The organism is Roseovarius sp. (assembly GCF_018066915.1).
Classification (GTDB): domain Bacteria; phylum Pseudomonadota; class Alphaproteobacteria; order Rhodobacterales; family Rhodobacteraceae; genus Roseovarius.
Genome location: NZ_JAGPVV010000049.1, coordinates 1 through 42,380, shown reverse-complemented (window position 1 = coordinate 42,380; position 42,380 = coordinate 1). Strand labels below are relative to the sequence as shown.

The window sequence follows — 42,380 nt, the reverse complement described above, 5'->3', positions numbered from 1 at the left end:
CCGGCCCCCATCCGGCATAGCCGAGCGCCAGCAGGGCGCGTTCAGGGCCGGTGCCACGGGCCAGATCCTCGAGGATGTCGAGGGTGGCGGTCATGGCGAAATCGGCGTTGACGTCAAGCGAGGTGAGGGTCGATTGATAGCCCCGGTCATGCAGCACGAATCCGCGCCCATGCTCGACCGGACCGCCGAAATGCACTGGTAGATTGCGGGTCTGGCCGGTTGGTGCAATCGAAAGTTGTTCAAGCAGGTCACGCAGCCGAAGATCGCTGGTCGGTTTGTTGATGATCAGCCCCATCGCGCCATCGGGCGAATGGGCACACAGAAGCACGACCGAATGGGCAAAGCGCGGATCCCCCATGCCGGGCATGGCGATGAGCAATTTGCCAGTCAGATCCATATCTTGGCTGATTTCGGTCACGGGCGGTCCCTGTGCTGTTCTGACTTGAAAATGGGGGGAGCGGGCCGGGGGTGCAAGCCATCTCTTCACCCATTCGCAAGAATTCTCGCCGGATTGTGAGTTGGCAATCGGTGCGCAATGCCCCATGTCAGCGGCATGATACAGGTCTGGCGCATCCTTTTTCTGGCGGTTCTCTCGGTTCTCTTGCCCGTTTCGGGGGCAAGAGCGCAGGAGGATATGGTGTCGGTCAGCATCCTGCCGGGCTGGCAGATGGCCGATGGCAGCCATGTGGCGGCGCTGAAATTCGAGTTGGCGGACGGGTGGAAAACCTATTGGCGCGCGCCAGGCGAGGCGGGGATTCCGCCGCAGTTCGATTGGCGCGGATCGCGCAATCTGGCGCGGGCCGAGATCGAATGGCCGACCCCCAAGCAGACTGTGACCAATGGCATGCGCACCATCGGCTATGAGCATGTTCTGGTGTTGCCCGTGCGCCTGACGCCCGAGCGCGCAGGCCAACCGATCACGCTGAGCGTGGATATGGAAATCGGGGTGTGCAGCGATATTTGCGTGCCGGTGTCGGTGACTGTGTCGCAGGCGCTGGAGGTGTCCGAGCACAGGCCTGATCCGCAGATTGCCGCCGCATTGGCGGCGCGGCCCTATACTCAGGCCGAGGCCGGTGTGGGGCGGGTGGTGTGCAAGGTGTCGCCCATTGCGGGCGGCGGCGTGCATCTGGTGGCCGAGGTCGATGTGGCGGCGATGGGATCAAAAGAGATGGTTGTGGTCGAGACCGGCAATCCGGCGCTCTGGGTCACGCAGGCCGAGAGTGTGCGGCAGGGCAACCGGCTGCGCGCTGAAGCCGAGATTTTCCACGGCGAGGGGCGCGGCTTCATGCTCGACCGCAGCGGGCTCCGCCTTACGATCCTGAGCACGGGCGATGCGGTGGATATCCGGGGCTGTCCGGCGGGTTAACGCGGGGTGCTAGGGGAATACTCACTGCGCGAAGTGTGCTGCAAGGGAGCACCTATCTGTGAGGACACGCGGACTTGGCTGGCATAAAGTGGCAGCTACGGCTGTTGCCTCGCTCGTCCCCGGCCCAGCGACCGCGCGGCTGATTGCAAGCGGCGAACGTCAGTCAGCCAGACCTTAGAGCGAGCGGGCGCGGAGCGGGCGGCCGTCGGGCAGCGAGATATTGGCCACCTGTTCGGAAATCGGATCGTTGACCAGCGGATGCGCCTGAGAGCGGAAGTCTTCGGGGTCGCGCATTTTCTGCCAGCAGTTGCCGACATAGACTTCGAGCCCGGAAAAGCCGGCCTTGTAGCCCATCTTGGGGCTGCCGGGCACCCAATAGCCCAGATAGACATACGGCAGACCATTCTCGCGCGCGATGGCGATGTGATCGAGGATCACATAGGTGCCGAGCGATGCGCTGGTGCATTCGGGGTCGTAGAAGGAATAGACCATGCTGACCCCGTCATCGAGAATATCGGTGAGGCAGACGGCGATCAGCGTGCCGGTATCGGCGTCGGTATATTCCACGACGCGGGTGCGGATGGGCGTTTCCTCGACCATGGCGGCGAACTCGAATGTGTCCATATCGGCCATGCCGCCGGTGGCGTGGCGGCTTTCGAGATAGCGGCGGAAGAGGCTGTATTGTTCCTCGGTGGCCCAAGGCGAGGTGGCGCGGCGCTTGAGGCCCACGTTGCGGCGGATCGTGCGGCGCTGGCCCTTGGAGGGGGTAAAGTCGGCCACGTTGATGCGGGCCGAAAGACAGGCGGCGCAATCGGCGCAGGAGGGGCGGTAAAGCACGTTTTGCGAGCGGCGGAAGCCCTGTTTCGACAACCCGTCATTGAGGCGTTGCGCACCTTCGCCCTGAAGGGCCGTAAAAAGCTTGCGCTCCATCCGGCCCGGCAGATAGGGGCAGGGCTGCGGCGCCGTCACGTAGAACTGGGGTGCTATGGGAAGGGTATGCCGCATGGTGATCCGATCTCTCTCCTCGGCGGACGATAACAACGAAAAAGCGCCCCGCCAAGAGGCTTGTCACGGGGGCGTTACATGGCCGCGCGCCGGTTGATCGCGACGCATCCCATCACCCGGTCGGTGAGGCCCTGCGCGCGCTCGCCGGTGAGCATGAGCACGATCGAGAGGACCTGAAGGATCGGGATGGTCAGCGAGATGGTAAAGCCCAGCGTGTGCAAGAACGCCTGAGAGAGGTCAAAGCGTGCGCCCTGCGCGTCGCGGAATTCGATGGCGGTGAGGCGCATGCCCCATGTGGCCGAGCCGCGCGCGAGGGTCACGACGCGGTAGGCAAAGCCCACCACGGTCATCAGGATGGGAAAGAAGAAAATGCCGGTGAAGGCGGTAAAGGGCACGATGGCAAGGCTGAGGCCGATGATCACGACCGTATCGACGACAAAGGCCAACAGCCGCTTGAGCGGCACATCGGTGTAAAACTCTGGCTGGGTGTCGGGATTGGGCAGGTGCCAGCTTGTATCGGTCATGATCATTGTCCTTGTTGCGCCCTCAAGGTTGGGGGTGCGGGCGGGCATTGCAAGGGTTCAGGCGGTGAATTCCGCGAGGGTGGCCCCGGAAATCTGCAAGAGGCGCGCGGGATCAATGCCGAAGAGGTGCCGGGGCGTGCCAGCGGCGGCCCAGACCGTGGGAAAGGTCAGTAGATGCGGATCAAAGAAGGCGCGCGGCGGGGTGAGATGGCCCAGAGGGGCCACACCACCGATGGCAAAGCCGGTTTGCGCGCGGATCAGGGCGGCATCGGCCTTGCCCAAGGGTTCGCCTGCCAGCGTCGAAGCGCGGCTATCGTCGACACGGTTTGCGCCGGAGGTGACAAAGAGCAGCGCCGCGCCGCGCGTCTCGCCGCGAAACATGATGGATTTGGCGATTTGCGCGATGTCGCAGCCCACGAGATCAGCCGCCATTTGCGCCGTTGTGGCGTCGCCGATTTCAACGGGGGTGATGTCGAGCCCTGCTGCGTGCAGGGCCATGGTCACACGTCTGAGGCTCTTGCTCATGATCTTCTCCGGGTTTTTTCACAGTATTTCAGGCGCGTGGGGCATTGACCAGCCTTGCGCGGCTTGTATCACTCGGACCATGAGTTTTCACAATCGCCTGACCCGCCTGCCACGAGCCTTTGATCCTGCTGAGGGAGAGGAGGCGCGTGCCGCGGTGGCCGGGCTTGACCCCAAGCTGTCCGATCTGGTGGCGGGGGCGGCGGGGTGCAGCCCGTTTCTGAAATCGCTGATCCTGCAAGAGGCGGGGTGGCTGCCGGGCGCGTTGGACGATCCCGAGGGGGCCTTGGCGGTGCTCTTTGCGGCGTTGAGGGAAACCCCGGCAGATCGGCTGGGGTCTGCGCTGCGCGAGGGCAAGCGGCGGGTGGCGTTGATCACCGGGCTGGCCGATCTGGGCGGCGTCTGGCCGCTGGAAGAGGTCACGGGGCATCTGACGGAGTTTGCCGATCTGGCCTGCGATCTGGCGCTGAAAGCGGCGCTGGCGGCAGAGATCAAGCGCGGCAAGCTGCCGGGGATGAGCGAGGCGGATATTGCCACGGGTGCCGGGATGGTGGTGCTGGCGATGGGCAAGATGGGCGCGCATGAGCTGAATTACAGCTCTGATATCGACCTTATCTGCCTTTTTGACGAAACGCGGCTGGCGCGGGAGGATTTCCACGAGGCGCGCGCCGCCTATGTGCGCGCCACGCGCAAGATGTCGGCGATGCTGAACGACCGCACCGCCGAGGGCTATGTGTTTCGCACCGATCTGCGGTTGCGCCCGGATTCGGGGGTCACGCCCGTTTGCATGGCGATGGCGGCGGCAGAGACCTATTATGAGAGTCTCGGGCGCACATGGGAGCGGGCGGCCTATATCAAGGCGCGGCCCTGTGCGGGGGATATCGCGGCGGGAGAGCGGTTCTTGCGCACGCTCAAGCCCTTTGTCTGGCGCAAGCATCTGGATTTTGCGGCCATCGAGGATGCCCATAACATGCGGCTGGCGATACGCGAGCATAAGGGGCTGGGCGGTGCGCTCTGCCTTGAAGGGCATAACATGAAGCTGGGGCGGGGGGGGATTCGCGAGATCGAATTTTTCACCCAGACCCGGCAGTTGATTGCGGGCGGGCGCGATGCCGATCTGCGGGTGCGCGGCACGGTCGCGGGGCTGGCGCGGCTGGCGGATAAGGGCTGGGTGCCGCCGTCGGCGGCCGAGACGCTGACCGGGCATTACCGCTTTCACCGCGAGGTCGAACACCGGGTGCAGATGCTGCGCGATGCGCAGACGCATTTACTGCCCAATTCGGCAGAGGAGTTTGATCGGCTGGCGGCCTTTATGGGCCGCGACACGGGCGAGTTGCGGGCCGAGATCAAGGCGCGGCTGACCGAGGTGCATGATCTGATCGAAGGGTTTTTCCGCCCCGAAGAGGCACCTGCGACGCCCGAGGCGGCCGAGGCGCTGAATGGTGATGTGATTGCCCGCTGGCCGAGTTATCCGGCGCTGCGGTCTGACCGGGCGGTGCAGATTTTCAAGCGGCTGAAGCCGGATATTCTGGGGCGGCTGGCGCGCACCGCGCATCCCAATGAGGCGCTTGTGGCCTTTGACGGGTTTCTGGCGGGATTGCCGGCCGGGGTGCAGGTATTCTCGCTCTTTGAGGCCAATCCGCAGTTGATCGACCTCTTGGTTGATATTGTCGGCACGGCCCCTGCGCTGGCGGCGCATCTGTCGCGCAATGCGGGGGTGTTTGACGCGGTGATCGCGGGCGATTTCTTTGCCGACTGGCCGGGGCAGGCGGCGCTCGAGGCGGACCTCGTGGCGCGGATGGCGGCGGAGTCTGACTACGAGCGCGCGCTGGATGCCGCGCGGCGATGGCGCAAGGAGTGGCATTTCCGCATCGGGGTGCATCATCTGCGCGGGCTGACGGGGGCCGACCGGGCGGCGGCGCAATATGCCGATCTGGCGGGGGCGGCGATTGCGGGCGTCTGGCCGATGGTTCTGGCGCAATTTACCGAAAAGCATGGCGCGCCGCCGGGACGCGGCGCTGTGGTGCTGGGCATGGGATCGCTGGGCGCTGGGCGGCTCAATGCCGGGTCTGACCTTGACCTGATTGTGATCTATGACGCGGGCGAGGCCGAAAGCTCGGACGGGCGCAGGCCCTTGGCCGCGCGGCCCTATTATGCGCGCCTCACGCAGGCGATGATCACGGCGTTGACAGCCCCGATGGCCGAGGGGCGGCTTTACGAGGTCGATATGCGGCTGCGCCCGTCGGGCAATCAGGGGCCGGTGGCGACAAGTTGGCCGAGTTTCCAGAGCTATCAGCTGGAGGAGGCCTGGACCTGGGAGCATCTGGCGCTGACGCGGGCGCGGGTGATCACCGGCGAGGCGGCGTTGGCGCGCGATGTGGAGGCGTTCCGCGAGCGCTTGATCGTCGAAAAGGGCGCGCCCGAGGACGTGCTCGAGGCGGTGGCCGAGATGCGCGCGCGGGTGGCAAGCGCCAAGGCACCGGCCGGGCCATGGGATGCCAAGCTGGGACCGGGGCGGCTCTTGGAATTGGAGCTGGTGTCGCAGGCGGGCAATCTGATGGCGGGGCAAGCGGCGCGCGATGTGCGCGCGGGGATCGCGGGCGGTGTCGCAATCGGGTGGCTGAGTGACGGGGATGGCGCAGCGCTGTCCGAGGCTTATGCGCTTTGCTGGCGGGTGCAGATGGTGGCGCGGTTGATCAGCGACAAACCACTCGAGCCCGAGCGCATGGGCGAAGGTGGTGCCGCGTTTTTGCTGCGCGAGACCGGGCAGGAGGGGCTGGTGATGTTGCAAGAGCGGCTGGAAACACTGTGCCAACGCGCGGCGCAGGTGATGGATGCGGCGCTGATGCGCCTGCCCAAGGGACGGTGAGAGATGACGCGTGATCCCATGGACCCTAAGGGGTTGATCTACGAATCCTACCGAATCGAAGGCATTACCGAGCCGGAGTGCCGGTCGGTGTTCCTCGACTGGGCGCTGTCGCTGCCGGTGGGGCAGGAGGTGCAGGGGGCGATTGCCGAGATGGTCGCGCGCTACGGCGGTGATCACCCGGAGCATCCGATGACGCGGGTTTTGCGAGAGGGCATGGTAACTGCCGCCCCGGCGCGCAGGCGGGGGGGATGGCGATCCCGACCCCGCGATACCGGGGGGCAGCCCTGATCTCGCGTGTTTTGCCGGGGCGGAATTCCCGTCTTGGTGGTGAATGACACCGTAATACTCCGAGATTGTCTAAAATGCGCCCTAATCGGGCGTCATCCATAGGGTGCGAAAAGAAGCACAGCCCATGGAGGAAGACATGAGCTATTTGAGAGTGATCGCTGTGGCGATGTTGGGTTTGGGCCTGTCGGCCTGTGGCAGCGTCGATACGGCAACCCGAAACGCGCCGCTTGAGGCGCCTGCCTTGCGCGCCGCTGCAGTGCCGCTGGATGTGCAGGAGATTCGGGTCACGGTGCCCAAATCGCTCAAGGTCTCGGAGGCCAATAGCTATTATCCCATGGGCGATATCGTCTGGCGCGAGGATGGTCCGGGGGATCGCCATGCGCAGGTCAAGGCGATTGTCGAGGCCGGGCTGACGCGCGGCGTGGCAGACGGTGTGCCGGGCGGGATGCCTGCGGTGCTCGATGTCCAAGTGACGCGGTTTCACGCGCTGAGCGAAAAGGCGCGCTATACCATCGGCGGCATGCATTCGATCCATTTCAACGTGACCCTGCGCAACCCTGAGACGGGCGCGCCCTATGGTCCGGCAAGACCGGTCAAGGCCAGCTTCAAGGCCTATGGTGGGCAGGCGGCGATTGACGCAGAGCGGCGTGGCCAGACCCAGAAGGTGCGGATTACCGACCATCTGGCGCAAGTAATCCGGGGCGAATTGGGGCTGCCTGCGCGCCCTGCGGCTGATCTGGTCGCGGCGCTGAGCGTGAGCCAGTAAATCTGATCTTTTCCATGGGCTGTAATCGGCGTAAGGGGGCGGTATGACACCGCCCCCTTATCCTGTGATCCGCCTCCGCCCGAATGTCGAGCCGCGCGCCATCCGTCATGGTGCGCCTTGGGTATTCGATAATGAAATCGTGACCGACCGGCGCACCAAGGCGCTGGCGGCGGGCACCATCGCCCTCTTGGAGGATGCCGACCGCGCGCCTCTGGGGTTGGTGGCGGTCAACATGGCCTCGAAGATCATGGCGCGGATGATGGAGCGCGATGTGAACGTGGCCATTGACCGCGCCTGGCTCTTGGCGCGTCTGACCCGTGCCCATGAGATGCGGACGCGGCTGCATGACGCGCCCTATTACCGGCTGGTGCATGCCGAAGCCGATGGGTTGCCCGGTGTGGTGATCGACCGGTTTGACGATATTGCGGTCATTCAGCCCAATGCGGCCTGGGCCGAGGCGATGCTGGGCGATCTGGTGTCGGCGGTCCAAGAGGTGACGGGCGTGGGCACCGTGCTCAAGAACGCTGGCGGCCGGGCGCGGGGTCTGGAAGGGCTCGACGATCAGAGCGCGGTTCTGGCGGGTGTGGCGCCCGAGGGGCCGCTGCCGGTGCCGATGAACGGGGCCATTTACATGGCTGATCTGTTGGGTGGGCAAAAGACCGGGCTTTTCTATGACCAACGCCCCAATCACGCCTTTGCGGCGCGGTTGGCGAATGGCGCGCGGGTGCTTGATATGTTCAGCCATGTCGGCGGGTTTTCTCTGGCGGCCTTGGCGGCGGGGGCAAAGCATGCGTTGGCGGTCGATGGATCGGAACCGGCGTTGAGCCTTGCGGCGCAAGGCGCGGCGCGCATGGGGCTGGCCGAGCGGTTCGAGACGCGGCGCGGCGATGCGTTCGACGTGATGGAGGCGCTGGCCGCCGAGGGCGCGCAATTCGACGTGGTGATCTGCGATCCGCCCGCCTTTGCGCCGAGCAAGCAGGCGATGGAAAAGGGGCTGCGCGCCTATGAGCGGGTGGCGCGGCTGGCGACGCCGCTGGTGGTACCGGGGGGATATCTCGGGCTTTGTTCCTGTTCGCACGCGGCGGATCTGAGCAAGTTTCGCGCGGCCTGCACGCGCGGGATCGGGCGCGCTGGGCGGTCGGGGCCGTTGATCCACACCGGATTTGCCGGGCCGGATCATCCGCTGCACCCCAATCTGGCGGAATCAGGGTATCTCAAGGCGCTGTTCTATCGCCTATGAAGGTGCTGCTGGATACCTGCGTGATCTATCCCACGGTGATGCGGGAGATGATTCTGGGGGTCGCGGCAGAGGGCGCATTCGAGCCGCTCTGGTCGGAGCGGATTCTGGCTGAATGGCTGCGCGCGGTGGTCAAGCTGGGACCGGGGGCCGAGGCGCAGGCGGCGGGCGAGGCGGCGCTGATGAACGCGCGCTGGCCGCGGGCGCGTGTGAGCTATCCACCGTCGTTGGAGGCGCGGTTGTGGCTGCCTGATCCGGCGGATCGGCACGTGCTGGCGGCAGCGATTGCCGGGTCTGCCGATGGTATCCTCACACTGAACGCCCGCGATTTCCCGCGTCACACGCTGGCCGAAGAAGGGCTGTGGCGGGCCGATCCGGATGGGTTCCTGCATGGCATCTGGCAGGCACAACCGGGGCTGGTGGCCGGGGTGGCCGAGGGCGTGCTGGAAAAGGCGCGGGCGCTGTCCACGGGCACGTGGGAGATGCGAGCACTCTTGAAAAAGGCAAAGCTGCCGCGATTGGCCAAGGCGCTGGGCGCGGCCTGATTGCGGGCTGAAATTTTTGCCGGGTGTGGGGAATAATCCCCGCGCTGCGGCGTTTCTCTCTTGTCCGTCCCTTGGGTGGGGCGTGGATCACGAGAGGAGAAAACCATGACACAGGACAATGACACACCGCTGACGCGGCGACGGTTGCTGGCCCGGTTCGGGCTGGCAAGCGGGCTGGCCTATGTGGCTCCGGTGATGATGCATCTGGGGGCGGCGCATGCCTCGGGTGCGGGTGGTGACGGTGGCGGCGGCGATGGCGGCGGCGGTTCGGGCGGCGGTGCCTCGGGCGGCGGCGGGTCGGGCCCCGGCGGCTCTGGTGGCGGGGCTGGCAATGGGCGCGGGTCCGGTCCTTCGGGACGCGGGTCGAGCAACAGTTCCGGACCTTCGGGGCGCTGAGACCGGCGCGGGATCATGGCGCGGGGCGCTGTGATCCCGAATGTGCGCCTTTCATGCCCTGAGGCCAGATCGGCAAAAGCCCGCGCAAGAGAGCGCCAATCGGGATTTTGCGGGCGGGAGGCCTAGGTTTTACGGCAGAACACGCCTGGGGGCGCTCGTGCCCTGCTGGCAAGACAAGTGAAGGAGATGGATATGGCACAAGATGACACCAAGCTGACGCGGCGGCGGATGCTGGCCCGGTTGGGGCTGGCGAGCGGGCTGGCCTATGTGGCGCCTGTGATGCTGCATCTGGGGGCGGCACATGCCTCGGAGGCGAGCGGACGTGGATCGCGAGGATCACGCGGATCGCGCGGCTCGGGCGGCGGGTATTACCGCAATGGGTATTATTACGAGCGCGGGTCTAGCCGGGGCTCTTATGGATCGGGGCCATCGGGCCGGGGCCGCTATCGGCCTGTGACCACGGGGCAGGTGGTCGATCAGATCATCGGCACGCTGGACAATCTGGGGCGGTTGCAGTGAGAGACACGCCATGTTGCACTCGGTGAAACAGATCGTAGGCCGTCTGCGGGCGTCACCGGACGCGGCGCAGGGCCTCATGCGATTCGACCCCGTGCCACAGGAAGTGGTGCTGAGCGGGGCCGAGGCGGTGGCCGGGGCATTGGCAGAGGTGATGCCGGGCTGGGGCGTCCGGCAGGTTTCGGGGACACCCTCAGAGGCGGGGCCGGTCACGCGGGTGACGCAAGAAGAGCCGGGGCGCTATGCCTATCAGTCGTGGTGGTCTAACGCGCCCCTGACCGATCTGGGGCTGGCCGGGGCGACCTGTGGCGTGGTGGCCGATCTGGTGCAGAGCTATTGCGATGCGCGCCCCGAGATGATTGGCCTGCATTGTGGGGCGGTCGAGGTGGGCGGGCATCTTCTGGCCTTTACCGGGCCGTTCCGCGCGGGCAAGACGACGCTGGTCACACGGCTGGCGGCAGAGCCGGGTGTGCGGCTTTTCTGCGATGATGTGCTGCCGGTTCTGCCGGACGGGCAGGGGGTGGCACTTGGGATTCAGCCGCGGTTGCGCCTGCCCTTGCCCGAGGGGGTCGTGGCCGCGTTTCGTGCGCATGTTGCGGCGCATTTGACGGTCCAAGACCGGCGCTATGGCTATGTGCGCGCTGACGGGCAGGCGGGTCTGGGCACGCGGGCGCCTCTGGCCGGATTGATCGTGCTGCGGCGCGAGGCGTCGGGGCCGGCGCGGCTGCACCGGATGCGGGTGGCGGATGCGGTGGCGCATATGATCCGCCAGAACATCGCCGATCCGGGCGAGACCGAGGCGCATTATGACCGGCTGGCGGCCCTTGGCGCGCGGCTCTTCTGTGCGACGCTGGTTTACAGTGATCTGGAGGAGGCGGTGCGCCTGGTGAGTGATCTTTGTGCCGCGCCGACGCTGCCGGGGCGCCGCGTGCAGATTGGTCCGGTGCTGCCGCCTGAGCCGGTCGAGGCCCCGGCGGTGCCGGTTGATCTGGCGCAGGTGTTTTGTCGCGCCGCAGAGGTGAGCGCGCGCGAGATTGGGCAGGATGTGTTTCTCTGGCAGATGGCGGGGCGCAATTTCTTTCGCCTCAACCCGGTGGCGGGGGCGGTCTGGGCGCTCTTGCAAGAGCCGTGTCGCGGCCATGAGATTGCCGATGTGCTGGCGGAGGTGTTTCTGGGCACGCCGCAAGAGACAATTGCCGATGATCTGTCGGACCTCTTGGGGCAGATGTGCGCGCGGGGGCTGGTTGCGATCGAGACTTAACGCAGAAGCGTGCGCATGCCTTGATCGAGCCCTGCGAGGGTCATGGGCACCATGCGATCCTCGAAAATCTCGCGGATCATGGCGATGGACTGGGTATAGTCCCACTCGGCGCGCGGCACCGGGTTGATCCAGAGGTGATGTGGCCATTGGCTCCGGGCGCGGGAGAGCCAGACTTGCCCGGCTTCGGCGTTCCAATGTTCATTGGCGCCACCGGGAAAGGCAATTTCATAAGGCGACATGCTGGCATCGCCCACGAAGATGCATTTGTAATCCGGGCCATAGGTGCGCAAGACGTCCTGCGTCGGGGTTTGGGCATTCCAACGGCGGGAATTGTCGCGCCAGACGCCCTCATACAGGCAGTTGTGGAAGTAGTAATATTCGAGATGTTTGAATTCGGCGCGGGCGGCGCTGAACAGCTCTTCCACCACCTTGATATGCGGGTCCATCGAGCCGCCGACATCGAGAAAGAGCAGCACCTTGACCGCATTGCGCCGCTCTGGCCGGGTTTGCACGTCGAGATAACCGTGTTCGGCGGTGGCGCGGATGGTGCCGTCGAGATCGAGTTCTTCGGCCGCCCCGTCGCGCGCCCATTTTCGCAGGCGTTTGAGCGCCACCTTGATGTTGCGGGTGCCAAGTTCGACCGAGTCGTCGAGATTGCGGAATTCACGCTTGTCCCAGACCTTGACCGCGCGGCGGTGGCGGCTCTGGTCTTGGCCAATCCTGACACCTTCGGGGTTGTAGCCATAGGCGCCAAAGGGCGAGGTGCCGGCGGTGCCAATCCATTTCGAGCCACCCTGATGGCGGCCTTGCTGGTCCTTGAGGCGCTCGCGCAGGGTTTCCATCAGCTTGTCGAAGCCACCAAGGGCCTCGATTTCGGCGCGCTCTTGCGCCGTCAGATGTTTTTCGGCGAGTTTTTGCAGCCATTCGGCGGGCAGGTCGACGGCGTCGAGCACGTCTTGGGCGGTGATCGCCTCGAGCCCGGAAAAGCTGGCGGAAAAGGCCTGATCGAAGCGGTCGATATGGCGCTCGTCTTTGACCATGGCGGTGCGGGCGAGGTAATAGAACCCCTCGACGTCATAGGTGACAAGGCCGCGCCCCATCGCCTCGAGAAAGGTCAGGTATTCGCGCAAACTGACCGGCAGGCCCGCGCGTCTGAGGTTCTCGAAGAACGGCAGGAACATCGCGGATCAGAGCGCGCTGCGGTGGATGATCAGTGTCGCGAAGAGACCAAGGAGGGCGAAAATAAGCGCGAAAACAAAGGCGTATTGCAGAATATCTGCCAGCTTGCCCTTGCGCCGCCGTGCCAGGAGCGCGCCGGTGAGCGCGCCCAGTAGTGCCCCGATGATTACGATCATGCCTTACCCGTTCGGTCCTTTGAGCGGGCTGAGCGCGCCAACTTCGCGCAGTTTGGCACGCACGGCCCAATCCGCGCCATACCCGTAACGCGCCCAGCCCAGACTGTCCAGCCTGACGGCCTGTGCCTCGGACACGCGACCCGAGAGATCGAGCGCCTCGGCGCGCAGCATCATCAGCGTGGCCAAGAGGGCCGCGTTTTCGGCGCGCTCTGCCGTGGCCAGATGCGGGCTGATGAGCATCAGCGCATCCTCGCCGCGCCCCTGCGAGATGGCATAGGCGGCCAGTTGGGCGGCAGCAAAGGCGCGGTGCAATTCGGTGCCGGGGTTGGCCTCGTAGAAGCGTTCGGCAAGGACGAATTGATCCTGCGCGAAATCGGGATCAGAGGCCTGGGTGATCCGGCCAAGGGCGAAATGGCTGAAGGCGCGGCGATGATCGGTCCAGCCCACGGCCTGCGCGATGCGCACGGCGTCCGTGGCGGCGGCGCGCCTCTCCATCGGGCGGGCCCCCGGCCCAAGGGCCGTTTGGATGGCGTCGATCCACGCGCGGGGCGTCGAGCCGGCAAAGCGGGGCGCAAGCCCATCCCCGGCGGGATTGAGGCGCGAGAGGATGGCGGGCAGACGCTCTTCCACCTCGCGGCGGGACATGCCCGCGCGCAATTCGGGGGCGTAGAACACCTTGAGCACCAGCATGTCGAACCCGGTCAGCACGGCATGCACGTTGTCATCGTTGAACACGCTGTCCGAGAGGCGGTAAAGGTCGTTGAGGGGGCCAAGGGCCTGCGCCAATTCCTCGTGCAGGCAATCGCGCACTTCTTGCGGGCTGGTGTCATTGGGCACGAAGATGGCGATTTTCTCGCGTTGGCGAAGCTGGCTCCAATCCGTCGCGCGGGAATTGCGGGCGGCGCGGTATTGCGACAGACGCGAGATATTGGGCACGACGAAACAGGCGGCCTTGGGCAGGCTGCGCTGAATGGCGTCGCGGCTGACGGCCTCGATGGTGATATTCGCGGGGCCGTCGGAGACGCGGGTGATGTTGATCCCCGCCTCGGTTTGCAGGCGGTGCAATAGGCGGTTGAGGTCCGAGATCAGGGTGATCGGCGGCTCGCCGGTCACGCGCAGGGTAATGGGCCCCTCGAATCGCGAGAACTGTTGCAGCATCCGACCTGATTCAAGCTGAAAGCCCAGATCGAGGATGTCGCGCTGGATGTCGCGGTTCGAGCGCGCTGGCGGCAGGGGGCGGGGCGCGGAAAATGCCTTCATCGGCGGCATGCCGGTTTCTTCGGGCATGGCGGCGCGGCTGGCCGGTTCGTGATAGCTGTAATTGCCGGGCACACAGGCCCCCAGCATCAGGCAGATCGGCAGGATGACACGACGCATAAGACCCCCGTAACCTAAATCGAAACCAAGGAGCCCGCCGCCGCTGTGGCGCGGGTCCAGTCGCCGACGGGGGCGGGCCGGGGGCGTGCAAGACCCATCGGCCCTGCGCAGCGTTTCCCTGCCACGGCCTTTGCCGGGTCGGGGGTAGAATTCATTTTCATCCTGTCCCGCGTAAGGAGCATTTGCGGCAAAATTGTGGCAATTGCATCTTAGCACGGAACAGGGCACAGGCCATGGTTGAATTTCGTTTTATAACAGTGGTTTATCCATTGTGAACTTTATCTCTGACGGCGGGCCATGAAGGCCAGACGCTCAAAGAGATGCACATCCTGTTCGTTCTTGAGCAAAGCGCCGTGCAGTTTCGGCAGAGCATCGGCCCCGTCGCGGCGCAGATCCTCGGGTGTCAGATCCTCGGCGAGGATCAGTTTGAGCCAGTCCAGCACCTCGGAGGTGGAGGGCTTTTTCTTGAGCCCCGGTTGCTCGCGGATCTCGAAAAACTGGGTGAGGGCGGTCGACAGGAGCGCGTCCTTGATGCCGGGATGATGCACTTCGACGATGCGCCGCAGGGTTTCGGGATCGGGAAAGCGGATATAGTGAAAGAAACAGCGGCGCAGAAAGGCGTCGGGCAGTTCCTTTTCATTGTTCGAGGTGATGATGATGACGGGACGGTGGCGGGCACGGATGGTCTCGCCGGTCTCGTAGACGTGGAATTCCATGCGGTCGAGTTCCTGAAGCAGGTCATTGGGAAACTCGATGTCGGCCTTGTCGATCTCGTCGATCAGAAGCACGACCTTTTCATCGGACGCGAACGCCTCCCAGAGCTTGCCGCGTTTGATGTAATTGCCCACGTCATGCACCCGTGCCTCGCCCAACTGGCTGTCGCGCAGGCGGCTGACGGCATCGTATTCATAGAGGCCTTGTTGCGCCTTGGTGGTGGACTTGATATTCCATTCGATGAGCCGCAACCCAAGCGCGCCCGCCACCTGCCGGGCCAGTTCGGTCTTGCCTGTGCCCGGTTCGCCCTTGACCAGAAGGGGGCGTTCCAACGTCACGGCGGCATTGACCGCGACGGTCAGGTCTTCGGTGGCGACATAGGCCTCGGTGCCTTGGAATTTCATCGGTTTTTCAATCCTGTCAGGGGTCAGCGGCGCTGTGTTCGCGGGCAACCTAGACCGTTCGACAATTCACATCAATGCCGCGTGATTGGCTAGTGACAATCCTGAATGTGGCGTGTAGATGACCGCGCATGGGGCGCCGACTGTCTGAGGAGTTCATTATGCCAGACACTGGCCTTGATGAGGGGATCGAGATGAAAGCGGAAGTGTTTCTGCCCGAAGACTACCAACCCGCCGAGGATGAGCCGTTCATGAACGAGCGGCAGCTGGAGTATTTCCGGCGCAAGCTGATTGCCTGGCGGTTGGAGTTGCTGGAGGGCAGCCGGGAGACGATTGAAGGATTGCAGGATGGCACGCGGGCCATTCCCGACGTGGCCGACCGGGCCAGCGAAGAGACCGACCGCGCGCTGGAGCTGCGCACGCGCGACCGTCAGCGCAAGCTGGTGGGAAAGATCGACGCTGCCTTGCGGCGGATCGAGGATGGCGAGTTTGGCTATTGCGAAATGACGGGCGAGCCCATCAGCCTCAAGCGGCTGGACGCGCGGCCCATCGCCACCATGACGCTGGAGGCGCAGGAGCGCCACGAGCGGCGCGAAAAGGTGCATCGCGACGATTGAGGCCGAGACTCAATAGCGAAATTAACACGACAGCACGCGCCGGGACTTTCCTCCCGGCGCGTTTCGTATCAAGAGGGGTGCCATGACACTGGATGGGCTGAACATCGCGGTCATCGGGGCCGGAATTGGCGGGCTGGCTGTGGCGCGTGCGCTCTGCCTGCGCGGTGCCGATGTGACGCTCTTGGAACAGGCCCCCGAGATTTCCGAGGTAGGGGCCGGGTTGCAGATCAGCCCCAATGGCTTTGCCGTGCTGCGCGCGCTTGGGCTTGGGCCAACGCTTGCGGCGCGCTCGGTGCAGGCCGAGGCGGTCAGCCTGCGCGATTACCGGCGGGGCGAGGTGCTGCGGCTGGACCTGAGCGGACTACAGGACCGCGACTATCATTTCATCCACCGCGCGGACCTGATCGAGGTGCTGGCAGAGGGCGCGCGCGAGGTCGGCGTCAAGCTGCGCCTGATGCAGAAGGTGAGCGCGGTGACGGGCGGCGTGCGCCCGTGCGTTCGGATGGCCAATGACTCGCGGTTTGATGCGGATTTGGTGATCGGGGCGGATGGGCTTCATTCGGTGGTGCGGCGCGCGCTCAACGGGACGCTGGCGCCGTTCTTTACCCGGCAGGTGGCGTGGCGGGCGGTGGTGCCCAATCAATGGGCGCGCGGCCCCGAGGCGCAGGTGCATATGGGGCCGATGCGCCATGTGGTGAGCTATCCGTTGCGCGGCGGCACGTTGCTCAATCTGGTGGCGGTGCAAGAGCGCGCCGCCTGGACCGAGGAAAGCTGGAGCCAGAGGGATGATCCGATGGCGCTGCGCGCGGCCTTTGGCGATTTCGGGCCAGAGGTGCAGGAGATGCTGGCGGCGGTCGAGGAGGTGCATCTCTGGGGGCTCTTCCGGCATCCGGTGGCGCGGGTCTGGCAGCGGGACGGGCTGGCGCTCTTGGGCGATGCGGCACATCCCACCTTGCCCTTCATGGCGCAGGGGGCGTCGATGGCGCTGGAGGATGCGTGGGTGCTGGTCGATGCGCTGAGTGCTTCAGAGGGCCTTGCCGAGGGGCTGGCGGCCTATCAGGGGCGGCGCGAGGCGCGGGTGCGGCGGGTGGTCGAAGCGGCCAATCGCAATGCGTGGAAATACCATCTGAGTTTTCCGCCGCTCCGCTGGGCGGCGCATGGCGTGCTGCGGGCCGGGGGGGCGTTGGCACCCGACCGGATGCTGCGGCAGTTTGATTGGCTCTATGGCCATGACGTGACGCAAGAGGCGGGGTGAGGGGCGCTACCTCTGACCTCGCGACCTTATTTGAAGTTGCGGCTTTCCTTGATCTGCTCCCAGGCCCAGACGACCTGTTGCAGTTGCTCTTCCTGACTGCGGTCGCCACCGTTGATGTCGGGGTGCAGAACCTTGATCAGCGATTTATAAGCCTTGCGCAATTCGGCCTTGGTCCAGGTATCCTCGGCCTCGAGAATTTCGATGGCGCGGCGTTCGGTGGGGGGCAGTTTGCGGGTGCCGCCCTTTTTCTTGCCGGGGTTCTGAGTGGCGTTGACGCCCAGCACCTGATGCGGGTCTTCGATGCCCAGACGCGCCCAAGCCCGCGCCTCGGGGTCGGTGATGCGGCGGGTTTCACGCTCCCACACCTTGTCCTTGGAAAGCTGCGCGTTCAATTCGGCCTCGGTGGTGCCGTCAAAGAAATTCCATTTCAGGTTATAATCGCGCACATGCTGCTGGCAGAACCAGAAGTAATCATCAAGCACATCGGGGGCCTTGGGCGCGCGATATTTGCCCGCCTCTTCGCAGCCCTCGTGATCGCAGACGCGGGTCGAGGTCTCGGAAGCGCCCGACATGCCCCGCCGACCGCGCGGATTCTTCTTCTTGGCCGAGGAGACGGACATATCGAAACCGAAGGGATCTGATTTGGACATGGGGCTAACCTTTGCGAGTCGGAGACGAGAGTGTATGCCAAAACGCGGGGAATTGAAGGGGCGGGGGGTAAAATATTCCGTGTCGGGGCGGCTATTCGGGGCTTGACAGCGGGCCTCTGCACGAGGGCGAGCGGTGGTTAGTCGGTCTCGATCACATCCGGTGATCGCGGCGTCAGGGGGGCGGTGTCGGGCGCTGTATCGGTGGCGGTGGTCTGTGTCGTGCCGGGGATCACCACCTCGCGGCGAAAGACCGCGACAGAGCGATAGACGGTATGGGTCGAGGTCAGGCCCTGCCGCTCTTCGCTGGGCAGGATATCGGTGCGCAGGTATTCCCAGCCTGCGCGCCCCATGTCGTTGAGCAAATCCTCGACGCCAAGGGCAAAGCGCGCCTCGGGGGTCTTGACGCCGGGGGCCTTGCGGCCACGGGTGGGGGCGGGCAGGACCTTGTATTCGTAAAGGGGCATGGTGGCTCCGGTCTGATGCAGGCGCCATACCTTACGCGACTGGTCCGGGGGTGCAAGCGAAACACGAAACCCCGGACCGATGGTCCGGGGCTTTGATGGTCCAGAAACCGGCCTTGGTTACTTGGGGCCCGGTCCGATCACCATGATCATCTGGCGACCTTCCATCTTGGGCATATTCTCGACCCGGCCCACTTCCTTGATGTCTTCGGCGATCCGTTCGAGAAGCTGGCGGCCCAAGTCCAGATGCGCCATCTCGCGGCCACGGAAGCGCAGGGTGATCTTGACCTTGTCGCCGCCTTGCAGGAATTTCACGACACTGCGCATCTTGACGTCATAGTCATGCGTGTCGGTGCCGGGGCGGAACTTGATTTCCTTGATCTCGATGATGTGCTGCTTCTTGCGGGCCTCGGCCTCGCGTTTCTGCTGCTCGTATTTGTACTTTCCGAAATCCATGATCTTGCAGACCGGCGGCGTGGCGCTTGGCGAGATCTCGACCAGATCAAGACCTGCCTCTTCGGCCATTTCCATCGCACGTTGCGGGGTAACAACCCCGACGTTTTCGCCATCTGCGCCGATCAGGCGGATTTCATCACAGCGAATGCGGTCGTTGATACGGGGGCCAGTGTCGCGCGGAGGGGGCGCGTTATGGGGTCTGCGGGCTATGGCTTTGTTCCTTCGATCGTTGTTAGGGTAGGTTCAATTCGACGCTGCAAGGTAAACGCGGCGCGGCGCGCTTTCAAGCTGCAAATCGGCTGATCTGAGCCGAAAGCCGGTCAATTCCCCCTTGCGCCTTTCCTTTTATGCCCACATCTGGAAGGGAGATGCAAAAGGGCGGCGCGACGAGCGCGCGGTCCGGACAGTTTTGAGGAGATGAGTATGAAAAACCTGATTTGGATTCTCGTGGCGGCGGTTGTGCTGGGGGGTGGGTATCTGCTCTTTTCCGGCAAGTCGGTGGATGAGGTGGTCGAGAGTGTGAGCCCCGGTGCGACCGAGGTCGAGGCTCCGGCGGCACTGGAGGATGCGGCGGCAGCGGTGGGCGATGCGGCAGAGGCAGCGGCGGATACCGCAGCCGAGGCCGTGGAGGCCACGGTCGAGGCGGCAGGCAACGCGGCAGAGGCTGTGGCAGAGACCGCGACCCAAGCAGGGGAAGCTGCGGCAGAGGTGGTCGAGAGCGCCACGCAATCTGTGACGGGAACCGCGACCGAGGCCACCGAGGCCGCAGGCGCAGCGGTTGAGGCCACGACCGAGACCGCCACCGAGGCCGCAGGGGCCGCGCAAGAGAGCGCCGATGCGGCGGTTCAATCCACGCAAGAGGCCGTGACCGAAGCCGAGGCAGCCGCCACCGAGGCGGCAACAGCGGCAACGGAAAGTGCGAGCGAGGCGGCGACAGCGGCGCAGGACACCGCCAGCGAAGCGGCCGCGGATGCGGTTTCGGCGGCGGTCGATCAGCCTGCGACAGCGGCTGAGGTGGCCCCCGAGGCGCTGACGGTCGAGGGCTTTGACATGGCCGAAGTTCAGACCCTGATCGAAGGGTCTGATATGGGTGCGCTGGAAAAGACTATGGTGCTGGAAGGCGTCAAGGCGGCGCAGAACAATCCCGAGTTGCTGAAAGCAGCCCTTGAGGCGGCGCGTGCGGCGCTTGGCTACTGAGCCCTGAGATTACATGAGGAAACCCGCGCAAGGTTTTGGCCTTGCGCGGTTTTTTTTATTTCTGAGGGTTGGGATTCTCAGTCCAGAAACGCCTTTTCCACGACATATTCCTTGGGGTCGGAATTGGCCCCTTCGCGCAGCCCGTAGCCTTCGAGCATGTCCTTGATTTCAAGGTTGAAGGCGAGGTTGCCGCAGACCATGGCGCGGTCGGTTTCGGGAGTCAAAGGTGCCACGCCCAAATCGGCAAAGACTTCGCCCGAGCGCATGAGATCGGTGATGCGGCCCATCTTGGGGCTCGCCTCGCGTGTGGTGGTCGGGTAATAGCGCAGCTTGTCGGCAAAGCCTTCGCCGATGAGTTCGGCCAGCATCTCGTCTTTGCGGATGCTCTCGATCAACTCGGCACCATATTGCAATTCGCCCACTTCCCGGCAGGTGTGGGTGATGATCACCTCGTCATAATCGCTATAGGTCTGCGGATCGCGCAGGAGCGATGCAAAGGGCGCAAAGCCGGTGCCGGTGGCAAAGAACCAGATCCGTTTGCCTGGCAAGAGCGCGTCATGCACCAGCGTGCCCACGGGTTTGGGACGCAGGATGATTTCGTCGCCGGGTTTGATATGTTGCAGGCGGCTGGTGAGCGGGCCGTCCTGAACCTTGATCGAGTAGAATTCCAACTCGTCATCCCAAGAGGGCGAGGCGATGGAATAGGCGCGCAGGAGCGGCTTTTCGCGGCCGGTTTTCTCGTCGGTCTGCATGAGGCCGATCATCACGAATTCACCGGAGCGAAAGCGCAGGCTTGCCGGCCGGGTCACGCGGAACGAAAACAGCCGGTCGGTCCAGTGTTTCACCTCTGTCACGGTCTGTGCATCGGGGATCGCAAGGGTTTTAGGCGCTTTGGCGCTCGCTTGGGTCACGGCGGTCATCTCATTCATGGGGACATCTGCCGGTCGTTTAAACCGACATCCTTTCTTAATCTTTGATTCAAGTCAGGTGAAGGCGTTAATCAGCCGCGCAGCCGCGCCTGATAGTCATGCGCCTGCCAATCGGCCCGAAAGAGCCAATCCGCCTCGGGCTGACGGGTGGCGAGGGCGTCAGAGATTTCCACCTCGTCAAAGCCGGAGCGGCGCGCCATCGCGTATTGATCGGCGATGACATGGCCGCGCGCGCGCAACCGCCCGGTATAGCCCATCAGGCGCAATTGCCGCGCGATGGAATAGCCGCGCCCGTCAGCGGCGGAGGGGAAATCGACGCGAATGAACGCGATGCCGTCCAGCCGCCCGGCCAGCGTGGCGGGGTTGGTGTCATTGGGCAGATCAAGGGCGGTCGCCTCGGGGCCCGCCTCGGCCAAGGGGGTGATGGGGGCGGTCCAGTCGTCGGGGCCAAAGCCCCGGTCGGTGACGAGTACGGTCATGCGGAAACTCCTCTTCGCACCATCTTGCCGTTGACAAAATGGATGCCACATTCGGTTTTGTCCTGATCGCGCCAGCGGCCTGATCGGGGATCTTCGCCCGGTTTGACGGGCGTGGTGCAGGGCATGCAGCCGATGGAGGGATAGCCGCGCGCCACCAGCGGATGCCGGGGCAGGCGGTTTTCGTCCATATAGGTGCGGATATCCTCGGGCGTCCAATGCGCCAGCGGATTGACCTTGATCCGGCTTGTTTCCTCCTCGACCTCGAAGAAGTCGAGCGCGGCGCGGGTGCCGGATTGATAGCGTTTGCGGCCGGTGATCCAGCCGTCAAAGCCGTTCAGCGCAGCTTGCAGCGGCGCGGATTTGCGCAGGGCGCAGCAGGCATCGGTATCGCGTTGATGCAGGGTTGCGTCGGGGTCCTGGGCCCTCAGATCGCCCGCGTCCGCGCGGATGATGCGCAGGTCGCTCAGGTTGAGCCGCTCGGCCAGTTCCTGTTGATAGACCAGCGTTTCGGCAAAGAGCATCGCCGTGTCGATGAAGATCACCGGCGTGTCGCGGCGGGTGACAGAGACCATGTGCAAGAGCACCACGGATTCCGCGCCAAAACTCGAGACAAGCGCCAGCTTGCCCGCCTGAGGATCGCGCAACGCGTGTTCAAGCACCGACACCGCCGAGTGATGGCGGTATCGGTCGTTGAGCGCGTGAACCCGTAATGTCAGGTCACTCTGCGGCATGGGCGCGGGCCTCTTGGTCGTAGAGCGCGGATTTGAAAGGGGCCATCCCGAGGCGGTTGTAGGTTTCGAGGAAGGTCTCTTCCGGTCCTTCGCGCAGGTCGAGATAGGCGAAGATCAGACGCTCGATGGCGGGCACAATCTCGTCATAGGCAAAGCCCGGTCCGGTGCGGGTGCCGATGACGGTGGTCTCGGACGGATCGCCGCCGAGGGTGATCTGATAGTTCTCCACCCCCGCACGGTCGAGGCCAAGGATGCCGATATGGCCGACATGGTGATGTCCGCAGGCGTTGATGCAGCCGGAAATCTTGATCTGAAGATGGCCCACCTCATGCTCGATCTTGAGCTCTTCGAGACGGGTGGCGATACCTTGGGCCACAGGGATCGAGCGGGCAGTTGCCAGCGCGCAGTAATCCATGCCGGGGCAGGCGATGATATCCGAGGCGAGGCCAATATTGCCGGTGGCAAGGCCCAGAGTTTTGAGCGCGGCGTGAACGGCCGGAATATCGGCCAGGGCGACATGCGGCAGCACGAGGTTCTGCGCGTGGCTGGCGCGGATGTCGTTGTGACCATACCGCTCTGCCAGATCGGCCACGAGGCGCATCTGATCGGCAGAGGCGTCGCCCGGTGTTTCGCCATGCGCCTTGAGGCTGATGGTGACGATGCCGTGATCGGCGTGCTTGTGCGGCGTCACATTGGTATCGGCCCAAGCGCGGAACACCGGATCGGCATCGCGGGCAGCGTAATAGGGGGCCGCGTCGCGCTCGGACAGGGTGGGTGTGACAAAGGCCGCGTTGATGCGCGCGAGCCAGTCTTGATCGACACCCGAAAAGGCGGCGCGGCGGCGGGGGAATTCCTCCTCGACCAGCGCGCGGATTTCATCGAGGCCGTTTTCGTGCACGGTGATCTTGATGCGCGCCTTGTATTTGTTGTCGCGGCGACCGATGCGATTATAGGTGGCCAGCACCGATTCCAGATAGGGCAGCAGGTCTGCGCGCGGCAGGAAATCGCGCAAGAGCTTGGCCACCATCGGCGTGCGGCCCATGCCGCCGCCAACCCAGACCTCAAAGCCGCGAACCCCGTCGCGCTCGATGATTTTCAGGCCGATGTCATGGCTCTTCATCACGGCGCGGTCGGTGTCGGAGGCGATGACAGCGATCTTGAATTTACGCGGCAGGAACTGGAATTCGGGGTGATCGGTGGACCATTGGCGCACGAGTTCGGCCACGGGGCGCGGGTCTTCGATCTCATCCGCGGCGGCACCTGCGAAATGGTCCGACGTCACGTTGCGGATGGTGTTGCCAGAGGTCTGGATGGCGTGCATCCCCACCTCTGCCAGCGCATCGAGCATGTCGGGCACATCGCGCAGTTGCGGCCAGTTATACTGGATGTTGGTGCGGGTGGTGAAATGGCCATAGCCCTTGTCCCACCGCTCGGCCAGATAGGCCAGTTGGCGCAGTTTGGCGGGATCAAGCGAGCCGTAGGGGATCGCCACCCGCAGCATATAGGCGTGCAATTGCAGATAGAGCCCGTTCATCAGGCGCAGGGGGCGAAACTCATCCTCGGTCAGGTTGCCCGCGATGCGGCGCTCGACCTGCGCGCGGAACTGGCGGTTGCGTTCCGCGATAAAGGCGGCGTCGAAGTCGTTGTATTGGTACATTTTCTGGGTTCCTTACCTTGGGAGGTCCCGGGTCAAGCCCGGGACAGTCCTTCGGACTGCTTGCCGTGAAAGAGGTTCGAGGGGCCCTTGCGGCGGAAGTCCTCGCGGAAATGGGTGGGTTCAGGGCCGTTTGCGCCGGGGCGCACATCGGCCAGATAGGCCCCGACGATTTCGCCCACGCGGGCCTGGGCCTGCAGGAGGCGATAATCGGCATCTGCCTCGTCGGTCAGCACCTCGGCCTGCGCCAGATCGCGTGCCCATGTGTCGGCGGCGGTGAGATAGACGACATAGCCCTCGATCAGGGCGTTGGCGGTGACGACCTTGGGGGTGAATTCTTGGGCCATGTCAGGCAAGCTCCTGTTTCGATTGGTCAATCTTGGCATCAGCGGTGCGGGGCGCGAGACCGAGAAAGGTGAGCGCAGGACCAGTGATCGCGGCCTCGGCCAGATCGGCGGGCAAACGGTCGAGCGTGGTGGCTAGGATGCGTTGATCGGGGCGGCTCGCGTTCTCGATCACGGTGACGGGTGTGGCGCGGTCGGCGCCGTGCATGATCAACCGGCCTTGGATGAAGCGGGCGGATTTCTTGCCCATGTAGATCGCGGCCACCTCGCCGGGCCGCGCGAGCGCGGACCAGTCGTGATCGGCAAAGCCCTTCATGTCATGGCCGGTGAGAAAGCGCACTGAGGCGTTGCGACCGCGTTGCGTGAGGCTCTGACCGATGCTGGCGACCGAGGCCGAGGCGGCGGTGATGCCCGGCACCACATGCCACGAGATACCGGCGGCGGTCACAGCCTCGATTTCTTCGTCCAAGCGGCCAAAGACGGTGGGATCACCCCCCTTGAGGCGCACGACCTGCGCGCCGGTGGCAGCATGTTCGACGATCAGGGCGTTGATGGCCTCTTGCGACATGGACGCGCCAAAGCCCTCTTTCCCGGCGTCGATCAGGATCGCCTCGCGGCGGGCGAGTTCGAGGATTTCGGGCGTCACCAGCCGGTCGTGGATCACCACATCGGCGGTATCGAGCGCCTTGCGCGCCTTGAGGGTCAAAAGCTCGGGATCGCCGGGGCCGGCCCCGACAAAGGCCACATGACCGTCGCGCGCGTCCGTATTTTTGTGTTTTTCAAGAATGGCTTGAAGGGCAAACTTGACGTGATCTTCGCCACCCTGATCCATCGCGCGGGGGCCGGCGTTGAAATAGTAATCGGCCCAGAAATCGCGGCGGCGGCGGCCCATGGGCAGCACATCGGCGGCCTTGCGAAACGCCTTGCCAAGACGTGCAAGAGGGCCAAGCGTGGCGGGCAAGCGCGCCTCGAGATCGGCCTTGATGGCACGGGCCAGCACCGGGGCCGCGCCTTCGGTGCCGATGGCCACGGTCACGGGGTCACGGTCGACGATGGCGGGGGTGATGAATTGGCTGTCATGGAGGTTGTCCACGATATTGACCAACGCCCCATCCGCACGCGCGAGGGCCGATGTGCGCGCATCCTCGGCCGCGTCCTCGTCAGCGGCGTAAAACAGCACGGCGCAGAGGGCATCGCCGGGTTGCATGGCGCGGCGGATCAGGTGCAAACGGCCCTCGGAGGCCCAATGCGCGATCTCGGCGGCGGGTTCGGGCGCGAAGACGGTCAGATGCGCTTCGGTCTTGAGCAGGAGGCGCAGCTTGGCCAAGGCCGCCTCACCGCCGCCCGAAAGCACGATGCGGCGCCCCTCGACGGCGAGAAAGATCGGGAAATGTTTCATCGGGCGGGCCTCGGGGAACGGTTTGACTCTGTCCCTAATATAGGAAATATTCCCGGTTGAGCGCCATATGCCAGCGGGAATAAGGAAGTTTGTTCCAATCTGCGCGAGAGGCGGGTGGAATGTTTCGGCAAAAGGAAGAAATTGGAATGGCTGTTCGCCTCGATGATCTGGATCGGAAAATCCTCGTGCAGTTGCAGGAGGATGGGGGGCAATCGCTGGACGATATCGCCAAGAACGTGGGCAGTTCCAAGACGCCGGTGTGGAACCGGATTCGCAAGATGCGCGAGGCGGGGGTGATCCGACAGCAGACCTATCTGCTTGACCCGGAGTCGCTGGGGTTCGAGGCGTGTTTTTTCGTGCTGATCCGCACGTCAGAGCATGATGCAGGTTGGCAGGCGGCGTTTCTGAAAGCGCTGAAAGCGCGCCCCGAAGTGCAGGAGGCGCATCGGCTGGCGGGGGATATCGACTATATCCTCAAGGTGCGGGTTGCCAATGCGCGGGCCTATGACGTGTTCTACCAAGCCCTGATTTCAGAGGTGAAGGTGCATAATGTGACCGCACTCTTGTCGATGGAAGAGATCAAATCGACCACGATGCTGCCGCTCTGAGGGTTTGGGGGCGCTTCCCCCGGCCGCCTGCGGCGTCCCCCCCGGAGTATTTTTTTCCATAAAGAAGCGGGATCAGGCCTGTTCCAGCGCGGTGATGATGGGCGAAAACTCGGCGGCGGTCAGGCTTGCGCCGCCCACGAGCGCGCCATCGACATCGGCCAGCGCGAAAATCTCGGGCGCGTTGGCGGGTTTGACGGAGCCGCCGTAGAGCAGGCGAAACCCCATCGCGGCCTCGGTGCCGAAGCGCGCGCGGAGTTCGCTGCGCAAGAAGCGATGCACCTCGGAGATTTGCGCGGGACTGGGGGTGAGGCCGGTGCCGATGGCCCAGATCGGTTCATAGGCGATGACGGTATTGGCGCCGGTCGCGGTCTCGGGCAGGGAGTGGCGGAGTTGATCGGCGATGACATCGAGGGTCTGGGCCGCCTCGCGCTCGGCCAGGGATTCGCCCAAGCAGATCACGGCGGTGAGATGGGCGGCGTGGGCGGCGGCGGCCTTGGAGGCGACGAGCGCGCTCTCTTCGCCGTGATCCTGCCGCCGCTCGGAATGGCCCAAGATGACCGCCACAGCCCCGGCATCGGCGAGCATCGGGGCGGAAATGTCGCCGGTATGCGCCCCGGAGGCGGCGGCATGACAATCCTGCGCGCCGATCATCAGAGGGCTGTCGGCGCTGAGGCCAGCGGCCTGAACAATAAGGGTGGCAGGCGGGCAGATCAGGATGTCGACGCCCGGCTTGGGATGGTTCGCGATGAGGGATTGAAGCTCGGTCAGGCTGGCATTGGTGCCGTTCATTTTCCAATTGCCAGCGGCAAGCTTGCGTCTCATGCGTTTAACATCCAGTCATTACAAGGCTTTGCAAGGCAAAGCTCACATATTGGCGAATTTGATCGACTCGCCGCAGCCGCAGGCCTCGGTCACGTTGGGATTGTTGAAGACAAAGCCGGATTCGAGGAGCGATGTCTTGTAATCAATCTCGGTGCCGAAGAGGAACATCTGGGCCATGGGGGCGATGAGCACGCGCGCGCCATCCTGTTCGATGACCTCGTCATGGGGGTCGATCTCTGTCACGTAATCCATGGTGTATTCCATGCCCGCGCAACCGCCCTTCTTGACCCCGATCCTGAGCCCCTGATGCCCGTCACGCTGCATCAGGCGGGTGATCTGGGCCACAGCGGCCGGGGTGATGGAAACGGGTGGTTTGCCGGGTATGCCAAACATGAGGTAAGCCTCTCAATCCGTTGATTTTGTTACATGAACCCAAGTTCAAGGCGGGCTTCGTCGCTCATCATGTCCATCCCCCAAGGCGGTTCCCAGACGAGGCTGACATCGACCTGCTTGATGCCGGCCAGAGGTTCGATCGCGTCGGCGACCCAGCCGGGCATTTCACCTGCTACGGGGCAGCCGGGTGCGGTCAGCGTCATGGTGATCGAGACCACGTTTTCGGCGCTGATATCAATGGTATAGATCAGGCCAAGATCGTAGATGTTGACCGGAATTTCCGGGTCATAGACGGTGCGGCAGGCCTCGACCACCTGGTCGAAGAGCGGATGGTCGGTGCTTGAGGGGGCAATCAGCGGTGCCCCTTCGAGCGGCTCGGAGCTGTTCATCATGATCGTGTCCTGCGGTTATCCTGAGCAAACATATAGGGTTTATCGACGCCCGCGTCCAGAGGTTGGCGATGGGCGACGTCACGCGCCTTAGTCGGCGCCGGATTTGCGGCGCCGCACGGGAACGGGGCGCACGCGGGTTTCGATCATCTCGTAGAGCGCGCCGGTGATGTTCTTGCCGCTGGCCCCTTCGATCCCCTCGAAACCGGGGGAGGAGTTGACTTCGAGCACCTTGGGGCCGGTGTCGGAGCGCAAAAGGTCCACGCCCGCCATGTTGAGGTCAAAGACCCGGGCGGCGCGGATCGCGGTATCGCGCTCGGCCTTGGTGATGCGGATGGTCTTGGCGGTGCCGCCGCGATGCAGGTTGGAGCGGAAATCGCCCTCGGCCCCGGTGCGTTTCATCGAGGCCACCACCTTGCCGCCGACCACGAGGCAGCGAATGTCTTCGCCTGCCGCTTCCTTGACGAAATCCTGCACGAGGAAATTGGCCTTGAGCCCGCGAAAGGCGTCGATCACCGATTCGGCGGCCTTTTTGGTTTCGGCCAGCACCACGCCCTTGCCTTGGGTCGATTCGAGCAGTTTGACGATCAGGGGGGCTGTGCCGACAAGGCCCATGAGGTTGCCGGTGTCCTTGGGCGAGGCGGCAAAGGCGGTGTTGGGCATGCCCACCTGCGCGCGCGCCATAAGCTGATGGGCATAGAGTTTGTCGCGGCTGGCGATGATGCCCGCCGACGGATTGACGCAGAAGGTGCCGATGGTTTCGAACTGGCGGATCACGGCGGCACCGTAGGCGGTAATGGACGCCCCGATGCGGGGGATCACCGCGTCATAGCGGGGCAGGCGTTTGCCGTCGTAATGCACCTCGGGGGCGAGGGCATTGATCGCCATGTAACAACGGGTGGTGTCGATCACCTCGACCGTGTGGCCCCGCGCCTCGCCTTCTTCGACGATGCGGCGGGTGGAATAGTTGTCCTCGCGGCTGAGCACGGCGATGCGCAGGGCGCGTCTGGGTTGGGCCGTGCGGACGCGGGCGGTGTGATAGACATCGTAGCTGAGTTCGGGTTGCAGAAAGCGGTCGGTGGCGACAATGGAGATGTGATCCTTGAGCGCCTGACGCCCCAAGAGCATGCGGCTGGTCATGCTGGAGCGGTTGGTGAGGGTGATCTCGATCGGCCATGTGTCGCCATTCACCGAGAGTTTCGAGGCGATGACATAGCGCAATTCGCGCTCGCCATTCGAAGAGGTCACATCGCGCCGGTCGATGATCGGGGCGGAGCAGGGGATGATCAGGTCATCGCGACCGGGAATCGGATGCACGGTAAAGCGGACCTTGGGGCGCGAGGCCGCCCCGAAGGTTTCGATATCGAAGGCATGCAGCGCCGAAGTGCGCGCGCCGGTGTCGACCTTGGCCTTGATCGCGGGGACGCCAAGATCGGGCAGGCTGACCCATTCCTCCCAGCCGAATTGCAGGGGCTGGGGGCTGTCGGGGGTATCGGTCATCGGGCGTATCCTGTTGCGTTTTGCGCGGCAAGGGTGGCGCGTGGCGCCTCTCTACTTGGGATGGCCGTGAGGATGCAAGGAAAGCGCGGTGCGTTCCTTTGCGTTACTTGTTGATATCCTCGCGGATCACACGGCTCTGGTCGTCGGGGGCGCGAAAGAGCCGCCGCAGGATCACCCAAGCCGCCAGCGACAAGAGCGCGAAGAGGGCGAGCAGGGCGGTCAGGCCAAGATCGAGCGGCAAGAGCACCAGAAGGGCGATGAGGGCCGCGCCGACCGCGAAACCGAGGAAAATGAAGCCCGGCACGAGGATTTCCAAGATAGCCAGCCCAAGGGCTGCCGCGAGCCAGACCCACCAGAGGTGCCAAAGAACCGTTTCCATCAGCCGCGCCCCTTGAGCATGTTGAAGGCATTGCCAAAGGCCTCGAGCGCCTGGGCGGGCACGAGAATGGTATTGGAGGAGGGGCTGTTGCCAAGGGCGTTGAGCGCCTCGACCTGTTTCAGCGCGACCTGATATTGCGCGGCCTCGAGCCCGTTGGCGGCGATGGCGGCGGCGACGACCCCGGTGGCATAGGCCTCGGCGTCGGCTTCGATGCGGCGGGCCTTGGCGGCCTGCTCGGCGGCGTAAAGCTCGGCGTCGGCCTGAAGTTCGACGGCGCGCTTGTGGCCTTCGGCCTCTGTCACCTGCGCGCGGCGGGCGCGTTCGGCGTTGAGCTGTTGCAGCATCGCGGCGCGGGTGGCTTGATCGAGATTGACGTCGAGAATCTCGGCGCGGGTCACTTCGATGCCCCAGTCATCAACGGCGTTTTCGACCAGCGATTTGATCGTGGTGATGAGTTGCGAGCGGTTGGATTGCACCTCGTCGAGGTCCATCTTGCCGATTTCGGCGCGCACGATCCCGGCCACGGTGGTGGCGATGGCGCCATCCACCTCGCGGATGCGGTAGACGGTCTTTTCCGGAAAGAGGATGCGGTAAAAGACCGAAGTTTCCACCTGAAGGAGCACGTTGTCGCGGGTGATGGCATCCTGGCTTGCGTTGGGCAACTGGCGTTCGAGGATCGAAATCTTGTGCCGCACCACATCGAGAAAGGGCACGATCAGGTTGATGCCGGGGCCCAGCACCTTGTGCAGTTTGCCAAAGCGCTCAACCACATATTGCTCGGACTGGGGCACGATCTTGACCCCGCGAAAGATGACGATGATCACGAGGAGTGTGATCATAAGCCAGACGATGTTTGCGGAAATCAGTTGCAGGATCATGTCTTCGGTCATGGGAACTCTCACAGTGGGGCGGCAATGGGGCGGCCAAGACGGCGTTTTACAAGCTAGGGTAAACCGCTTTAAAGGGGGGCAAAAGGGCTAATGCGATAGGAATTGAGGGCATGCGGTTCGGGTTCGAGAAACTGGCGCAGGATGGCGCGGCGCGGGCAGGGGTGATCCATACGCCCCGCGGCGAGATCCGCACGCCCGCCTTCATGCCGGTGGGCACGGCGGCCACGGTCAAGGCGATGATGCCCGAAAGCGTGCGTGCCACGGGGGCCGATATCCTCTTGGGCAATACCTATCACCTGATGCTGCGACCGGGGGCTGAGCGGATTGACCGGCTGGGCGGTCTGCACCGGTTCATGAACTGGGAACGGCCGATTTTGACGGATTCGGGCGGGTTTCAGGTGATGAGCCTTGCCGGGTTGCGCAAGCTGACAGAGCAGGGTGTGACCTTCAAGAGCCATATCGACGGGTCCAAACATGAGCTGACGCCGGAGCGGTCGATGGAAATCCAGCGGCTGCTTGGGTCGGACATCGTGATGTGTTTTGACGAGTGCCCCGCCTTGCCCGCGAGTGACAAGGCCGTGGCCGAGAGCATGCGGCTGAGCATGCGGTGGGCGGCACGCTCGAAGGACGCTTTTGGGGATCGGCCCGGTCATGCGCTCTTTGGGATCATGCAGGGCGGTGTGACGCCCGAGTTGCGCGAAGAGAGCGCCGAGGCGCTCAAGGCCATCGGGTTTGATGGCTATGCCGTGGGCGGTCTCGCGGTGGGCGAGGGGCAGGAGGCGATGTTTGGTGTGCTCGATTACGCCACCGGATTTCTGCCCGAGGATCGCCCGCGCTACCTGATGGGGGTGGGCAAGCCCGATGATATCGTGGGCGCGGTCAAGCGCGGCATCGACATGATGGATTGCGTGCTGCCCAGTCGCTCGGGTCGCACGGGGCAGGTGTTCACCCGGCATGGCGTGGTCAATATCAAGAACGCGCGGCATCAGGATGACCCGCGCCCTCTGGATGAGGCCTGCACCTGTCCGGCCTGTCGGAATTACAGCCGCGCCTATCTGCATCACGTCTTCCGGTCGCAGGAAATCATCAGTTCCATGCTGCTGACATGGCATAACCTGCATTATTTCCAAGAGATCATGGGCGAGATGCGCGCGGCGATTTCGCAAGCGCGGTTTGCCGCCTGGGAGGCGGAATTTCATGCGGGGCGGGCCGTGGGCGATATTGAGCCGCTCTGAACGTGGATCTGTCAATGGTCCGCGACTGTGCGGTGGTGCGGGGGCGGCTGTGGGATAGGGCGCAGGCGGCGGCCTTGTGCGCGGGTTGCGCGAGCATAGGTTATGCTCAAGCGCAATCCATATGCACAAGGAGCATATCCCATGAGCCACAAACTCTTTTCCGCCACCAAGGCCGGTGATCTCGATCTGGCCAATCGCGTCGTCATGGCGCCACTCACGCGCAACCGCGCGGATAATGACACAGGCGAGGTTGGTGATCTGCACGTCAAATATTATGCGCAGCGCGCCGGGGCCGGGTTGATCATCACCGAGGCCGCACAGATCAGCCCTGAGGGCAAAGGCTATGTTGGCACGCCGGGGATTTACAGCCCCGAGCAGGTGGCGGCGTGGAAGAAGGTGACGGATGCGGTGCATGCCAAGGGCGGCAAGATCGTGATCCAACTCTGGCATGTGGGGCGGATCAGCCACACGTCGTTGCAGCCCGATGGGCAGGCCCCGGTCGCCCCGGTGGCGGTGGCGGCCAAGGCGCAGACCTTTACGCCTGCCGGGTTCGAGGACACATCGACCCCGCGCGCCCTGCGCACTGAGGAGATGCCGCGCGTGGTTGCGGATTATGTCCATGCCGCCAAGGCGGCCAAGGAGGCCGGGTTTGACGGGATCGAATTGCACGCCGCCAATGGCTATCTGCTGGATCAGTTCCTGAAGGATGGGCCGAACACCCGCGAGGATGCCTATGGCGGCTCGGTGGGCAACCGGGCGCGGTTGCTGTTTGAGGTGTTGGACGGGCTGGAAACGGTCTGGGCACCGGGGCGGATCGGTCTTCGCCTGTCGCCTTGGTCTGGGTTCAACGATGCGACCGACAGTGATCCCGATACCAGCTTTGGTTGGGTTGTCGAGCAACTGAACGGGCGCGGTCTTGCCTATCTGCACCTGGTCGAGGGCAGCACCGGTGGTTCGCGCGAAGGCGCGTTTGATGCGCTGCGGGCCAAGTGGACCGGCGTTTACATGGCCAACAATGGCTATGACCGCGAGCTGGCGCTGACGCGGGTGGCGACGGGCAAGGTGGATCTGGTGGCCTTTGGCCGGCCCTATATCGCCAATCCCGATCTGGCCGAGCGGCTGGAGCAGAACGCCCCGCTGAATGAGGGCGATCAGGCGACCTATTATGGTGGCGGGGCTGAGGGCTATACCGATTACCCGACGCTCGAGACCGTCTGACATGATCTCTGCGCGCGGTCCCATGGGTCGCGCGCAGAGTTGGCCCGAAAAATGCAGTCGTGTGGCATGTCACTTGGGACAAGGGGACGTGGGCGGCGCAGGGTATTCAGCGTCGCACTGGCCCTAAAGTTGTAAGGCGCATGACCGTTGATACCAAAGCGCAGGCCGTGATGTCTGAGCTTTCGGACCATGAAACGATGCTGCACGAGGTGGATATGCACGCAAGCGCCCCCAAATCCGGTCTGCGGGCCGATGCGATTTTGGTAGATCAAGAAGTTCCCTTTGGACTTGATGAGTTGTTCTTTTCGCGCACCGATACGCGCGGGGTGATCCGGGCCTTTAACCCTGTGTTCCTGCGCGTTGCAGGCTATGGGGCCGAGGATATGGCCGGGGCGCCGCACAAGCTGGTGCGGCATCCCGACATGCCCAAGGGTGTGTTCTGGTTGATGTGGGAGGGGTTGAAGCGCGGTCATTCGGTCGGGGCCTATGTCAAGAACCGGGCGAGGGACGGGCGGTTTTACTGGGTCTTTGCCGTGGTCTCGCCGGTTGACGGGGGATATCTCTCGGTGCGGCTCAAGCCGACGAGCCCGCTTTTTGCCACGGTAAAAGAGGTTTATGCCCGCGCGCTTGAGCGTGAGCGCGGGCAGGGGATGACGCCCGAGCAGAGCGCCAAGGCCATCGAGTCCGATCTGATTGCCGCGGGATTTGCCAATTACGGCGTCTTTCAGATCGAGGCGTTGCGCCGGGAACATGCGTCGCGCGATGCGTCGCGCAAGCGGTCGGTCACGCCCGCACTGGCCGCGTCGGGGCATCTCTTTGATGTCAAGCGCGAGATCGAGCAGGAATTGCGCGTGCTCTGCGTCAACCTCAAAGAGGCCGAACTGATCACCACCAACATGAAGATCCAAGCCTGCAAGCTGCGCTCTGACCGCGGGCCGATCAACGAGATTGCCAAGAATTACGAATTGATGATGCGCGATATCCGCAATCATCCGCGTGTGATCCAGACCCTGCGCAACGATCACGGCACCTGGGATGTGAGTGACGAGGCGCGGTCGGTGTTCATGATCGCGGTGGCCGATCTCATGGAAGAAATGGTCGCGTTCTTTGCCAAGGAGGCGGCGCGCGGCGACCATGAGGGCGCAGGTGCCGAAATGGATGTGGTTGCCGCGTTGCGGGATCGCTATCGGCAAGAGGCGGATCGCGCCATGCAGGACGGCTTTCGGGCGGTGCGGCAGCTTTCGGCGGATGCCGAAATGATCCGGCGTATGGTCACGGGGCTGGCGATGGTGCGGGTCGTGCTGCGCGTCGAGGCGGGTATCCTGCGCGAGCGTCTGTCGGGGCTGCAATCCATCCTTGGGCAGTTGGACCGGTTCCATGACGAGGTGAGTGCCGCGCTCGAGCGTGTGCAGGACGCGGTGACGTCGCTGTTGCGGGATCGCGGTCTGGCGGCCTGAGGACGGCGGGAAAGCGGGCATCGGGGCGCACTGTGCCCTTGTGCCCGACCTGATCTGCGGGCAATGTTTGCCGAATCTGTTGAAACCTGACGGGGCGCGCCCCAAGTTAGGGCTAACGTAACGGAGAGGGCCGTGGTTGCCGCCGCGCGGGGCCGGCGCCCTCTTGCCAAGAACAGGAATACGAGCATGCAAGACACCCTCAACGCCTCTTATCCGGTCCTGCCGCTGCGGGATATCGTGGTGTTCCCGCATATGATCGTGCCGCTCTTTGTGGGGCGCGAGAAATCGGTGCGCGCGCTGGAAGAGGTCATGGCCGATGACAAGCAGATCCTGCTGTCGAGCCAGATTGATCCCGCCGATGACGATCCCGCCGAATCCGGTATCTACCGGGTGGGCGTGTTGGCCAATGTGCTGCAACTGCTCAAGCTGCCCGATGGCACCGTCAAGGTGCTGGTCGAGGGCGTGGCGCGGGTGCGGATCACCGACTATTTGCCCAACTCCGAGTTTTTCGAGGCCAAGGCCGAGTATCTGAGCGAAATCCCCGGCGATGCCACCACCATCGCGGCGCTGTTGCGCACGGTGGGGGATGAATTTGCGCGCTATGCCAAGGTCAAGAAGAACATCCCCGACGAGGCGCTGGCCGCGATCACCGAATCCGAAGAACCAGCCAAGCTGGCCGATCTGGTGGCGGGTCATCTGGGCCTTGATGTCGGCCGCAAGCAGGAACTGCTCGAGACGCTGAGCGTGAGCGAGCGACTGGAGAAGGTCTATGGCCTGATGCAGGGCGAGATGAGCGTTCTTCAGGTCGAGAAGAAGATCAAGACGCGCGTCAAATCCCAGATGGAGCGCACGCAGCGCGAATATTACCTGAATGAGCAGATGAAGGCCATTCAGAAGGAATTGGGCGATGGCGAAGAGGGCGCGGGCGAGATTGCCGAGCTGGAAGAGCGCATCGCCAAGACGAAGCTGAGCAAGGAAGCCGAGGAAAAGGCCGAAGCCGAGCTGAAAAAGCTCAAGAGCATGAGCCCGATGAGCGCCGAGGCCACGGTGGTGCGCAATTACCTCGACTGGATGCTGAGCATTCCATGGGGTGTCAAAAGCCGCACCAAGAAGGACCTGCACAAGGCGCAAGAGGTGCTGGATGCCGATCACTATGGTCTGGACAAGGTGAAGGAGCGGATCGTTGAGTATCTCGCGGTGCAGCAGCGCAGCCAAAAGCTGAAAGGCCCGATCATGTGCCTTGTCGGCCCTCCGGGTGTGGGCAAGACCAGCCTTGGCAAGTCTGTGGCACGGGCCACGGGGCGCGAATTCATCCGGATTTCGCTGGGTGGGGTGCGCGACGAATCCGAGATCCGGGGTCATCGTCGGACCTATATCGGATCCATGCCCGGCAAGATCATTCAGGCGTTGAAGAAGGCCAAGACCACCAATCCGCTGATCCTGCTCGATGAAATCGACAAGATGGGGCAGGATTTCCGGGGTGATCCGGCGTCGGCGATGCTTGAGGTGCTTGATCCCGAGCAGAACTCGACATTCGTCGATCACTATCTTGAGGTCGAATATGACCTCTCGAACGTGATGTTCCTGACCACGGCCAACAGCTATAACATGCCGGGGCCGCTGCTCGACCGGATGGAGATCATTCCGCTGGCGGGCTACACCGAGGATGAAAAGCGCGAGATCGCCAAGCAGCATCTGGTCGACAAGCAGGTCAAGAACAACGGCCTGAAGAAGGGCGAGTTCGCCCTGACCGATGCCGCGTTGACCGATGTGATCCGCTATTACACCCGGGAAGCCGGGGTGCGGAACCTCGAGCGCGAGATTGCCAAGCTGGCGCGCAAGGCTGTGACGCGGATCATCAAGGGAGAGGACAAGGCGATCACGATCACGCCGGAAAATCTCGATGATTTCCTTGGGGTGCGCAAATACAAGTTCGGTCTGGCGGAAGAGAGCGATCAGGTCGGTGTTGTGACGGGTCTGGCCTATACATCCGTCGGTGGCGAGTTGCTCAACATCGAGGCGCTGCGTCTGCCGGGCAAGGGCCGGATGAAGACCACCGGCAAGCTGGGCGATGTGATGAAGGAATCGATTGATGCGGCGTCAAGCTACGTCCGTTCGGTCGCGCCGGAATTGGGGATCAAGCCGCCCAAGTTCGAGAAATGGGACATTCACGTCCACGTTCCCGAAGGGGCGACGCCCAAGGATGGCCCGTCTGCTGGCCTTGCGATGGTGACGTCCATCGTGTCGGTTCTGACGGGGATTCCGATCCGCAAGGATATCGCCATGACCGGCGAGGTCACGCTGCGCGGCAATGCGCTGCCCATTGGCGGCCTCAAGGAAAAGCTGCTGGCGGCGCTGCGCGGTGGCATTAAGACGGTGATCATCCCGCGTGAGAACGAAAAGGATCTGGCTGAGATCCCGGACAACGTGAAAGAGGGGCTCAAGATCATCCCCGTCGATCACGTGCGCGACGTGCTGAAACTGGCGCTGGTGCGGGCCCCCGAGCCGGTCGAGTGGGACGAGGAGGCCGAAGAGGCCGCCGCCGCCGAGGCCGCGCTGAAATCCGGCGAAGAGGGCCGGGGGGCTGTGGCGCATTAAGGCGCGCAGATCCACGCTCGAAGCAGATAGAAAACGCCCCCGGAGCAATGCTGGGGGCGTTTTTTTGTTGTGGCTGAGATGATCGGAGGGATACCGGCCCCAAGTCTGGCCGATATCCTGTCCGTCGAATGTTTAGCCAAAGAGGAAGTTATCGGCGGTGAGGTCCGCCGCGAGAACTGCCTCGAAGGTGATGGTCTGGCCGTCGACCGTCACAACCGCACCAGCCACCGTATCGGTGATGTCGAGCGCGTCGAAGTTGGCGACGCTGCGCAGGATCACGGTTTCGGCGCTGACGTCGAAATCGGTGATGATGTCCGCCTCGCCGCTGGTGAGCGTGTTGAAGACGAAGGTATCCACGCCCTCGCCGCCGGTCATCAGGTCATTGCCCTCGCCGCCGTTGAGCGTGTCATTGCCGGTGCCGCCATCGAGCAGGTCATCGCGCCCGCCGCCTGCGAGGAAGTCATCGCCGTCGCCGCCAAAGACATCGTCGTCGCCCAAGCCGCCGCCCAAGCTGTCGTTGCCCTCGCCGCCCTCGAGCCGGTCGGTGCCCGCGCCGCCGCCGAGGTTGTCGTCGCCAGCACCACCTTCGACCGTGTCCGCGCCCTGACCGCCACCGAGGCGGTCGTTGCCGTCCTCGCCCAGCACCCGGTCATTGCCGCCGCCGCCGTTCACCACGTCATTGTCCGCGCCGCCGTTGACCAGATCGTCGCCAAGGCCGCCGCCGATGGTGTCATTGCCTGCGCCGCCGTTGACCGTATCGTCGCCAAAGCCACCGCCGAGGCTGTCATTGCCTGCGCCGCCATTCACGAGGTCGTTGCCCGCGCCCGCGCCAAGGTTGTCATCGCCGTCAGAACCGATCAGCGTATCCTCGCCATCGCTGCGCCCGGCGACGGAATTGTCCACGCCCAGGTTGTCGAGATTGTAGATCACGGTATTGCCATCGCCCTCATGGGCAATGGCGATCTGGGCAAAGCCCGTGGCGCTCTGCTCTGCGGGGATGAAGGCGATGGTTTCGGGGCTGATATTGCCGTTGGCCTCGCTGTCGATATAGCTGTCGAACACCGGGTTTGCGGGGTCCGAGATGTCGAACACCATGATGCCGCTGTCACGCTCGAGGCCGATGAAGACATAGGGTTTGCCTTCGACCACGCCCACGGCGATGGCCTCGGGCTCGACGCCTTTGTCGTCAGAGCGGTTGTCGAATTCGCCCTCGTCCTGATTGAAAAGCTCGGGCCGGATTTCCGCGATGAGCTGCGAGAACTGCGACCCGCTGTCAAACACGATCTCGCCCGCGGCGTTGTAGATGGTGAAGGAGCGCGAGCCGTAGTGGAAAAGCTGGTCGTAATCGCCGTCGCCATCGGTATCGCCCAAGTCAGTGCGCACGTTGAGTCGGCCAAGGTTCTCGTTCAGCTGCAGGATATCGGCATTGGGGAAGGCGGTGGGATCAAGCGTGAGGCTGCTGATCCGCGCCTCTGTCGCATCGCGCGCGTCACCCTCGTTGGCGGTGAAGATATAAGTCTCGCCGTCGATTTCGATCGAGGTGATCGAGTCGGGCTGGCGCATGCCGAAGAGGTTGTCATAGTTTTGCAGGTTGATCGCATTGTCGCGGTTGGAGGCGTCAATCTCGTTGCCCGGCAGCGAGCGATCCACGAGGCCAAAGCTGCGGATGTCGGTCACGGTGTTGGTTGTGAGGTCGATGACCGCGTAGGCATTGGCCTCTTGCAGGGAAACCCATGCGGTGACGCCATCGGGCAGGACGGTGATGTACTCCGGCTCCAGATCCTGAGAGGCGGAATTGCCCGGCTGGATCAGAACGCCCGCCTCGCGCAAGGCGTCTTCCTGACCGTCAAAGGCCGAGAAATCGAGTGTTACGGCGGTGGCATTGGCCGCGCCATTGGCGAGGTCGATGATGGACACGCTGCCCAAAGGATCGGTCCCGTCCAGCGGTTCGCCCTCGTTGGCCACGAGAATGCGCGTGCCATCGGGGGTAAAGGTCAGCATGTCCGGCAGGTTACCCACCTCGACGGTGTTGAGCAGGGTGCCCTCCAGATCGAAGATCGCAACGACGCCATTGGCCTCGGCGGGTGTGAGCGAGAGTGCTGCGGCCACAAGGCCGTTCTTGGCCGCGACCGATTGCACGCTGGCAAAGCCCGTGACCTGACCTAGGTCGAATTCTCCCAGTTTCGCGCCGGTGGCCGCGTCGAACACGTCGATCCGGTTCTGCGCGCCGTTGGTGACATAGGCGCGGCCTGCGTCCACCGAGACCACTTCGGACCCGCCGGTGAAAAGCTCGGTCTCGCCGCTCAGGAGTTCTGCCGCGATGGAGGTGCCGAGGGTGGCGTCTGTCTCGTCGAGCAGGATGCGATCATTGCCGCCGTTGCGCGCCAGTTGCACGATGCGCAGGTCGTTGGTGACGTCTGTTTCGGCCATGGCAAAGGCGTTGTCGGCGTCGGGGAAATTCTCGGACATGAAATCGCCCAAGGCCTGCTGTTCGCCAAGACGATCCGCCTCGGTGTCCGAGGTGATGGCCCCATCGGGTGTCAGGAATTGCACATCCGAGATCAGTTCCTGGAAGGGATAGCCATCGCCATTCGTCAACATCAGAAAATCGAGCGTGACCATGCGGATTGTCTCGGGGGCCTCAGCGGTAAAGGCCCCATCGCGGAAGATCACGATATCATCGCCGGTTTCGGGGTCGATGAGGGCCACGGTCTTGACCCGGTCGCCTGCCACGGCCACCTGCGGGCGGTCGGTGGCCGGATCGACCACGTAATCGCCATTCGCGTCGGTCACGAGTTCCTGGGCGGTGCCCGCCTCGTCAAAGCTGACGCGGAAGCCGCCGATCTGAAAGAACCGGCCGGGGGTGTTGCCGGCGGCGGTATCTGTGTCGGCCACGCCATGCTCGAGCAGCATGAGGAAGCCTTCTTTGGTCACGGTGGCAACAGCCAGACCGTTGTTGAACCGCAGCGAGTTTTGCAGGTCGAGTTGCGACAGCACGCCGTCGCCCGCATCGGTGCCGGTGTTGCTGGCCGAGCCGATTTCGGCGCGAATGCCGCCGCCGTTCTTGAAGGAGACGTTGACTGTGGTATCGGCATCGCGGGCCGCTGCGAGATTGGCATCGGCGGTCAGGTTGCCAAGGTTGCTTTCCTCGGTGCGCACGGTCTCGCGGCGTCCATCGAGGAAGACATCATGGTTGCCAAAGGCGATGGCGTCGGCCTCGTCCACGATGACTTGGACCGCGTCGGTCAGGTCCTGCACGATGCTGGCCTTGGCCGAGCCGTCGAGCGCCTCTTGCAACGTGCCCGCGCCGGTTACGTCCAGCACGCCCTGTTCGTCGGTGGCAATGGTGCCCGAGACATCGGCGTCGATGGAGGAGGCGATGAGCACGCCATTGTCATCGAATTCGACCACAAGGCGACCCAGATAGCTGTATTCGCCATCTGTCGAGACGATGGCTACGGGATTGCCGCCTGCATCTTCGGTCAGGAAGGGATAGCCTTCGGCGGCGTCGTCGCCGTCACGCAGGCGGTCGTTGGCATCGGCCTGAAGCGTGTTCGAGCCGCCCGCGATGATGATGTCGACCCCGTCGAGCAGGCCCGCCAATTCCTTTTCCAGCGAAATCTGCTGGAGATGCGAGGTGAGGATGATCTTGTTGGCACCCGCAGCGATCAGCGCGTCGATCTGCGGCTGGATCACGGCGGCGAGGGCGGCCATGTTGTTGACCCCGCCCGAAATTTCGTTCGTGCCGCCGGTCGAGGAAATGGTCTCGATGATCTGAGTGGTGGCACCGACGACGCCGATCAACTCGCCGCCTTCTTCGATCAGTGTGGCGGGGGCGATGGCCGGGCCGATGTTGCGCGTGGCGAGATCGGCCAGAGATTCGGCGAAGAGATCCGAGGTCAGGATTTCATCGGTGAAGAGGCGGCCAAGGCTGCTGTCGCCGGAAAAGTCGATGTTGGACGAAAGGTAGGGGAAAAGCGCGCCGACCCAATTGATCTCGCCATTGCCCCCGGCGGCATTGATGATGCCTGCAAAGGCGTTGGTGCCGGGATCAAACTCATGGTTGCCGACGGCAGAGGCGTCAAAACCCAGAATGTTCATGATGGTGATGTCGACGCGGCCCGGACCCTCTGTGATGTCGAGCGTGACGCCGGTCAGGTCCTGCCCGAGCACTTCGGTGTAGAACCGTTCATAGGCGGCGGTCAGCGTGGCCCCCATAGAGAAATCGGCTGCTGTCGAAAAGAACGGGCCGGGGATGTAATTGTCACCGGCGGAGAGCAGGATCGTGTTCTCGAACGTGTCTTCGAGCGTGTCCACGATCGCGGCAAAGTTCGGCGCGTTGTCCAGAGCGGCGACGCCGCCCTCGAGATCGTTGGCATGCAGAAGTTGAAGCGTATAGGCCATCGGAGGGTCCACCCAGATTGAGGAATGTTACCCGGCACCGATAGAGGCCGTTTGTGACGTGGGTTTGAGAGATTTGTAACGTCCGCGTAACGCAGGCGGGGGCGGTTTGGGGTGGCCTGTGGTCCTTGGGGCTACTCGGCGTCCGGTGCCCCGTGGGTTTGGCGCTTGCTCAGGCGATGTGCTCTCTCGACGATTTCAAGAAGGGCCATGGCCGCGAGGATATCGCCCGTCGCCGCAGTAAAAAGAGCCTCGCGCTGCGCAAAGAAAAGATCGTCGAATGTCTCGAAGGCGCGGCGTGCGACCTTGGCCCCCGCCGTGAGGTGGCGATGCGTTGCCAGGGCGCGCAGCATTTCCTTGTGGTATTTGGGCATGCTCTTGCGCGCGCGCATCTGGGTGGCGAACCATGCGTTCTCCAGTGTGCCGGTGCTGGCCTTGCGGAAGATGTCCTTGAGAATGCCCATGGCGGCAAAGGCCTCGGGCAGACCATGCCCAAGAAAGGGGCTGCGCAGCCGCCGGACATTCGCCCCGGTGAAGCGGTCGGCGTGGCGGCGATCGTCGGTATTGAAAGGGTCGTAAAAGAGATAGACTTCTGCGGCCTCTCGGGATTCAACCGCGGCATCGCTGAAAAGACCATCCCAGCGTTGCCGACGCCCCTTGCCGTGATTGGTTTCCCACGGAACAAGATCGGCGCGCAGGGTGCTTTGCGGGGTATAGCTGACGACGCGACAGCCGGGAGCCAATGACGCGAACGCCGCTGCACCAAAGCCCCCCATGGAGGTGCCGGTCATCACGACCTGCTCGAATTGTTGGAAAAAGCCCCGGTCGCGCAGCGCCAGAAGCTCTTTGTGCAGGGCAGGGTTTCTGAACCAGTCGGCTTGCCCCGCGAGAACACCCAGAACCGAATGTCCCTCGCCGGTGAAGAACTTGTGCCCCCAAGGCAGCCGGTTCGGTGCCGCGCTCTTCGCGGCGACGGCATTGTCAAAGGACACGACCAGCATGGGCCCCCCCGCCGTAAAGGACAGGCGGTTTTTCGGCAGCACGGTGTCGAAATCCTTGAGGCGCGGCAGGGTGTTCCGGTTTGGTGTCAGGTCCAAACTCTGGCCCTCCGCGGCGCGATGCCTGCGCTGGTCAACCCCTGCGACGACGAGAGTGTCTGACGTCGCACAGGACGCA

Annotated in this window: 41 protein-coding genes and 1 pseudogene; 17 read left to right on the top strand and 25 right to left on the bottom strand. The window is 63.8% G+C overall.

Going from position 1 to position 42,380, the window contains the following annotated elements:
- The coding region (locus tag KBT70_RS03025; protein WP_296628630.1) for a YqgE/AlgH family protein at nucleotides 1-397 on the bottom strand (397 nt) is incomplete at its 3' end.
- A gap of 138 nt (nucleotides 398-535) precedes the next feature.
- Between KBT70_RS03025 and KBT70_RS03020 the strand changes: the two genes are divergently transcribed.
- Nucleotides 536-1,366 carry a protein-disulfide reductase DsbD domain-containing protein gene (locus KBT70_RS03020; RefSeq protein WP_296628626.1) on the top strand — a complete coding sequence of 277 codons (831 nt, stop codon included), beginning with the start codon at nucleotides 536-538 and terminating at the stop codon, nucleotides 1,364-1,366.
- Between the two features lie 174 nt (nucleotides 1,367-1,540).
- Here KBT70_RS03020 and KBT70_RS03015 read toward each other — a convergent pair whose 3' ends face one another.
- The 3 genes from KBT70_RS03015 to KBT70_RS03005 form a co-directional block, all read right to left on the bottom strand.
- Nucleotides 1,541-2,371: an arginyltransferase gene (locus KBT70_RS03015; RefSeq protein ID WP_296628623.1), complete on the bottom strand. Its 831-nt coding sequence runs from the start codon at nucleotides 2,369-2,371 to the stop codon at nucleotides 1,541-1,543.
- A gap of 74 nt (nucleotides 2,372-2,445) precedes the next feature.
- On the bottom strand, nucleotides 2,446-2,895 hold the full coding sequence (locus KBT70_RS03010) for an RDD family protein (RefSeq protein WP_296628621.1): 450 nt from the start codon (nucleotides 2,893-2,895) through the stop codon (nucleotides 2,446-2,448).
- Nucleotides 2,896-2,952: 57 nt separating this feature from the next.
- Nucleotides 2,953-3,420, bottom strand: a complete 468-nt coding sequence (locus KBT70_RS03005; protein ID WP_296628619.1) for a YbaK/EbsC family protein — start codon at nucleotides 3,418-3,420, stop codon at nucleotides 2,953-2,955.
- A 79-nt stretch (nucleotides 3,421-3,499) separates the two neighbouring features.
- Here KBT70_RS03005 and KBT70_RS03000 point away from each other — a divergent pair, with 79 nt between their 5' ends.
- The 8 genes from KBT70_RS03000 (at nucleotide 3,500) to KBT70_RS02965 (ending at nucleotide 11,295) form a co-directional block, all read left to right on the top strand.
- On the top strand, nucleotides 3,500-6,286 hold the full coding sequence (locus KBT70_RS03000) for a glutamine-synthetase adenylyltransferase (protein WP_296628617.1): 2,787 nt from the start codon (nucleotides 3,500-3,502) through the stop codon (nucleotides 6,284-6,286).
- A gap of 3 nt (nucleotides 6,287-6,289) precedes the next feature.
- Nucleotides 6,290-6,574: a hypothetical protein gene (locus KBT70_RS02995; protein ID WP_296628615.1), complete on the top strand. Its 285-nt coding sequence runs from the start codon at nucleotides 6,290-6,292 to the stop codon at nucleotides 6,572-6,574.
- A gap of 136 nt (nucleotides 6,575-6,710) precedes the next feature.
- A complete protein-coding gene (locus KBT70_RS02990; RefSeq protein ID WP_296628613.1) occupies nucleotides 6,711-7,340 on the top strand; it encodes a DUF6778 family protein in 630 nt (209 codons plus the stop codon).
- A 43-nt stretch (nucleotides 7,341-7,383) separates the two neighbouring features.
- Nucleotides 7,384-8,580: an RSP_2647 family RNA methyltransferase gene (locus KBT70_RS02985; protein WP_296628611.1), complete on the top strand. Its 1,197-nt coding sequence runs from the start codon at nucleotides 7,384-7,386 to the stop codon at nucleotides 8,578-8,580.
- Nucleotides 8,577-9,122, top strand: coding sequence for an RSP_2648 family PIN domain-containing protein (locus tag KBT70_RS02980; RefSeq protein WP_296628610.1), 546 nt, complete (start codon nucleotides 8,577-8,579; stop codon nucleotides 9,120-9,122). The genes KBT70_RS02985 and KBT70_RS02980 overlap by 4 nt, the downstream gene beginning before the upstream one ends.
- Before the next feature lie 105 nt (nucleotides 9,123-9,227).
- Entirely contained in the window at nucleotides 9,228-9,518 is a 291-nt protein-coding gene (locus KBT70_RS02975; protein ID WP_296628607.1) for a hypothetical protein, read from the top strand.
- A gap of 192 nt (nucleotides 9,519-9,710) precedes the next feature.
- On the top strand, nucleotides 9,711-10,037 hold the full coding sequence (locus KBT70_RS02970; protein ID WP_296628605.1) for a hypothetical protein: 327 nt from the start codon (nucleotides 9,711-9,713) through the stop codon (nucleotides 10,035-10,037).
- A gap of 10 nt (nucleotides 10,038-10,047) precedes the next feature.
- Nucleotides 10,048-11,295 (top strand): PqqD family peptide modification chaperone, encoded by a 1,248-nt coding sequence (locus KBT70_RS02965; protein ID WP_296628603.1) that lies wholly within the window; start codon nucleotides 10,048-10,050, stop codon nucleotides 11,293-11,295.
- Here the strand turns inward: KBT70_RS02965 and KBT70_RS02960 are convergent.
- The 4 genes from KBT70_RS02960 to KBT70_RS02945 form a co-directional block, all read right to left on the bottom strand.
- Nucleotides 11,292-12,476, bottom strand: coding sequence for a VWA domain-containing protein (locus tag KBT70_RS02960; RefSeq protein ID WP_296628600.1), 1,185 nt, complete (start codon nucleotides 12,474-12,476; stop codon nucleotides 11,292-11,294). The genes KBT70_RS02965 and KBT70_RS02960 overlap by 4 nt on opposite strands.
- Nucleotides 12,477-12,482: 6 nt before the next feature.
- Nucleotides 12,483-12,650: a hypothetical protein gene (locus KBT70_RS02955; protein WP_296628598.1), complete on the bottom strand. Its 168-nt coding sequence runs from the start codon at nucleotides 12,648-12,650 to the stop codon at nucleotides 12,483-12,485.
- Between the two features lie 3 nt (nucleotides 12,651-12,653).
- Nucleotides 12,654-14,027: a DUF2927 domain-containing protein gene (locus KBT70_RS02950; RefSeq protein WP_296628597.1), complete on the bottom strand. Its 1,374-nt coding sequence runs from the start codon at nucleotides 14,025-14,027 to the stop codon at nucleotides 12,654-12,656.
- Between the two features lie 278 nt (nucleotides 14,028-14,305).
- Nucleotides 14,306-15,145: a MoxR family ATPase gene (locus KBT70_RS02945; protein ID WP_296628595.1), complete on the bottom strand. Its 840-nt coding sequence runs from the start codon at nucleotides 15,143-15,145 to the stop codon at nucleotides 14,306-14,308.
- A 158-nt stretch (nucleotides 15,146-15,303) separates the two neighbouring features.
- On the opposite strand from KBT70_RS02945, the gene dksA reads away from it, so the two are divergent.
- Nucleotides 15,304-15,759 (top strand): RNA polymerase-binding protein DksA, encoded by a 456-nt coding sequence (dksA, locus tag KBT70_RS02940; RefSeq protein WP_245875140.1) that lies wholly within the window; start codon nucleotides 15,304-15,306, stop codon nucleotides 15,757-15,759.
- An 82-nt stretch (nucleotides 15,760-15,841) separates the two neighbouring features.
- Complete coding sequence (locus KBT70_RS02935) at nucleotides 15,842-17,014, top strand: FAD-dependent monooxygenase (RefSeq protein ID WP_296628589.1); 1,173 nt, start codon at nucleotides 15,842-15,844, stop codon at nucleotides 17,012-17,014.
- Between the two features lie 26 nt (nucleotides 17,015-17,040).
- Here the strand turns inward: KBT70_RS02935 and KBT70_RS02930 are convergent, their stop codons facing one another.
- The 3 genes from KBT70_RS02930 to infC form a co-directional block, all read right to left on the bottom strand.
- On the bottom strand, nucleotides 17,041-17,664 hold the full coding sequence (locus KBT70_RS02930; protein WP_296628587.1) for a J domain-containing protein: 624 nt from the start codon (nucleotides 17,662-17,664) through the stop codon (nucleotides 17,041-17,043).
- 137 nt (nucleotides 17,665-17,801) lie between these two features.
- Nucleotides 17,802-18,128 carry a hypothetical protein gene (locus tag KBT70_RS02925; RefSeq protein WP_296628584.1) on the bottom strand — a complete coding sequence of 109 codons (327 nt, stop codon included), beginning with the start codon at nucleotides 18,126-18,128 and terminating at the stop codon, nucleotides 17,802-17,804.
- Between the two features lie 117 nt (nucleotides 18,129-18,245).
- Nucleotides 18,246-18,791 carry a translation initiation factor IF-3 gene (gene infC / locus KBT70_RS02920; protein ID WP_363269983.1) on the bottom strand — a complete coding sequence of 182 codons (546 nt, stop codon included), beginning with the start codon at nucleotides 18,789-18,791 and terminating at the stop codon, nucleotides 18,246-18,248.
- Between the two features lie 213 nt (nucleotides 18,792-19,004).
- On the opposite strand from infC, the gene KBT70_RS02915 reads away from it, so the two are divergent.
- Nucleotides 19,005-19,778, top strand: coding sequence for a translation initiation factor 3 (locus KBT70_RS02915; protein ID WP_296628582.1), 774 nt, complete (start codon nucleotides 19,005-19,007; stop codon nucleotides 19,776-19,778).
- 77 nt (nucleotides 19,779-19,855) lie between these two features.
- Here the strand turns inward: KBT70_RS02915 and KBT70_RS02910 are convergent, their stop codons facing one another.
- From KBT70_RS02910 to cysG, 6 genes are all read right to left on the bottom strand, one after another.
- A complete protein-coding gene (locus KBT70_RS02910) occupies nucleotides 19,856-20,707 on the bottom strand; it encodes a ferredoxin--NADP reductase (protein ID WP_296628579.1) in 852 nt (283 codons plus the stop codon).
- A 71-nt stretch (nucleotides 20,708-20,778) separates the two neighbouring features.
- Complete coding sequence (locus tag KBT70_RS02905; protein WP_296628575.1) at nucleotides 20,779-21,186, bottom strand: DUF934 domain-containing protein; 408 nt, start codon at nucleotides 21,184-21,186, stop codon at nucleotides 20,779-20,781.
- Nucleotides 21,183-21,917, bottom strand: coding sequence for a phosphoadenylyl-sulfate reductase (locus KBT70_RS02900; RefSeq protein ID WP_296628571.1), 735 nt, complete (start codon nucleotides 21,915-21,917; stop codon nucleotides 21,183-21,185). The genes KBT70_RS02905 and KBT70_RS02900 overlap by 4 nt, the downstream gene beginning before the upstream one ends.
- On the bottom strand, nucleotides 21,904-23,574 hold the full coding sequence (locus tag KBT70_RS02895; RefSeq protein WP_296628569.1) for a nitrite/sulfite reductase: 1,671 nt from the start codon (nucleotides 23,572-23,574) through the stop codon (nucleotides 21,904-21,906). The genes KBT70_RS02900 and KBT70_RS02895 overlap by 14 nt, the downstream gene beginning before the upstream one ends.
- A gap of 32 nt (nucleotides 23,575-23,606) precedes the next feature.
- Nucleotides 23,607-23,918: a DUF2849 domain-containing protein gene (locus KBT70_RS02890; protein WP_296628567.1), complete on the bottom strand. Its 312-nt coding sequence runs from the start codon at nucleotides 23,916-23,918 to the stop codon at nucleotides 23,607-23,609.
- A 1-nt stretch (nucleotide 23,919) separates the two neighbouring features.
- Complete coding sequence (cysG, locus tag KBT70_RS02885) at nucleotides 23,920-25,314, bottom strand: siroheme synthase CysG (protein WP_296628565.1); 1,395 nt, start codon at nucleotides 25,312-25,314, stop codon at nucleotides 23,920-23,922.
- 146 nt (nucleotides 25,315-25,460) lie between these two features.
- Between cysG and KBT70_RS02880 the strand changes: the two genes are divergently transcribed.
- On the top strand, nucleotides 25,461-25,922 hold the full coding sequence (locus tag KBT70_RS02880; protein WP_037271969.1) for an Lrp/AsnC family transcriptional regulator: 462 nt from the start codon (nucleotides 25,461-25,463) through the stop codon (nucleotides 25,920-25,922).
- Between the two features lie 72 nt (nucleotides 25,923-25,994).
- On the opposite strand, the gene tpiA is transcribed toward KBT70_RS02880, so the two are convergent.
- The 6 genes from tpiA to KBT70_RS02850 all read right to left on the bottom strand — a co-directional run bounded on the left by tpiA (nucleotide 25,995) and on the right by KBT70_RS02850 (nucleotide 30,295).
- Nucleotides 25,995-26,744, bottom strand: a complete 750-nt coding sequence (gene tpiA / locus KBT70_RS02875; RefSeq protein ID WP_296628561.1) for a triose-phosphate isomerase — start codon at nucleotides 26,742-26,744, stop codon at nucleotides 25,995-25,997.
- 42 nt (nucleotides 26,745-26,786) lie between these two features.
- The gene (locus KBT70_RS02870; protein WP_296628559.1) at nucleotides 26,787-27,137 is read right to left on the bottom strand and encodes an iron-sulfur cluster assembly accessory protein; all 351 of its coding nucleotides are present in this window, start codon (nucleotides 27,135-27,137) and stop codon (nucleotides 26,787-26,789) included.
- Nucleotides 27,138-27,166: 29 nt separating this feature from the next.
- Entirely contained in the window at nucleotides 27,167-27,529 is a 363-nt protein-coding gene (locus tag KBT70_RS02865) for an SUF system Fe-S cluster assembly protein (RefSeq protein ID WP_296628557.1), read from the bottom strand.
- A gap of 87 nt (nucleotides 27,530-27,616) precedes the next feature.
- Nucleotides 27,617-29,026: a 30S ribosomal protein S6--L-glutamate ligase gene (rimK, locus tag KBT70_RS02860; RefSeq protein ID WP_296628555.1), complete on the bottom strand. Its 1,410-nt coding sequence runs from the start codon at nucleotides 29,024-29,026 to the stop codon at nucleotides 27,617-27,619.
- 103 nt (nucleotides 29,027-29,129) lie between these two features.
- Entirely contained in the window at nucleotides 29,130-29,405 is a 276-nt protein-coding gene (locus KBT70_RS02855) for a hypothetical protein (protein ID WP_296628552.1), read from the bottom strand.
- A complete protein-coding gene (locus KBT70_RS02850) occupies nucleotides 29,405-30,295 on the bottom strand; it encodes an SPFH domain-containing protein (RefSeq protein ID WP_296628550.1) in 891 nt (296 codons plus the stop codon). Before KBT70_RS02850 ends, KBT70_RS02855 begins: the two co-directional genes overlap by 1 nt.
- A gap of 110 nt (nucleotides 30,296-30,405) precedes the next feature.
- Here KBT70_RS02850 and tgt point away from each other — a divergent pair, with 110 nt between their 5' ends.
- From tgt to lon, 4 genes are all read left to right on the top strand, one after another.
- A complete protein-coding gene (gene tgt, locus KBT70_RS02845; RefSeq protein ID WP_296628547.1) occupies nucleotides 30,406-31,530 on the top strand; it encodes a tRNA guanosine(34) transglycosylase Tgt in 1,125 nt (374 codons plus the stop codon).
- 141 nt (nucleotides 31,531-31,671) lie between these two features.
- Nucleotides 31,672-32,748: an alkene reductase gene (locus KBT70_RS02840; RefSeq protein WP_296628544.1), complete on the top strand. Its 1,077-nt coding sequence runs from the start codon at nucleotides 31,672-31,674 to the stop codon at nucleotides 32,746-32,748.
- A 140-nt stretch (nucleotides 32,749-32,888) separates the two neighbouring features.
- The gene (locus tag KBT70_RS02835) at nucleotides 32,889-34,205 is read left to right on the top strand and encodes a PAS domain-containing protein (protein WP_296628542.1); all 1,317 of its coding nucleotides are present in this window, start codon (nucleotides 32,889-32,891) and stop codon (nucleotides 34,203-34,205) included.
- A 186-nt stretch (nucleotides 34,206-34,391) separates the two neighbouring features.
- Entirely contained in the window at nucleotides 34,392-36,803 is a 2,412-nt protein-coding gene (lon, locus tag KBT70_RS02830) for an endopeptidase La (RefSeq protein WP_296628540.1), read from the top strand.
- A 132-nt stretch (nucleotides 36,804-36,935) separates the two neighbouring features.
- On the opposite strand, the gene KBT70_RS02825 is transcribed toward lon, so the two are convergent.
- Together KBT70_RS02825 and KBT70_RS02820 are read right to left on the bottom strand one after the other, a co-directional pair.
- Nucleotides 36,936-41,207, bottom strand: a complete 4,272-nt coding sequence (locus KBT70_RS02825; RefSeq protein ID WP_296628538.1) for a choice-of-anchor I family protein — start codon at nucleotides 41,205-41,207, stop codon at nucleotides 36,936-36,938.
- 131 nt (nucleotides 41,208-41,338) lie between these two features.
- Nucleotides 41,339-42,380: pseudogene (locus KBT70_RS02820) on the bottom strand (hypothetical protein); the annotation flags it as partial.

Bases quoted from the DNA above. Each gene is read 5' to 3' on its own strand.
- KBT70_RS03020 (WP_296628626.1), top strand. From the start codon at position 536: ATGCCCCATGTCAGCGGCATGATACAGGTCTGGCGCATCCTTTTTCTG.
- KBT70_RS03015 (WP_296628623.1), bottom strand. From the start codon at position 2,371: ATGCGGCATACCCTTCCCATAGCACCCCAGTTCTACGTGACGGCGCCG.
- KBT70_RS03010 (WP_296628621.1), bottom strand. From the start codon at position 2,895: ATGACCGATACAAGCTGGCACCTGCCCAATCCCGACACCCAGCCAGAG.
- KBT70_RS03005 (WP_296628619.1), bottom strand. From the start codon at position 3,420: ATGAGCAAGAGCCTCAGACGTGTGACCATGGCCCTGCACGCAGCAGGG.
- KBT70_RS03000 (WP_296628617.1), top strand. From the start codon at position 3,500: ATGAGTTTTCACAATCGCCTGACCCGCCTGCCACGAGCCTTTGATCCT.
- KBT70_RS02995 (WP_296628615.1), top strand. From the start codon at position 6,290: ATGACGCGTGATCCCATGGACCCTAAGGGGTTGATCTACGAATCCTAC.
- KBT70_RS02990 (WP_296628613.1), top strand. From the start codon at position 6,711: ATGAGCTATTTGAGAGTGATCGCTGTGGCGATGTTGGGTTTGGGCCTG.
- KBT70_RS02985 (WP_296628611.1), top strand. From the start codon at position 7,384: ATGACACCGCCCCCTTATCCTGTGATCCGCCTCCGCCCGAATGTCGAG.
- KBT70_RS02980 (WP_296628610.1), top strand. From the start codon at position 8,577: ATGAAGGTGCTGCTGGATACCTGCGTGATCTATCCCACGGTGATGCGG.
- KBT70_RS02975 (WP_296628607.1), top strand. From the start codon at position 9,228: ATGACACAGGACAATGACACACCGCTGACGCGGCGACGGTTGCTGGCC.
- KBT70_RS02970 (WP_296628605.1), top strand. From the start codon at position 9,711: ATGGCACAAGATGACACCAAGCTGACGCGGCGGCGGATGCTGGCCCGG.
- KBT70_RS02965 (WP_296628603.1), top strand. From the start codon at position 10,048: ATGTTGCACTCGGTGAAACAGATCGTAGGCCGTCTGCGGGCGTCACCG.
- KBT70_RS02960 (WP_296628600.1), bottom strand. From the start codon at position 12,476: ATGTTCCTGCCGTTCTTCGAGAACCTCAGACGCGCGGGCCTGCCGGTC.
- KBT70_RS02955 (WP_296628598.1), bottom strand. From the start codon at position 12,650: ATGATCGTAATCATCGGGGCACTACTGGGCGCGCTCACCGGCGCGCTC.
- KBT70_RS02950 (WP_296628597.1), bottom strand. From the start codon at position 14,027: ATGCGTCGTGTCATCCTGCCGATCTGCCTGATGCTGGGGGCCTGTGTG.
- KBT70_RS02945 (WP_296628595.1), bottom strand. From the start codon at position 15,145: ATGAAATTCCAAGGCACCGAGGCCTATGTCGCCACCGAAGACCTGACC.
- dksA (WP_245875140.1), top strand. From the start codon at position 15,304: ATGCCAGACACTGGCCTTGATGAGGGGATCGAGATGAAAGCGGAAGTG.
- KBT70_RS02935 (WP_296628589.1), top strand. From the start codon at position 15,842: ATGACACTGGATGGGCTGAACATCGCGGTCATCGGGGCCGGAATTGGC.
- KBT70_RS02930 (WP_296628587.1), bottom strand. From the start codon at position 17,664: ATGTCCAAATCAGATCCCTTCGGTTTCGATATGTCCGTCTCCTCGGCC.
- KBT70_RS02925 (WP_296628584.1), bottom strand. From the start codon at position 18,128: ATGCCCCTTTACGAATACAAGGTCCTGCCCGCCCCCACCCGTGGCCGC.
- KBT70_RS02915 (WP_296628582.1), top strand. From the start codon at position 19,005: ATGAAAAACCTGATTTGGATTCTCGTGGCGGCGGTTGTGCTGGGGGGT.
- KBT70_RS02910 (WP_296628579.1), bottom strand. From the start codon at position 20,707: ATGAATGAGATGACCGCCGTGACCCAAGCGAGCGCCAAAGCGCCTAAA.
- KBT70_RS02905 (WP_296628575.1), bottom strand. From the start codon at position 21,186: ATGACCGTACTCGTCACCGACCGGGGCTTTGGCCCCGACGACTGGACC.
- KBT70_RS02900 (WP_296628571.1), bottom strand. From the start codon at position 21,917: ATGCCGCAGAGTGACCTGACATTACGGGTTCACGCGCTCAACGACCGA.
- KBT70_RS02895 (WP_296628569.1), bottom strand. From the start codon at position 23,574: ATGTACCAATACAACGACTTCGACGCCGCCTTTATCGCGGAACGCAAC.
- KBT70_RS02890 (WP_296628567.1), bottom strand. From the start codon at position 23,918: ATGGCCCAAGAATTCACCCCCAAGGTCGTCACCGCCAACGCCCTGATC.
- cysG (WP_296628565.1), bottom strand. From the start codon at position 25,314: ATGAAACATTTCCCGATCTTTCTCGCCGTCGAGGGGCGCCGCATCGTG.
- KBT70_RS02880 (WP_037271969.1), top strand. From the start codon at position 25,461: ATGGCTGTTCGCCTCGATGATCTGGATCGGAAAATCCTCGTGCAGTTG.
- tpiA (WP_296628561.1), bottom strand. From the start codon at position 26,744: ATGAGACGCAAGCTTGCCGCTGGCAATTGGAAAATGAACGGCACCAAT.
- KBT70_RS02870 (WP_296628559.1), bottom strand. From the start codon at position 27,137: ATGTTTGGCATACCCGGCAAACCACCCGTTTCCATCACCCCGGCCGCT.
- KBT70_RS02865 (WP_296628557.1), bottom strand. From the start codon at position 27,529: ATGATGAACAGCTCCGAGCCGCTCGAAGGGGCACCGCTGATTGCCCCC.
- rimK (WP_296628555.1), bottom strand. From the start codon at position 29,026: ATGACCGATACCCCCGACAGCCCCCAGCCCCTGCAATTCGGCTGGGAG.
- KBT70_RS02855 (WP_296628552.1), bottom strand. From the start codon at position 29,405: ATGGAAACGGTTCTTTGGCACCTCTGGTGGGTCTGGCTCGCGGCAGCC.
- KBT70_RS02850 (WP_296628550.1), bottom strand. From the start codon at position 30,295: ATGACCGAAGACATGATCCTGCAACTGATTTCCGCAAACATCGTCTGG.
- tgt (WP_296628547.1), top strand. From the start codon at position 30,406: ATGCGGTTCGGGTTCGAGAAACTGGCGCAGGATGGCGCGGCGCGGGCA.
- KBT70_RS02840 (WP_296628544.1), top strand. From the start codon at position 31,672: ATGAGCCACAAACTCTTTTCCGCCACCAAGGCCGGTGATCTCGATCTG.
- KBT70_RS02835 (WP_296628542.1), top strand. From the start codon at position 32,889: ATGACCGTTGATACCAAAGCGCAGGCCGTGATGTCTGAGCTTTCGGAC.
- lon (WP_296628540.1), top strand. From the start codon at position 34,392: ATGCAAGACACCCTCAACGCCTCTTATCCGGTCCTGCCGCTGCGGGAT.
- KBT70_RS02825 (WP_296628538.1), bottom strand. From the start codon at position 41,207: ATGGCCTATACGCTTCAACTTCTGCATGCCAACGATCTCGAGGGCGGC.